The sequence below is a fragment of the Streptosporangium saharense genome (genome assembly GCF_014203715.1).
Taxonomy (GTDB): domain Bacteria; phylum Actinomycetota; class Actinomycetes; order Streptosporangiales; family Streptosporangiaceae; genus Streptosporangium; species Streptosporangium saharense.
Window position 1 is genome coordinate 221,644 of sequence record NZ_JACHJP010000011.1, and the last position, 56,208, is coordinate 277,851.

Here is a 56,208-nt window from a genome sequence, read left to right on the forward strand (position 1 = left end):
GGTCGCCCCTCCGGGGCTCGGATAGAGGGCGACCGTACGGCCGAGCGCCGAGTTGTGGAAGAGGAACGCCATGCGCACGGGGATCTGCAGCTCCTCCCAGTCGCCCTCGGACAGGGCCAGCCGGGGCGCGTACAGGTGACGGTCCGGCACCGCGAGGAACCTGCCCATGGCCGCCCCCTCGGTGGTGAAGAGCAGGTGGCAGCCGTGGCAGGCGCACATCAGGGCGCGGCTGCCGACGTCGACCACGTGGGCGTGCCGCTCACCGATCGGCTCCGCGCACAGCTCGCAGCACCGTTCACGCGGCTTTCCCACCTCGGGAGCGGGTTCCCTGAAGCGCCGAAGGCCCGTGCTCACCGCGTCACGCCCGGTTCCGGGACGGGACACGGCCCCGGGGCGATCTGCAGAAGCGTGTCGTCGTGCACGCCCTCGACCTCGACCCGGGCCACCTCGGGAGCGGCCCCGGTCACCGCCCGCTCGATCGCGTCCCGCACCGTGACCCTGGAGGAGGGGCAGCCGTCGCAGGCGCCGCGCAGGCGCAGCCGTACCACCCCGGTCTCCTCCTCGACGGCCAGCAGCTCCACGTCCCCCGCGTGACTGCCCAGGTGGGGCCTGACCTCCTCCAGGGCGAGCCGTACCCGCTCGCCGGTGTCCAGCGGGTGCAGGTCGTGCACCGCCAGCAGGCCGCACAGCAGGGGGTCGGAGGTCAGGCGGCGCAGCACCCCCGCCGCCTCCTCCTCGGTCACGATCTCCATGACGCGTTCGAGGGCCGCGCCGTACAGGCCGACCAGCGCCCTGACCAGTTCCTCTGCCCTGGCGTGGGCGGCCGGGTCGCCGAGCGCGGCCAGTCCGGCCAGCAGCTCCTCGACCCGTTCGCCCGTCGCCCGCGCGTCGGTGGTCGCCGACATCCCCGCCCCCGTTCTCAGGCGCCGAAGGCGTGCGGGGTGTGCAGCCTGCGCAGTTCGCCGCCGTTGCCGAGGTACATGTGCACGCCGCACGGCAGGCAGGGGTCGAAGCTGCGCACGGCCCGCATGATGTCGATGCCCTTGAAGCGCTCGGGCGGGTTCTCCTCGAAGATCGGCGTGTTCTGCACGGCGTCCTCGTACGGCCCCGGCGTGCCGTAGCTGTCGCGCACGCTGGCGTTCCACGGCGTCGGTGGATACGGGTGGTAGTTGGCGATCTTCCCGTCGCGGATCACCATGTGGTGCGAGAGCACCCCGCGGACCGCCTCGGTGAAGCCGCAGCTGATCGCCTCGTCGGGCACCGTGAACGGCGTCCAGGTGTCGCTGCGGCCCGCCCGCACCTCGGCCAGCGCCTGTTCGGCGAAGTACAGCGCGCAGGCCGCGGCGTAGGCCTGGAAGTAGGTGCGCGCCCGGTTGCGTTCGATCGCGTTCGACAGCGGCTGCCCGTTGTGCATGGGGATCTTCCACTCGAAGCTCTTCTCCGGCTTCGTGAGGCTCTTGGGCAGGTTGATCTGCACGCTGTTCCCGGTGGCCCTGACGTAGCCGATGTCCACGAGCCCGGCGAGCGCGGTCGCCCACAGCCTGGCGATGGGGCCGCCCCCGGTGTCCAGGGCCAGCATGTTCTCGCCGTCGTACCAGCGCGGCGACATCACCCAGCTGTACTTGTCGTCGAAGTCCCGCTTCTGCGGGTGCGGGATGGTGTGCTGGTTCCACGGATGGCGGATGTCGACCGGGTTGCCCAGCGGGTCGTGGGTGACGAACTTCTCCTGGCCCTCCCAGTCGTCGTAGTAGGAGCTGCCCAGCAGGATCCTGATGCCCAGGTTGATGTCCACCAGGTCGGTCGTCACCAGCCTGCCGTCCACCACGACGCCCGGGGTGACGAAGGCCCGGCGGCCCCAGTCGGTCATGTTGCGGTAGTCGTAGTCGCAGTATCCGGGGTCCTGGAAGCTGCCCCAGCAGCCCAGCAGCACCCGGCGCCTGCCGACCTCCTCGTAGCCCGGCAGCACCGTGTAGAAGAAGTCGAACAGGTCGTCGTGCATCGGCACGACCTTCTTCATGAACTCCACGTACCGCATGAGCCGCGACAGGTAGTCGGTGAACAGCTGCACGGTCGCCACCGTGCCGACCCCTCCGGGGTACAGCGTCGAGGGGTGGACGTGCCTGCCCTCCATGAGGCAGAACATCTCCCTGGTCAGCCTGCTCATCTGCAGCGCCTCGCGGTAGAACTCCCCTTCGAGGGGGTTGAGCGAGCGCATGATGTCGGCGATCGTCTTGTAACCGTGGTCGGCCGCGTGCGGGGCCTCGGTACGTTCGGCGGTCGCCAGCACGCCGGGGTTGGTCTCGGCGACCATCTTGGCGCAGTAGTCGACCCCGACCATGTTCTCCTGGTAGATGTTGTGGTCGAACATGTATTCGGCGGCCTCGCCGAGGTTGACGATCCACTCCCCCAGTGCCGGTGGGCGGATGCCGTAGGCCATGTTCTGCGCGTACACCGAGCAGGTGGCGTGGTTGTCGCCGCAGATCCCGCAGATCCTGCTGGTGATGAAGTGCGAGTCCCTGGGGTCCTTGCCCTTCATGAAGATGCTGTAGCCACGGAAGATCGACGAGGTGCTGTAGCACTCGGCGACCCGCCGCTGTTTGAAGTCGACCTTGGCGTAGATGCCCAGGCTGCCCACGATCCTGGTGATCGGGTCCCAGGCCATCTCCACCAGTTCGCTGTCCTGTGACCCCTTCGCGGATTTGCTCGGTTTCGCGCCACCCTGGTGCGGTGTCGTCGTCATGTCAGCCCCGTCCCCGCCCGCGTGTCCGCGGGCCTGCCCTCGCCGTGATCGTTGCGCCCGGGTCCCTCGGGACCTCGCGGGCTGGCCGTCCAGGTGTCGTTCACCAGGGCGCCCGGTAACCGGTCAGCAGCTCACGCCCCCGCCTGCGCCACTTCGGTTCCTTGTCCGCCGTCTTGATGGTGATGGCGCGCAGTCTGCGGATCACCCCGCCGTAGGCGGTGCTGACCGTCGAGGAGACCAGCGCCCCCGGCGGCTCGTCCATGAACGGCATGAACTTGTCGGGGAAGCCCGGCATCGTGCAGGCGATGCAGATGCCGCCCACGTTCGGGCAGCCGCCGACCCCGTTCAGCCAGCCTCGTTTGGGCACGTTGCACTTGACGACCGGACCCCAGCAGCCGATCTTCACCAGGCACTGCGGCGAGCCGTACTCGGTGGCGAACTGCCCCTGCTCGTAGTAGCCCGCCCGGTCGCACCCCTCGTGCACGGTGTAGCCGAACAGCCAGGTCGGCCGCAGGGCCTCGTCCAGCGGGATCATCGGGGCCTGCCCCGCGACCTGGTAGAGCAGGTAGACGATCGTCTCGGACAGGTTGTCCGGCTGGACCGGGCAGCCCGGCACGTTCACGATCGGCAGCCCGGCCTTGGAGCGCCAGTCCCAGCCGAGATAGTCGGCGACCCCCATGGCGCCGGTCGGGTTGCCCTCCATGGCGTGGATCCCGCCGTAGGTGGCACAGGTGCCCGCGGCCAGTACGGCTGTCGCCTTCGGGGCGAGGCGGTCGAGCCACTCGCTCGTCGTCATCGGCTGCCCGGTCTCCGGGTTGTTGCCGAAGCCGCACCAGTAGCCCTCCTGCTTGATCCGCTCGTTGGGGATGGAGCCCTCGACCACCAGCACGAACGGGTCGAGTTCGCCCCGCTCCGCCTTGAAGAACCAGTCGATGAACGAGTCCGACCCGTGCTCCGGGCCGGAGTCGAAGGCGATCAGCGGCCAGTGCACCTCGACCTTGGGCAGGCCGGGCAGCGCGCCGAGCACGATCTCCTCGATGCTCGGCTGGGTCGCCGAGGTCAGCGCGACCGAGTCGCCGTCGCAGCTCAGGCCCGCGTTGATCCACAGAATGTGGACGACCGGCTCTTCCGTTGTCTTCGCCGTGGTCTCTTTCGAGCCGCTCTGCGTGGACATGCGCCTCACCACCTTCGCGGGCCCCCTGCCCGCCGTCGGAGGAGTGCTCTGTTAGCTGAAGTCGCTCCCGGCCGGAGCGCCGTGCCGTACGAGCGCGTGTTGGGTGAGCTCCCACAGCACGTGGTAGACGGTGGTCTGTGCCTCCTGGATCCGGTGCACCGAGCTGGAGGGCACCACGAACAGGTCGTCGACGGTGCCCAGCTCGGCCATCTGGCCACCGTCGTAGCCCGCGAGCCCGACCGTGGTCATCCCCCGCCTGCCCGCCTCCTCGAAGGCTGCGACGAGGTTGCGTGAGTTGCCGCTCGTCGAGAGCCCGAGCGCGATGTCCCCCGCGCGTCCCGAGGCGGCGAGCTGGCGGGCGAACACGACCTCGAACCCGACGTCGTTCGACAGCGCCGTCACCACCGCGACGTCCCCGGTGAGGGCGAAGGCGGGCAGCGGCACCGTGGCCCCTCCCCCCGAGCCGTCCGGCAGGAAGCCGGGGCTGAGGAACAGGGCGGCCACGTCCTGCGCGTCGGTCGCGCTGCCGCCGTTGCCGAAGGCGAACAGCCGCGCCCCCGAGGCGAAGGCGTCGGCCAGGACCCGGGCGCAGGCGGCGATCCTGGCGCCGTCGCGATCGAGCACCTCCCGGCGCAGGGCGACGATCTCCTCGGCCTTCTCCGCCGTCGAGCGGCGCACCGCGGCGAGCACGGCCTCAAGGTCCGTCGGGCCCGCGTAGAGGAACGGGTACAGCGACTCCACAGAGGCGTCAGGGGCGTCGGGGGCGTCGGGCACGCTCATGTGTCCACCCCTCTGAGTACGGCGATGGCCTCCCTGGCGTGCACGAGCACGACGTCGCCAACCTGGGCGTCCACCAGGGCGACGCTGATCTCCTCCATGCCCCGCCCGGTGTCGGCGACGGCGAGACCCGCGTCGAGCAGGCGCACCACCCGGACCGGAACCGCCTCGTCCGAGCAGGTCAGGCAGACCTCCTCGTGGCACGGCTCCCGCCCGCTCACGTGACCACCTTGGGAGTGAGCACGCCGGGCCGCTCGAAGAACACGTGCACCAGTTCCCACAGGACGTGGTACATCGTGACGTGCGTCTCCTTGACCACCCTGGGGTCGTGGGAGCGGGCGGCGAGCACGTGGTCGGCCACCCCGCCCGCGCGGATCGCCCCGCCGTCCCCGCCGACCAGCGCCAGCGTGAGCAGACCGAGTTCCCTCGCGGTCTCCAGCGCCCTGAGCACGTCGGCGCAGTTCCCCGTGGCGGAGACGCCGAGCGCCATGTCGCGTGGGGTAGCCAGGTGGCGGAGCTGGTGGGCGAAGACCTCCTCGGCCCCCGCGACCGCGGTGATGCCGGTGATGGTCGCGACGTCGTTCGTCAGGGAGAAGGCGGGAAGCGCGCGTTTGCCGACGATGACCGGGTGGACGAACTCGACGGCGATGTGCTGGGCGTCGGTCGCCGCCTCCCCGCTGCCGAAGACGACGAGTCTGCCGCCGTCGTGGAACCGCTCCGCCATGGCGTGACAGGCCGCGGCCACCCGGCCCGCCTCCTCGGTCAGCGCGAGGGCGGGCTCGACCCGGCGCGCGAACGCCTCCCGGGCACGGGCCACCAGAGCCGTCTGGTCCACGACCGGTTCTCTCCCCTCGCGCCGGATGTCATCCCTGTCCTAATGACCGTACGGCGGGCTGACCTGCGCGAGAGAAAACGACAATTGGAGATTTCGCAAAGATAACCCGGGATGCCTGACATATCTCTCAACATCCCCAGAAGAACCCATGAAAGGACACCTCAGGAGGTTTTTCCCGCGAAAGAAGCGGAAAGAGAACCTGCCCTGTCAGAGCGGCGCCTCGACCCTGAGGATCTTCACGAACTCCCGCATCCAGGCCGGGTGGTCCGGCCAGGCGCGCCCGGTGACGAGGTTGCGGTCGATGTGCGCGGCGCTGTCCACCCAGGTGCCGCCCGCGAGTTCGACGTCGGTGGCGCACGCGGGGTAGGCGCTGCTCGATCGCCCCTTCAGCACCCCGGCCGCGGCCAGCACGAGCGGGCCGTGACACAGCGCCGCGACGGGCTTGCCCTCCTCGGCGAAGTGCCTGACGATCCGCTGGAGGTCGGCGTCGGAGCGGATGTACTCGGGCGCCCTACCCCCGGGGATGACCAGGGCGGCGTACTCCCTCGGATCCACGTCGGCGAAGGCCGCGTCCGCCGTCCAGGTGTGGCCCGGCTTCTCGGTGTAGGTGTCGAAGCCCTCGACGAAGTCGTGCACGACGAACTGCAGCCGCTTGGCGCTCGGCGCCGCGACCGTCACCTCGTAGCCCTCCTCCTGCAGGCGCTGGTAGGGGTAGAAGACCTCCAGGTCCTCCGCGGCGTCGCCGGTGACGAGCAGGATCTTGGCCATGGTCTGGCCCCTCCCGTGTTCAGCTGGAAACGGTGTCCTGCCGGTTGTGCCCACTGGAATCGTTTCCCGACCGGGCTCTCTCCGGTCTTCTCCGTCGTACGGCTACCGCACCGCGTTCCGCGGCGAGGGCGACGTTGCGCGGCATCCTGCCGAAGATCAGGCTGTGGAAGGGCGAGATGGAGCGCCAGTAGAGGTGACCGGCCAGCCCCCGGGGGTGGAAGATCGCCCGCTGACGGTAGACGGTCTCCTCCCCGACCCGCCCCACCCCGAGTTCGAGCCAGGCCAGGCCGGGCAGGCGCATCTCCGCGCGCAGCCGCAGCAGCCGTCCAGGCTCGACCTCCTCGACCCGCCAGAAGTCGACAGCGTCGCCGACGCGCAGGTGTCGCGGGTCGCGGCGGCCCCGGCGCAGCCCGACCCCGCCGACGAGACGGTCGAGGAAGCCCCTGGCCCGCCAGGCGGCCGGCAGGGAGTACCAGCCGTTCTCCCCGCCGACCGACTCGATCACCGCCCAGAGCGCCTCGGGCGAGGCCCGGACGCGGCGGGCCCGCCGGTCCACGTAGAGGCTGCCGCCCGCCCAGTCGGGGTCGGTCGGCAGCGGGTCGCTCGGCGCGCCCGGCGTCGAGGCCGAGGACCAGCGGGTGGCGACCTTCGCCTCCCTGATCCGCCGCAGGGCGAGCGCGACGGAGTCGCCGAAGCCGACGAGCCCCTCCGGCGGGTCGGGGACGTACCGGGCGATGTCGTGCTCGCGGCAGACGGTCTCGTTGCGCAGCGACTCGACCAGGGGCCTGGCGATGCCCGCGGGGACCGGGGTGACCAGCCCGACCCAGTGGCTGGACAGGCCAGGGCTGAGCAGCGGCACCGGGATGATGAGACGGCGGGGCAGCCCGGCGACGGAGGCGTAGACGCGCATCATGTCGGCGTAGGTGAGCACGTCGGGGCCGCCGATGTCGAAGGAGCGGTTCACCTCCTGTCCGACCGACGCCCATCCCACGAGACAGCGCAGGACGTCCCGGATCGCGATGGGCTGCGTCCTGGTCCGCACCCAGCTCGGCGTCGTCATCACCGGCAGCCGCTCGGTGAGGTAGCGCAGCATCTCGAACGACACCGAGCCCGAGCCGATGATCACCGCCGCTCGCAGCACCACGGCGGGCACCGGGGAGTCGAGGAGGATCCGCTCCACCTCGGCGCGGGAGCGCATGTGCGGGGAGAGCCCCTGCTCCGGGGTCAGCCCGCCGAGGTAGACGACGCGGCGCACCCCGGCCCGCGCGGCGGCGGAGGCGAAGGCGCTCGCGGCGCGGCGGTCGGAGTCGGCGAAGTCCTTTCCCCCGCCCATGGCGTGGATGAGGTAGTAGGCAACCTCGACGCCCTCAAGGGCCCTGGCCGTGCTCTCCTCGTCCGTGGCGTCGGCCTGGGCCACCTCGACCCGGTCCGCCCACGGGTGGCCCCGCAGCCGGGCCGCCGAGCGCGCCATGCAGCGCACCTCGTGGCCCGCGTCCAGCAGTTCGGGCACGAGCCGCCCGCCGACGTATCCGGTAGCTCCGGTGACAAGGCACTTCATCCCACCATGTTCGTACGGCGGGCATCCGCGGTTGCGTCCCTTGACCCTGTACCGGTTATCTCCTTACTACAGCTCCTCGCGGAGTTCGAGGAGCAGCTCCCTGGTGCGCCCGACCGGCTCGGCCTCGATGCACAGGCGCTCCATGACCTCCAGGTAGCTGTCCACGTCGTCGCGTTTTTCGAGGTAGACCGCGCTGGTGAGCTGCTCCATGTAGACCACGTCCGGCAGGTCGGGCTGGGAGAAGCGCAGGATGCTGAAGGGCCCGCCCGCCGCGGCGTGGCCGCCCACGCTGAACGGGACGATCTGGACGGTGACGTTGGGCAGTTCGAGCGTGTTCAGGATGTGGTCGATCTGGCCGCGCATCACCTCGGGACCGCCGAGGGGACGGCGCAGCACCGCCTCGTCGACCACGGCCCACAGGTGGGGCGGGTCCTGGGCATGCAGGATGCGCTGGCGCGCCATGCGCAGCCGTACGCGCCGCTCGACCTCGTCCTCGGAGGCGCTGGGGTAGCCGAGCAGGACGACCGCCCTGGCGTAGTCCTCGGTCTGCAGCAGGCCGGGCACGAACTGGACCTCGTAGTTTCGGATGACCGAAGCCGACTCCTCAAGGCCGACGTAGGTCTCGAACCACGAGGGCAGGACGTCGTTGTAGTTGTGCCACCACCCGGCCACGTTGGCCCGCTCGACGAGACCGAGCAGCGCCTGACGGTCGTCGGGGTCGGTCACGCCGTACAGGGTGAGCAGGTCGGCGACGTCCCTCACGCGGAAGCTGACCCTGCCGAGCTCCATGCGGCTGACCTTGGAGTGCGAGGCGCGGATGGCGCGTCCTGCCGCCTCCAGGGTGATGTGGCGCTCCTCGCGCAGGCGGCGGAGCTGGGCACCGAGCACGATCCTGAGCACCGTCGAGCTACCCCGCGGCACGGCCATCGAGGTCGGAGGGACCGGCTCGCCCTCTGCGTGAGGTGTGATCATCTGGTAGTCCTTCAAGCGCGGAACGCGAGCCCCCGCCCACTCTTTGTGGCGATCGCGAGCCTTCACGGTACCCCCGTCAAGCCCTTCCGGCCACCCAGAATTTTGTTCTTCAGTCGGCCGTGGCGAGCAGGTCGTCGAAGTCGCCTCCCTTGATTCCCCGGACGAAGGCGCCGAGTTCTCGGGAGGTGTAGATCAGGGCGGGGCCAAGGGGATCTCGCGAGTTGCGGATCGCCACCCCGCCGCCGGGAAGTACGGCCAGCTCAACGCAGTTGCCGCTGGGGTTGCTGAACCGGCTCTTGCGCCAGACGACTCCGTCCAGCAGGGCCGCTGACATGCCGTTGTGCAACTGACTCATCCTCGCCTCTCACCTGTCCAGGGAGGGAAACTCTCGTCCGATCATACGGCTTTGTGCAGATGCACGTGCATCTGTACTTGCCTATGCACATCACGCCGTGCAAGATGACTAGACGGATTGCCCTCGCAACGCGATCGCCACGCCTCCCCAAGGTCGCAGATGACTGCTCGCCAAAGACATCAAGCCACATCCATCCGGACAGAGATCGGTGGGTGGGAACGGTGGTTGTCAATGCTTGATCACGTGCTCCCCCCGAGCGGCCTGCCGCCGTGGACGGACGGCGACGGCCAGACGGCCCATCTCCAGATGGCCGCGCGCAGCCTTCGTCACGATCCCTGCGCCGCCAGGACCGCCAGGGAGTTCACCTCGACCGCCCTGCGCGCCTGGCAGCTCGACCCGCTCATCGACGACACCGGCGTGGTCGTCTCCGAACTGGTGACCAACGCCGTACGGCACGGCATCCGCGGCGTGGTCGGCACCCACCGCCCGCAGGAGGTCCGGGTCATCCTCTGCTGCACGGAGAGCGCGGTGCTGTGCGCGGTCACCGACCCCAGCGACCAGGGACCGAGCCTGCGCGAGCCCGACTACGAGGCGGAGAGCGGCCGGGGACTGCAGGTGATCCAGGGAATCAGCCAGACGTGGGGCTGGGCTCCCCTGGCCAGCAAGGGCAAGGCCGTGTGGGCCGCCTTCGCCCTTCCCCCCAGGGAGGGACGGCACCTGGAGCCCTGTTACTGATCCTCGCGAGGGAACGTGCCCGAAAACACCCTTTAAGTACATCAAATAACGAATACCACGCGATAAATACTGAATAGTTATCACTTTTCTCCGTTGCCGGGGAGGAGGCGTCTATCAATGGACGGCCCGATTCCTTAGTCTCACAGGCAACCGAGGAGGTGACGCATGAGCGACTCGGCCAGGCGGTTCCCGGCGACTCTGGACACGAGCGTGCCGAACGTCGCGCGGATGAACGACTACTTCCTCGGCGGCAAGGACAACTTCGCCGCCGACCGCAGGGCCGCCGAACAGGTGCTGGCGGTCGCCCCGGAGATCAGGACGATGGCCAGGGAACGGCAGGCCTTCTTCGCCCGCGCGGTCGCCCACCTCGTCGAGCTGGGCATCGACCAGTTCCTCGTGCTGGGGGCCGGGCTGCCCACCCGCCGCAACGCCCACGAGGTCGCCCAGTCCCGGCTGCCCGGCGCCCGGGTGGTCTACGTGGCCGACGACCCGGTCGTGCTCTCCCACGCCAGGGCGCTGCTCGCCACGAACCCCCGCACCGCCGTCGTCAGAGGTGACGCCCTCAGGCCGGACGAGGTGCTCGCCGATCCCGGGCTGCGCCGCCTGATCGACCCGGCCGCCCCCGTGGCCGCGCTGATCCCGCACGCGCTGCAGTTCACCCCCGACGAGGACGACCCCTTCAAGAGCGTGGCGCTGCTGCGCGACTCGCTCGCGCCGGGAAGTCACGTCGCCATCGCCCACGTGGTCTTCGACACCCGTCCCGAGGTGGCGGCGTCGATCGTCGCCGTCTACCAGCGGGCCCTCGGCAGGAGCGAGGACACCCGGCGGACCCGGGGCCAGGTGCTGCGCTTCTTCGACGGCCTCGATCTGGTCGATCCCGGTCTCGTCCACCTGCGCCACTGGCGCCCGGACAACCCGCTCAGCACCCGGGGCCCGGACAGGACGTGGGCGGTCGGCGGCGTCGGCCGCAAACCCGCCGCCTAGGGCGGCGAAGGCCGTACCGTGCCCGGACAGGCCGGTGAGGGGCACCGGCGGCGGATGCCCCTCAGCCGTGCGGTCGCCGGTCACTGCGGCGGGACGAGCACCTTGTCCACGAGGTAGATCACGGCGTTCGCCGTGGGCAGGTTGCCGCAGACGATCTTGGCGTCGTTGACCGTGTACTCCCCGTTCTCCTGCTTGACGGTCAGCTTGCCGCCTTCAAGGGTCTCAAGCGACCCGCTCTGCAGCTCGGAGGGCTTCACCTTGCCGGAGACGACGTGGTAGGTGAGGACCTTCTTGAGCTGGGCCGGGTCGGAGTTGAGCTTGTCCTTGACGTCCTGCGACAGCGCGGAGAACGCCTCGTTGGTCGGTGCGAACACCGTGACGCCGTCGGCGGAGTTCAGCTGCTCGACCAGCTCGGACTTCTTGAGGGCCTCGGCCAACTGCGAGAGCTCGGGGCTCTGCTCGACGGCGGTCGCGACCTTCTCCTTGGCGATCTCGACGGGGCTGCCGGGACCGGTCTCGGGGAGCTTCCTGCAGCCGGGTCCGAAGGGCACGGCCGCGGCGCCCTCGGAGGGACCCTCGGAAGGTCCTTCGGACGGACCCTCGGAGGGAGCCTCGGAAGGCTCACCGGGCACCATCTCGGACGGTTCGGGCGCGGGGGTGAAAGTGAGGACGGACCCGGTGGCGCTCGCCTGGGCGGCCACCGGGAAGGCGGCCAGGGCCACCGCGGCGAGAGCGGATGCGAGAAGAGAGGTCTTCACGTTGATCTCCTTGATTGGACGGATGGGCCGCCCGGGCCCACCGGACGGGTCCCGATGCCTCATCGCTCTGTCGTAGATCAATGCCCTCTAATTTCGCGACAAATGCCCCACTGAGTGAATCTTGACTACATATCTCCCATGGGCAGCCAATCGTCACAGAAACCTGACACACCTCCGCAGAGCGGAATATAAGCCCGTAGATTCCGAACAATCCGGAGATCGTCTCCGAAAGCGGTCACCTGCGGCGGGCGGGCGCCCCGGTGTTCACCCTGATCTCCCCGCCGAGCCGGAAGCCGTCGGCGAGTTTGAGGTCGTCCCCGCTCCAGAAACGTCCGGGGTCGTACCAGTTTGGCCTGCGTCCCCCGGGCAGCAGCCCCATGGCCTCGTAGGTCACGGCGACGACCTCGGCGCAGTAGGCGCTCTCCAGCGCGCTCTGCGAGGCGCCCCGCTTGAAGATCCTCGGCACCCTGCCCCGGGCCCAGCGGCCCGCGAGCCTGGCCGTCGAGGGGAACGGCGTGCCGTCCAGGACGGCGACCGTGCGCAGCAGCGCGTCCTCCATCTCCCTGGTGACCTGCGGTTCGAGCTGACGCAGCCACGCGCGCTGGCCGTACCGGGTGGCCCAGACGTCGACCGCGTCCCGCAGGTCGTGCAACTGAACCCCGCGCTGGTTGGTCCCCGACCACAGGTCGGGCAGGGACCGGCCGAGTTCGGCGTGCCACATCAGCGGGGGCATGTCGTCGATGACGACGGACATGCCGACGTGGTTGACCGGGCTGTTCGTCACGGTTTGAATGGCTCTGTCCGGGACCGTGCGGCCGCGGAACAGCCATACGTCGCCGGTGCGGGTCAGATCGACCGCCTCATTAAGACTGATGCTCTTGCCGGACATTTTTGTAGCCTAGGCACATGCGGTGGTGGAAGATACTTGGTCTCGCCGGGGTGGCGGGCGTCGCGGCGACCGGCGTGGTGATCGCCAGGGCCGAACGACGGCGGCGCGCATACACTCCCGAGGAGATCCGGGACCGCCTCCGTGCCCGCCTCGCCGAGGGCTCGGGCGACGCCGAGGGCGGCGTCCCCGCGGAGGACCAGGCCTGACCGGTCTGAAGGCCGCGGGAGAACCGCCGGTGACGCCTGCCCACGGGTTCATGGGGTGGGTGCCGTCAGCCCGCCATGCCCAGGGCGTAAATCATGACTTTTCCGTGCACGACCGCTTCATAAAGGCATCACAGGCGCGGACGAGGAGAGAGGGTAGACGGAAATCGGCCTGATCCCCGATGAGATGTGGAGGAAGACGTGACACCAGAGGTACCCGGCGGGAAGCGGGGAACCATGACTCTGGAGATCACCGACGGGGTGCCGCTCACGCTCCTGCCGTACCTGCGTGAGAGCGCCGACAGGTTGCTTGAGGACGCCGCCGGCCTGCCCGAGGCCGAGCTGCGTGCCCCGTCACGACTGCCCGGGTGGTCCCGGGCACACCTGGTAGCCCACGTCACCGCGGGCGCCGAATCCCGTTTCCGGCTGCTGGTCGCCGCGCGCACCGGCCTGCCCATTCCGCGCTACCCGGGAGAGAGGGACCGGGCGGAACAGATCGAGAGGGACGCCAGGGGTCCCGCGGGCGACCTCCTCGAACGGCTGCGCACCTCGTTCGCGAAGGTGCTGACCGCGATCCGCGACCATCCCAGGGCCGCCTGGGGCCGTCCGGTCCGCTGGTCCGACGAGTCGGGGCGCCCCGTGCACGAGACGGTCTCCAGCCTGCTGCAGGAACTGGAGATCCACCACGTGGACCTGGGCACCGCCTACACGCCGGGCGACTGGCCCGACTGGTTCGCCACCGACGAGTGCCGCAGGGTGGTCGCCGACCTGGCGGCCAGGAGCGACATGCCCGGCATGCGGATCGCGACGACCGACGGGGAGATCGGGTACGACTTCGGCCCGGGACCTCTGGTGACCGGCGAGAGCAGGGCTCTGCTCGCCTGGCTGATCGGCAGGAGCGACGGCGCCGGGCTCACGGTCGCCCCCGCGGGGCCGCTGCCCACGCCACCTCCCTGGCGGCGGTGACGGCCCCTGCCGCGCGACATCTCTCATTGTCGGGGTAAATAAGCGTTTGCCAGAAATGACATGAGGAGATGACGATGACGCACGATCGCGCGGGGCAGCCGGCCCAGCCGTCCGACCTGGTCGACGTGGCCCGCCTGGTGACCGCCTACTACGCGCTGCACCCCGATCCCGGGGAGGCGGGCCAGCGGGTGTCCTTCGGCACCTCGGGCCATCGCGGGTCGTCACTGAACGCGGCCTTCAACGAGGACCACATCGTGGCCACCAGCCAGGCCATCGTGGAGTACCGCGCGGCGCGGGGGATCGACGGCCCGTTGTTCCTCGGCGCGGACAGTCACGCGCTGTCCGAACCCGCGCGGGTGTCGGCGCTTGAGGTCTTCGCGGCCAACGGGGTCCGGGTCCTGGTGGACAGCCGGGACGGCTACACCCCGACCCCCGCCGTCTCGCACGCCATCCTGACCCACAACCGGTCGGGTACGGCGGGCACCGCGGACGGCGTGGTCGTCACGCCCTCGCACAACCCGCCGACGGACGGCGGTTTCAAGTACAACCCGCCCAACGGCGGCCCCGCCGACACCGACGCCACCTCGTGGATCCAGGACCGGGCCAACGCGCTGATCGCGGGCGGGCTGAAGGAGGTCAGGCGGCTGCCCTACGCCAGGGCACTGGCCGCCGACACCACGGGCCGCTACGACTTCCTGGCCGCCTACGTCGACGACCTGCCCTCCGTGCTGGACATCGACGCGATCAGGGAGGCGGGGGTGCGGATCGGCGCCGACCCGCTGGGCGGGGCGAGCGTGGCCTACTGGGGGGAGATCGCCCAGCGGCACCGCCTCGACCTGACGGTGGTCAACCCGCTGACCGACCCGACCTGGCGTTTCATGTCGCTGGACTGGGACGGCAAGATCCGGATGGACTGCTCGTCGCCGTACGCGATGGCCTCGCTCATCGAGGGCAGGAACGCCTTCGACGTCTCCACGGGCAACGACGCCGACGCCGACCGGCACGGCGTCGTCACCCCGGACGGCGGCCTGATGAACCCCAACCACTACCTGGCCGTGGCGATCTCCTACCTGTACACCCACCGGCCGCGGTGGTCCGCCGAGGCGGGCGTCGGCAAGACCATGGTGAGCAGCGGCATGATCGACCGGGTCACCGCCGACCTGGGCAGGCGGCTGTACGAGGTGCCCGTGGGGTTCAAGTGGTTCGTCCCCGGGCTGCTCGACGGCTCGCTGGGCTTCGGCGGTGAGGAGAGCGCCGGGGCGTCGTTCCTGCGCCGTGACGGCTCGGTGTGGACCACCGACAAGGACGGCCTGATCATGGCGCTGCTGGCCGCGGAGATCATCGCGACGACGGGCCGCTCGCCGAGCGAGCACTACGCCGACCTGGTGTCCCGGTTCGGCGACCCGGCCTACGCCAGGGTGGACGCCCCGGCGACCAGGGAGCAGAAGGCGGTGCTGGCCAAGCTCTCCGCCGACCAGGTGACCGCGAAGACGCTCGCCGGGGAGCCGATCACCGACGTCCTCACCTCGGCGCCGGGCAACGGGGCCGCCCTCGGCGGCGTCAAGGTCTCGACGGAGAGCGCCTGGTTCGCCGCCAGGCCCTCGGGCACCGAGGACGTCTACAAGATCTACGCCGAGTCCTTCAAGGGGCCCGAGCACCTCGCGCTGGTCCAGGACGCGGCCAGGAACCTGGTCTCCGAGACGCTCGGCTGAGCGGTCCGCCCCCGGCGACCCCGGGGGCGGCCACCGGCGCCCTCAGGGCAGGCGCCGCCAGCGGCGGACGCCGACCCACACCCCGGCGATCAGGCCGAACAGCACCGCCAGGACGTAGACGCCCCTGGTCGAGGCCTCGGAGACGTAGCCGCTTCCGCCGACCAGGATCGCCATGACCAGCCCGCTCAGCACGCAGACCAGCGCCGCGGCGCCGATCCCGAACACCAGGGCCCTCAGCAGGCGCCCCGGCGTCCAGCCACGGCCCCGCGAACGCCCCATCACCGACATCAGGCGCTCGACGACGACCTCGGGATCGTCGTCGAGCTGCCCCGCGGCGAACTCGGTGACGGGCGTGCCCCGCCCCGGCTCGCTCAGGTAGATCCACTGCCGCCCGTCGAGGAAGAGCGCGGCGTCGCTCGCCCCGGGAAGCCGCAGCCGCAGGAACGGCGTGCCCTCGGGGAAACGCCTGAGCCGATGCCGGATCACGGGCGCGTTGGCGTCGAGCGCCGTCCCCAGGGCTCGCAGCGCCCGTTCCTCATCAGGGTCGTCCACCCGCAGGCTCCCCCTTCGCGCGACCTCTCTCACGGTTTGTTCCCAGCTCACGGCCATGAACCGAACCTTTTTCAAGAAATGCGATCATTCATCCAGATCGCATCGGGGTCGCGCTGCGGGAAACTACCGCTCCCCAGTCCTACAGGCCGGGCCGTACTCCCAGGGCGGGGGCCAGCTCGGTGAGCTGGGTCACCGCGCCGTCCAGGTCGACCGGGAGCGGCTGGATGGCGACGTGGTCGGCCCCGGCGTCCAGGTGCGCCCTGATCCGCGCGGCGACGGTCTCCACGTCGCCCCAGGCCACGATCGCGTCGACCAGACGGTCACTGCCGCCGTCGGCCACGTCCTCCTCGCCGTAGCCGAGGTGGAGCAGGTTGTTGACGTAGTTGGGCAGCCGGAGGTAGCCCGCCATGTGCTCGCGGGCGATCCGCCTGGCCTCGGTGGGGTCGGTCTCCAGGACCACGGCCTGCTCGGGGGCGAGCAGGGGGCCCTCGCCGAGGATCTTCCTGGCGAGCACGGTGTGCTCCGGCGGCACGAAGTACGGATGGGCGCCGTCGGCCTTGTCCCTGGCGAGTTCGAGCATCCTGGGCCGCAGCGCGGCCAGCAGGCGGGGGGCGGGCGGCTCGGCGGTGAAGGGCAGCTCCTCCTGCACGGCGTTCATCGCGTCGAGGTAGGCGCTCATCGCGGCCAGCGGGCGCGTGTAGTCGTGCCCCCGCCGGTTGACGAGGGGGGCGTGGCTGACGCCGATGCCCAGGAGGAACCTGCCGGGGTAGGCCTCGCCGTATGCCTCGGCACCGGCCGCCATGGCGGTCGCGTCGCGCACCCAGATGTTGGCGATGCCGGTGCCGACCGCCACCCGTTCCGTCGCCGACAGCAGGATCCCTGCGGTGGTGAACACCTCTCTGGTCCCCGGCGCCTCGCCGTACCAGAGAGCGCCGTAGCCCAGCGCCTCGATCGCCTTCGCCGTCCTGCGCACGGCTCCGACCTCGCCCCTGCCGAACAGCGGGTGCCACACACCGACCTGGCCGATGCCCATGTTCTTCTCCGATCCGACCCCGTGGAACGCGCGGGACCCACGATCGGGCCCGCCGACCGTCGTCCGTGTACGGCGGAGCGACGGTCTCCCGATCATCCCACGTTCAGATCGGAGATCTCGCGAGGGAGGGGGCGCACAGGCGCTTCAGCGCGGGGCGGAGCCGTTCGCGCAGGTCAGGGTCGTCGATCCTGCCCTCGGCGTCGAGGCGTCCCGCTCCGGCCGACAGGATCAGGTCGATGCCGTGCACCGAGGCGCCCGCCGAGGCCAGGGCCTGGCCCAGCTCGGTCCGCGCCCACAGCGCCTCGTGCGGACGCGGGCAGGCCGTCACCACGACTACCGGTTTGCCCACCAGGACCGCTCCCCCGCGTCCCGAGGAGACCCAGCCGAGCGCCTGACGCAACTGCACCGGCATGACGCTGTGCGCGGGCGCGGTGATCAGCGCGCCGTCCGCGTCGGAGAGCGCGTGACAGAGCCGGTCGATCTCCCGTGGCGGCGGGCCCTCCGACAGCGGCGTCACCCCGCCGAGCCCGTCCCAGGCCTCGGCGACGGCGCCCTCGGGCAGCTCCCGCGTCACCGCCCTGAGCAGTCTGTGGACGTACGCCTCCCGGTGCAGACTGCCCGCGATCGTGACGATCCGCGCCCCGGTCTCCATCTCCATCCTCGCCTCCGCCTCGTACCCAGCCACATCCGGCGCCTGCCCGGAGAACGGGATCACGAACGTCACGCGCGCACCGGAATTCACGGGGAGAACGATTTCCCCGCCCGCGTCGCGGGCACCCCGGCGTTGGGAAGGGGCTCACGAAGGAGGGTCAGGATGACGGCGCTGGTCGTCGGGCTCGACGGTGGCGGGACGGGCACCCGCTGCGTGGTGGCCACCCTGTCGGGTGAGATCACGGGACGCGGGTACGGCGGGGCGGCCAACGCCCTGTCCTCCCCCGATCCGGCGCTGAGCCTGGGCACCGCCCTGCGGACCGCGCTCGACGGCCTGGACCCGGCGCGGGTCGTCGGCGGGGTCCTCGCCCTGGCCGGTGCGCGCTCCGCGCCCGAGCGGGCCACGGCGGTCGCGGACTCCGCGTGGCGGGCCGTCGGCCTGGCCGGGCGGCCCCGGGTCGTCCCCGACACGCTCGCCGCCTTCGCCGGGGCGACCGGGGAGCCCTCGGGGACGGTCCTGGTCGCGGGGACGGGGGCGACGGCCGTACGGATCGAGGACAGGCGGGTGACGCGCTGGGCCGACGGGTACGGCTGGCTGCTGGGCGACGAGGGGTCGGGGACGTGGATCGGGCTGCGGGCCGTACGGGCCGTGCTGGCCTGCCTCGACGGCCGAGCGGGACCGACCGCGCTCCGTGAGGCGGTCCTCGGGCGGGTCTCCAGGGACAGCACCCCGGTCGAGGCCGGGACGGGCGGCACGCCGGTCAGGGTCTTGAAGGACGGCGTGTCGGCTGGGGCTGTGAAGGGCGGCGTGTCGGCTGGGACCGGGGCGGGCGGTATGCCGGTCAGGGCGGCGCGGGACGGCATGTCGGTTGGGGCCGCTGGGGGCGATGTGTCGATCGGGTGGCTGGTGGGCGTGGTCGAGGCCGGGGTGGCGCGGGAGGGGCCCGGCTGGCTCGCGCGGCTCGCGCCGGTGGTCGAGGACGCCGCGCGGGCGGGGGACGCGACGGCGTCGGGCATTCTCGACAAGGCGGCCTTCCGGCTGACCGAGACCGTCCTGGCGCTCGGCCCGGGGGCGGGACCGCTGGTGGTCGCGGGCTCACTGCTCACCGGCCCGACCCTGCTGGCCGGGCGGGTCCGCGCGCTGCTGCCGGGTCCGGTGCTCACCACCCGTGACGGCGCGGCGGGAGCGGCGGCGCTCGCCCTGCGCACCCTGTCCCCCGGCACCGCGGAAGCGGCCCACCTCCGCCTGCTCACCGAGGGTCCCCCGGCCGGGAGAACCACCGAGGAGACCGCCTAGCCCGCCCGGCTTCCTCGCCGGGAGAACCGGCGAAGAGGCCAGGAGAAGACCCACCGGGAAGGCCGTCGAAGATCGCCGACGAGGCGGCGGGAAAAGCCGTGGAGACCGCCAAGGAAATCCCCGTTGGGAAAACCACCGGAACGCCGTCAGAGGAGCCTCGGAGGGGAACCGCTAGGGAAACTCGCGGGCCGCTTCCAGGTCGCCGCCGTGGTGTTGCAGCAGGGTGTCCGCCTCGTCGGGGGTGAGGGCGCGTTCGGCCATCAGGATCGCGGGCTTCACCCGCCATCCGGCCGCCTCAAGCGTGGCGTGGGCCGTCTCCCGGCTCACGCCGGTGAGGTCGGCGACCATCCGGACCGCCCGCTCCGCGAGTTTGGCGTTCGTCACCGGCATCTCCACCATGGCGCCGCCGTGGGTGCGGCCGAGCCTGACCATCGTGATCGTGGAGATCATGTTGAGGACCAGCTTCTGCGCGGTTCCCGCCCTGAGCCTGGTCGAGCCCGCGACCACCTCGGGGCCGACGACCACCTCTATGGGGTGCGACGCGGCCCGGGAGAGCGGGGTGCCCGGGTTGCAGGTCAGCGCGACGGTCAGGGCGCCCCTGCGGCCCGCCTCGGTGAGCGCGGCCAGGACGAACGGGGCGCCGCCGCCCGCCGAGACGCCGACCACGGCGTCCAGTTCGCCGACCTCTCTGTCCGTGATCGCCGCGGTTCCGGCCCGGGTGTCGTCCTCCGCGCCCTCGACGGCGCGGCGCAGCGCGGGTTCGCCGCCCGCGATGACGCCCTGGACCAGTTCGGGGTCGGTGCCGAAGGTCGGCGGGCACTCGGCGGCGTCCAGTACGGCGAGCCTGCCCGAGGTGCCCGCGCCGACGTAGATCAGGCGGCCTCCGGCCCGCATCCTGGTGACGATCGCGTCGATCGCCGTGGAGATCGCCGGAATCGCCCCGGCGACCGCGGCGGGCACGGTGGCGTCGGCGGCGTTCATCAGCCGGGCGAGTTCCTCGCTGGTCAGCCGGTCGATCCGGCCGTAGCGGGGGTCGCGCCGCTCGGTCGCCGGTTCGCCGGTCACGAGTGCCCCAGTTTCCTGCGGTAGAGCCAGAAGACGCGTTCGGCACGCGCGCCGACCGCCCTTGAGTAGAAGCGCAGCGGCCCGACCCAGGAGATCTGCGCCTCGGTCAGGCCCGAGTCCCGCTGCTCGGCCAGGCAGCGGCGCAGCAGCACCTGGCCGACGCCGAGCCCTCTCGCCGCCTCGGCCACCCCGGTGGGGCCGAACCAGGCGGGCCTGGTGCCCCACGCGGCGAAGCCGATGATCTTCCCGTCGCGGGAGGCGTAGTGGCAGCCGCTCGCCTGTTCCGTCTCCCAGGCCCAGTCGCCGCCCCAGTGCGTCTCGACGAAGGCGGCCACGGCGCCGATGTCCTTCCGCGTGGCTTTTTGTACGGCGACGCCCACCCTGTCCAGGCGGGCGAGGTCGATCTCGACAGACAGGTCCCCGGTGAGGTCGGCCGTCATGTTCCAGGCGGTGCCGTACCACTCGTAGCCGAGGCGCTCGGCCAGGCAGGCGGCGGGGGTGTAGCGCACGTCGACGCCTGGCCAGGCGTAGCAGGGCGGGTTGCCCGCGAACCTCGCCTCGGTGGCGCCCAGGCCGCGCATCCACTCCTCCGCCGCCTCGACCAGCGCCCTGCCCCTGCCCTGTCCCGTGGCCTCGGGGGTGACGGCCAGCAGGTCGATGTGCCCATGGGGAGCGGCCTGGGCCATCGAGGCGAGCAGCACCCCGGTGAGGTCGTCGGTCACCAGCGCCGTCCACCGGCGTTCCCGTGGCGGCCTCAGCAGCCGGGCGACGAGCAGGGGCGCCTCCCGCGTGTCCAGCGTGAGCGCGGCCCGCGCGACCTGGCCGACGGCCACCGCGTCCGCCGCGGTCATCTCCCTGATCCTCACCGGCCCCTCCCCCGTCTCGCCCCGCGCCCGTTGAAGTCTTCGAGGCGGGTGACCTGCGTCGATCATAAGGACCGGCCCTGTCCGGCCATACGGAGAGGTCCGCGCGTTCCTGTCCGGACGCACGAACAACCCTCCGCTCTTCGGTAAACCTGACGAATTCCGCTGACCCCGACCTGTCATACCGTCGCGATAACCACGCATCGAAGGGCTGGCTCGTGTCCGCTGATCTACATCACCGCGCCGTCGTCGCGGATACCCACAACGACCTGCTGATGGCGGTCACCGCGCGGCCACCCCACCGGTGGGCCTCCTTCTTCCGCGAACGCTGGCTCCCCCAACTCCACGACGGCGGCGTCAACATCCAGGTCCTGCCCGTCTTCATCGACGACCGCCACCGCCCAGAAGGCGCCCTGCGCGAAACCCTCCGCATGATCGAATGCGCCCACACCCTCGCCGAAGGCAACCCCGACCACGTCCACCTCTGCCTCGACGGCCCCCAGATCGACCACACCCTGGCCGAAGGGAAGATCGCCCTCGTCCTGGCGTTGGAAAGCGCCCCCGGCCTCGACACCAACGTCGAACTCCTCCCCACCCTGCACCGCCTGGGCGTGCGCATCGCCTCCATCGCCCACTGGGGCCGCACCCCCCTGGCCGACGGCAGCGGCGAAGACGCCACCGCCAGCCGCCTCACCACCGCAGGCGTCGAAACCCTGCACCAGATGCAACGCCTGGGCATCCTCTTCGACGTCTCCCACCTCAGCGCCACCGGCGTCGACCACGTGCTGGAACTGACCACCCGCCCCCTCATCGCCACCCACTCCAGCGCCCGCGCCCTGCGCGACCACCACCGCAACCTCCCCGACGACCACCTGCGCGCCATCGCCGCCACCGGCGGCCTCATCTGCGTCAACTTCTTCCCCCCCTTCCTGGCCGAGCACCCCGACGACTACACCCTCGACCGCCTCGTCGACCACATCACCCACATCGCCGGCGTAGCCGGCATCGACCACGTCGGCCTCGGCCCCGACTTCGTCCGCGAAGTCCTCCACGACACCACCCCACCCTGCTGCGAGGACGCCGCCCCGGAAGGACTCGACGCCACCGCCACCCTCCCCGGGCTGGCAGGACCCGCCGGTCTGCCGCTGGTCACCGAGGCGCTCCTGCGGCGCGGGCTGTCCGAGGATGACATCCTCAAGATCCTGGGCGGCAACGTGCACCGCCTCCTCCAGAAGGAACTGCGATGACCGGGGTCAGGATCCGCGAGCTGCACCGCATCGAGGAGCTGGCGGAGGTCTACCGGCTGCTCGGCGAGATCTGGCGGGCCGAGCCGGGCAGCGCGCCGATCAGCGTCGAGCTGATGCGGGCGCTGTCGCACGCGGGCAACTACCTCACCGGGGCCTACCTGGACGGGCGCATGGTCGGGGCCTCCGTCGGCTTCCTGGCCGCCCCCGTCGGGCGGGCGCTGCACTCCCACATCACCGGGACGACCGTGGCCAACGGTGTCGGCTTCGCCCTCAAGCGGCACCAGCGCGCCTGGGCCCTGGAGCGTGGCCTGGACACCGTGACGTGGACCTACGACCCCCTCGTGCGCCGCAACGCCCACTTCAACCTGGCCAAGCTCGGCGCCTTCCCCACCGAGTACCTGCCGTCCTTCTACGGCGTCATGGGGGACGCGATCAACGCCGGGGACGAGTCGGACCGTGTCCTGGCGACGTGGCCGTTGACCGCCCCGCATGTCGCCGCCGCCGCGGCGGGCGCGCCGTACCTCGTGGACGTCCCCGCGGACGCCGTGGTCGGGCTGCGCGACCGGGACGGGCTGCCGGTGCCGGGCCGTACGGACGGGAAGGTCGTGCTGATCGACCTGCCCGCCGACATCGAGGGCCTGCGCCGTACCGACCCGGGGGCGGCGCGCGCCTGGCGGCAGGCGCTGCGCGAGGTCCTCGGCGGCCTGATGGCGCGGGACGCCCGGGTCGTCGGCTTCCACCGCAAGAGCAGTTACGTCGTCCAGCTTCCCGACTGACCTCGCAGGCACCGCAAAGGACACCATGAAGATCACCGGAATCGAACTCCGCCGCATCACGATGCCCCTCATCGCCCCGTTCCGTACTTCCTTCGGCACCGAGCACCACCGCGACACCCTCCTGGTGCGGGCCGTGACGCCGGACACCGAGGGCTGGGGCGAGTGCGCCGCCATGACCGCCCCGCTCTACTCCCCCGAGTACACCGAGACGGCCATCGACGTGCTGCGCCGCTATCTCGTCCCCGCGCTGTCGCCCCACCTGGCCCAGGCGCCCTTCGACATCAACGCCGTCAACCGCGCCCTGCGCCGCTACCGGGGCCACCAGATGGCCAAGTCCGCCCTGGAGACGGCCCTGCTCGACGCCGGGCTGCGCACCACGGGGCAGTCCCTGGGCTCCTATCTCGGCGCCGCCGTCCCGGCCGTCCCCTGCGGCGTCTCCATCGGGATCATGGACTCCGTCCCGGCCCTGCTCGACGCCGTGGACGACTACGTCAACCAGGGCTACCGGCGCATCAAGCTCAAGATCGAGCCCGGCTGGGACGTGGCCCCCGTCCGCGCCGTCAGGGAGCGCTTCGGCCCCGACCTGCTGCTGCAGGCCGACGCCAACGCCGCCTACACCCTCGCCGACGCGCCCCACCTGGCCAAGCTCGACCCCTTCGACCTGCTGCTGATCGAGCAGCCCCTGGCCGACGACGACCTGGTCCAGCACGCCCAGCTCGCCAGGCGGCTGAGCACCCCCGTCTGTCTCGACGAGTCCATCCACTCCGCCGAGCACGCCGCCGCCGCCATCACCCTGGGGTCGTGCTCCATCATCAACATCAAGCCGGGCCGGGTCGGCGGTTATCTGGAGGCCAGGCGCATCCACGACCTCGCCCGCGCCCACGGGGTGGCCGTCTGGTGCGGCGGCATGCTTGAAACCGGGATCGGCCGGGCCGCCAACCTCGCCCTGGCCGCGCTGCCCGGCTTCACGCTGCCCGGCGACACCTCGGCGTCGAGCCGCTACTACACCACCGACATCACGGCCCCGTTCGTGCTCCAGGACGGTTACCTGCCCGTGCCGACCGGGCCCGGCATCGGCGTCGAACCCATCATGGAGCTGCTCGACGAGGTCACGGTCTCCACCGAGTGGATCCCGCTCTGATCAGGTGAGCAGTGCCCTGCCCCAGTAGTCCCCGGCGTCGCGAACCCCGCCGGGGCAGGCGAACAGGCCGCTCGACACGTGCTTGATGTACTCGTTGAGCGCGTCGTTCCTGGCCAGGGAGAGCTGGACCGGGACGAACTGGCGCCGTGGGTCACGCTGGTAGGCCATGAAGAACAGGCCCGCGTCCAGGCGGCCGAGACCGTCGGAACCGTCCACGTAGTTGTAGCCCCTGCGCAGCAGGTGGGCGTTGCCGTTGTTGCTGGGATGGGCCAGCCGCACATGGGCGTCGGCCTTGATGAGCGGCTGGCCCGTGGCGTCCTTGGCGGCGAAGTCGAGCGGGTCGAACTCGGCCTTCCTCCCCAGCGGGGCGCCCTCGCCCTTGTCGCGGCCGAAGATCTGCTGCTGCTCGTCGAGCGGGGCCCGGTCCCAGGTCTCGACCATCATCCTGATCTTCCTGGTGACCAGGTAGCTGCCGCCCGTCATCCAGTCCTGGCCGTCGCCGGGGGCGACCCACAGTTGCTCGGCGAGCAGCGCCTCGTCCTCAAGCTTGAGGTTGTTCGTGCCGTCCTTGAAGCCCATCAGGTTGCGCGGGGTGGCCTGGGCGCGCGAGGTCGAGGAGGTACGGCCGAAGCCGAGCTGGGACCAGCGCACCGAGACCCGCCCGAACCCGATCCGTGCCAGGTTGCGTACGGCGTGCACGGCGACCTGGGGGTCGTGCGCGCACGCCTGGACGCAGATGTCACCACCGGAGATCTCCGGGAGCAGGGCGTCGCCGGGGAACTTCGGCAGCGGCGCCAGGGCGGCGGGCCTGCGGCTCGCCAGGCCGAACCTGTCGTCGAACAGCGAGGCGCCGAAGCCGACCGTCAGGGTGAGCCCCGAGGCGGGCAGCCCGAGCGCCTCGCCCGTGTCGTCGGGCGGGGCCTCGGGCAGGCCGCCGACCGCGCCGAAGGTGCCCGCCTCCTTGCCCTGGGTCATCCGGGCCGCGGCCGCCGTCCACTCCTGCATCAGCTCGTCGAGCTCGGCCTTCTTGTCGGTGATGACGTCGAAGGAGACGAAGTGCAGCCGGTCCTGGGCGGGGGTGATGATGCCCGCCTGGTGCTCGCCGTAGAAGGGCACCGCGCCACCGGCGGCGGCGACGTGGGCGGCGGTCGGGGCGTGCTCCTCCTCGCCCGCGCGCAGCGCGATCACGCCCGCCCCGGCCGCCGCGACCCCCGCGGCGCCCAGGCCGAACAGCTTCCTGCGGCTGATCCGCTCACTCATGCCTTCTCCGTTCCGTACGGCCCGCGCCGCTGGCCCCGGCTACTTCGCCACGATCGCGGCGATCTTGCTGATCGGCTCGGACAGCGCGTTGATCGAGTCTGACAGCTTCTTCAGCTCGTCCTTGGTCAGCTCGTTGTGGAGCTTCCAGCCGTCACCGGCGCGGTGCGTGCCGAGCTCCGCCTCGGTCGCGGCGAACCTCTCGTCCAGCGTCTTGACCAGGTCGGGGGCCCGCTCCTCAAGCACCGGCCTGAGCGCCTGGACGGCCGCCTTCGAGCCCTGGAGGTTGGCGTCGAAGTCCCACAGGTCGGTGTGCGAGTAACGGTCCTCCTCACCGGTGATCTTTCCTGAGGCCACCTCGTCCAGCAAGCCCTTGGCGCCGTTGCCCAGCAGCACCGGGGAGATCTCGGCGCCGTTGGCCTTCTCCACGATGGTCTTGATGTCGGTCATCAACTTGTCGGCGATGGGGCCGTCCTTGCCGATGTCCTTGGTGACCCAGAGGTCCTTCTCGATCTTGTGGAAGCCGGTCCACTTCTCGCCCTCGGCGAGGTCGTTCTCGCGGGCGTCGATGGCCGGGTCGAGGTCGCCGAAGATCTCCGCGACCGGCTCGATCCGCTCCCAGTAGGTCCGCGCGACCGGGAAGAGCGCCTTGGCCTTGTCGATGTCGCCCGCCTTGACCGCGTCCACGAACTCCTGGGTTTTGGTCAGCAGGGCGTCGCTCTGGGTCTTGACGTAGCGCTTGTAGCCCGCCGTCGCCTCGGCCAGCTTGGCGTCGTCGCTGAGCGGCTTGTGCTCGCCGGTCACCTTCAGCGGGCCCCTGATGCCCTTGCCGGTCATGCCCGGCTTGCAGGCCGTCTCGTAGGCGCCCGCGGGCAGCTCGACGATCACCTCGCGGGTCAGGCCGGGCACGATGTTCTCCACCTCGCCCATCACCCGGTCGCCGGGGGCGTAGACGTAGAACTCGGTGACCTTGCTGCCGCCGTTGGTGATGGTGAAGGTCGAGGTGCCCGCGGCGACCTCGGTGGTCGCGACCTTGCACTCGGTGTCGCTGGCGGCGACGGTGATGGGACCGCCCGCCGAGTTGCCGGCCGCCTGCGGGCTCGCGGCGGGGGTGGCGCCCCCCGAGCAGGCGGTCAGGCTCGCCAGGGCGAGGGATCCGAGGACGACGACGATGGGAGTACGCATGTTGAACCCTGGTTTCATGCCGCGGAGCGCGGGTCGGAGACGGAGACGGGAGAGGTGGGGGCGGGCCGCCTGCGCTGGGGTCGCAGGAAGAGGATGAGGGTGGGGACGACGTACAGGAGCCAGGCGGCGGTCTCCAGCACGCTCGGCTGCGGGGTGATGTTGAACATTCCGGCCATCAGCGCGCCGTACCACGAGTCGGCGGGCATGACGGAGCTGATGTCGAAGGCGTAGTTGGACAGGCCGGGCAGGACGTTCGCCTCCTGCAGGTCGTGCACGCCGTACTTGAAGATGCCGGCCGCGACCAGGATCAGCAGCAGGCCGGTCCAGGTGAAGAAGACGGTCAGGTTGATCCGCAGCGCGCTGCGGTACAGGCCCCAGCCGAGCACGACCGCGGTGAGGATGCCCAGGGTGATGCCGATCAGCGGGGTCGCCGAGGTCGTCGCGCCCTGCACGGAGGCGAAGAACAGCAGGGCCGTCTCCAGCCCCTCGCGCGCCACGGCCAGGAAGGCCATGACCACCACGGCGCCCGTGCCGACCTGGATGGCCTCGTCGAGCCTGGCCCGCAGTTCCCCGGAGAGGGAGCGGGAGGCGCGGCGCATCCAGAAGATCATCCAGGTGACGAAGACGGTCGCCAGCAGCGAGGTGACGGCGTCGAACAGCTCCTGCTGGCCGTGGCTGAGGTGCGCCGCGGTGAAGGTGAGCAGGGCACCGAACCCGATGGACAGCGCGACGGCCGCGCCGACGCCCGCCCAGACCTGGGGGAGCCGGTTCTTCCGGTCGCTCTTGACGAGGAAGGCGACGAGGACGGAGACGACGAGGGTCGCCTCCAGGCCCTCTCGCAGTCCGATGAGGTAGCTGGCGAACACCTGGACTCCCGGAGAACTACTTAGGCATACCTAATTTAGGGCAGGGCAACCTTACTCTCCACCCGAGGATGCTCCTTTTCCACCCCGGGGTCGAGTTCTCCCAGGCGATAACCCGGTTCACACGGGTTCACCCCCGGCTCATGGTCCACTTTCCGAAATTGGCACTGTCCTTCGTCCGGTACGGCCAGCACCCTGGAGACCCGAGGAAGGGAGGGCGCCCATGAACCAGGCGAGACGGCTCTGGGAGGCCGTCGAACCGTTGCACGCCGTGGTCTACTTCACGCCGGAGCCCGCGCGGGCCGCCAAGGCACTGGGGGTGCCGGGGTGGTGGGCGGGTTACTTCACCGGCAGGGTCGCGCCGCTCGGCCCGGTCGACGCCGCCACGGCCTCCGCCGTGCTGTACGGCTTCGCCCCCGGCAGGGTGGCGAAAGCGCTTCCCGGCGCCTGGGCCCACGCCTCGCCCCAGGACGTGCTGGCCGCCCGGTTCGACGCCGTGCGCGCCGTACTGGACAGGGCGCTTCCCGCCGGGCGGGACGGGCTGGAACGGCTGGCGGCGCTCCTGGAGACGGCCGTGGGGGCATGCCGGTTCGAGGGCAGGGCGCTGGCGGCCGGGTGGTCCGGCGTGCCCATTCCTTCGGATGTCGTCGGGCGGGTGTGGCTGGCCGCGACGGTGCTCCGTGAGCACCGGGGCGACGGGCACGTCCTCGCGGCGGTGCACGCCGGGCTGCGGGGCCTGGACGCCATCCTCACCCACGTGGCCACCGGGGCGATCACGAGGGAGTCCATCCAGATCAGCAGGGGCTGGAGCGACGAGGAGTGGCGGGAGAGCCACGGCAGGCTCGTCGCCCTGGGGCTGCTCGACCGGGCCGGGGGGCTGACCGGGAGCGGCGAGCGGGTGCGGCGGGAGATCGAGGAGGCGACCGACCGGCTTGCCGCCGACCCGGTCACGGCCCTCGGGGAGGCGGGCGTGGCGGAGGTCGTCGCGCTGGCCACCCCGCTCAGCAGGCACCTCGTGGACACCGGCGTCATCCCGGTGCCCAACCCGATCGGCGCTCCCCGGCCCTAAGGGTTCCGCTGGCCGTACAGCGTGGTGAGCTGGGCGGCCAGTTTCGCCAGTTCGTCGTGGACGGCCTGCGGGCCCTCCACGACGACGAGGTCGCCCCAGCCCGCGAGCTGGCGGGCGATGTCCCGCGCGGTCGGCGCGGTGAGCGCGACCCGGACCCGCTCACCCTGGGAGATCACCTCGCAGTGGCGGCCGAAGCGGTCGCGCAGGACGGGCAGGTAGCAGGCGTCGACGGTCGCGGTGGCGGTGGTCGTCGCGCGCCGCGCCTCCATCGCGGTGACGACCTCCTCCCAGGCCGCCGCGAGGTCGAAGCGCGCCGGACGCTCGGCCGCCTCCTGCGTGATCTCGGCGTCCGTGATCCGGTCGGCGCGGAAGGTCCGCCGCCCGTCGGGGGTCTCGGCGATGAGGTACCAGGTGTCGTCCTTGTCGACGAGGCCGAGCGGCGAGACGAGGCGTTCCCGCCCCGAGTAGGTGAGGCGGGCCTTCCTGCGCCGGACCACCGCGTCCTCCAGCAGGTCGACGAGCGCGGGCCGCGTACGGCGGTGCTCGCCCCAGCCCGCCGGATCGACCACGACCGCCTCCGCCGCCGCCTCGGCCTCCTGCCGGAACGTCGAGGGCAGGGCGCGCACGAGCTTGCGCAGCGCCGCCTTGGCCTCCGGCGCGATCGCGGCGGCCGGGCCGAGCAGCAGGAACAGCGCCCTGGCCTCCGCGGCCCTGAGCCCGGACAGGTCGGTGCGGGCGCCGCCGAGCAGCGCCCAGCCGCCGCCGCGTCCGGCCTGCGGATAGACGGGGATGCCCGCGGCCGACAGGGCCTCCAGGTCGCGGCGGGCCGTGGCGACCGAGACCTCCATCTCGGCGGCGACCTGCGTCGCCGTCACTCGGCCTCGGGCCTGCAGCAGCAGGAGGACGGCCACCAGACGATCGGCTCTCATGTTTCGATCCTGTCAGGAAAAATGCTCATTTGGTGAGCACTTTGGCTGGCAGCATCGATCTCACAGGCCACCGAAAGGAAAGACATGCTCCGCGGACTCACCACCATCAGCTTCTACGCCCACGACGTCGCCGCCGCCCGTGACTGGTACGCCGAGTTCCTCGGTCTGGAGGCCTACTTCCAGCGGCCCGAGCAGGGCGACCCGGTCTACGTGGAGTTCCGGGTCGGCGACTACCAGCACGAACTCGGCGTCATCGACGCGCGCTTCGCCCCGGAGGGGTGGAGCGCCGAGGGCGGCGGGGCGATCGTCTACTGGGCCGTCGAGGACCTGGAGGCGACCTGGGACCGGCTGCTGGAGTTGGGGGCGACCCCGTTCGACAAGCCGACCGAGCGTGGCCCGGGGTTCGTCACCGCCTCGGTGCGCGACCCGTTCGGCAACATCCTCGGCATCATGATCAACGACCACTACACGAACGTCCTCGCGGGCCGGAAGGGCTGACCACGATGACCACGACTCCCCTGCTCCTCGACGACGCCGCCGCCTGGAAGGCCTGGCTCACCGAGCACCACGAGAGCGCCTCCGACGTCTGGCTCATGATCGCCAAGAGGAACGGCAACGCGAGAACCGTCACCCTCGGCGAAGCGCTCGACGAGGCCCTGTGCCACGGCTGGATCGACAGCCACCGCAGGGCCCTCGACGACAACTACTACCTGCAGCGCTACTCCCCCCGCGCCCGCCGCAGCCCCTGGTCGGCCATCAACGCCGCCAAGGCCGAGGCCCTGACAGCCGCGGGCCGGATGCTCCCCGCAGGCCACACCGCGATCAAAACCGCCAAAACCACCGGCCACTGGCCCGCTTGAGACCTGCCCCGACACCCCGCACCGAAGACCGCCCCAATCGTGGTGAACGGTTTTGATCTGGGTTTACCGGTGCCGTGCGTGAGGAGTTTCGGCTTGGGCGCGTCGGTGAGCTGGACTGAGGAGCGACGGAGCGAAGCGGAGGAGCGACGAGGGAAGTCACCGACTTCAGGCGCCCAAGCCCGCGCCGCCGCAGGCGGCGCAAAAAGGCACAGTCTAGAGGCGAGGCACCGCCTCCAGCAGAGAGCGGGTGTAGTCGTGGCGGGGAGCGCCGACGACCTCCTCCGTCGGTCCCGTCTCGACGAGTTTTCCCTGGTGCATCACCGCGACGACGTCGGCGACGTAGCGGACCACGGCGAGGTTGTGCGAGATGAACAGCATCGACAGGCCGAGTTCCTCGCGCAGCGAGCGGACGAGGTTGAGCACGGCGCCCTGCACGGAGACGTCCAGGGCGGAGGTGATCTCGTCGGCGACCAGCAGTTCGGGCCGGGCGCCCAGCGCCCTGGCGATCGCGACCCGCTGCCGCATGCCGCCCGACAGCTCGCGCGGGTAGCGTCCGGCCAGGGTCGCGGGCAGCGAGACCAGCGACAGCAGCCGTTCGACCTCGGCCTGGCGTTCCGCGCGGGGCAGGCGCAGCCCCTCGCCGACCGAGGCGCCCACGGTCATCCTGGGGTCGAGGGAGGCGTAGGGGTTCTGGAAGACCATCTGGATGCGCCGGGGGTCGGCCCCGGTGATCTCCCCCCGGTACGGCACCAGCCCGGTCACCGCCTTGGCCAGGGTGGACTTGCCGGAGCCCGACTCCCCGACCAGGCCGACGATCGCCCCCTGCGGGATCTCCAGGGTGACGTCGTCGACCGCGGTGAAGGCGCCGAACCGCACCGTCAGGTTCTTTATGATCACGATGCCTCCCAGCAGGCGACGCGGTGTGCCTTGCCGTACGGGACGAGGGGTGGCAGCTCGGCGCAGCGCTCGCTCGCCAGCTCACAGCGGTCGGCGAAGGCGCAGCCTGGGCCGACCTCCGCGGGGGCGGGCTGGCGGCCGGGGATGCTGGCCAGCGGCTGGGACCTGTCGGTCTCCATGTCGGGCAGCGAGGCGACCAGGGCGCGGGTGTAGGGGTGGGCGGCGCCGGTGGCGAGCCGTTCGACGGGCAGTTCCTCGACGACCCGGCCCGCGTACATGACGACGACCCGGTGGCACAGCTCCCCGACGACGGCGATGTCGTGGGAGATGAACAGGGTCGCGGCGCCGGTCTCCGCGGTCACCTGGCGCAGCAGGCGCAGGATCTGCCGTTGCACGGTCACGTCGAGCGCGGTGGTCGGCTCGTCGGCGATGATCAGCCTCGGGGTGCCCATCAGGCCCATCGCGATCACCACGCGCTGGCGCATGCCGCCGGACAGCTCGTGGGGGTGCTGGCGGGCCCTGCGCGCCGGTTCGGGGATGCGCACGTGGTCGAGGCGGTCGACCGCCCGCTCCCAGGCCTGGGCACGGGTGGCCCCCTGGTGCACGGTGGCGACCTCGGCGAGCTGGCCGCCGATCCGCAGCGCGGGGTTGAGGGAGGCCATCGGGTCCTGGAAGACCATGGCGAGGGAGGTGCCGAGCAGTTTGCGGCGCCGCTGCTCGGTGAGGTCGTCGAGGTCGTTGCCGCACAGTCGCATCCTGCTCGCCGTCACCTCGCCCGGGTAGGGCACCAGGCCGCCGACGGCCGAGGCGGTCAGGCTCTTGCCGCTGCCCGACTCGCCGACCAGGCCGACGATCTCGCCGGGCGCGATGGTCAGCGACAGGCCGCGGACCGGGGTCACGCCGCCGGGGAAGGTGACGGTGAGGTCGCGCACCTCAAGGACGGCCTCGGGGTCGGGCTCGCTCTCCTCGTGCGGTACGGCCCCGGCCCCCGGGACGGCCCTGACCGTCGCGTTGCCGCGTGCCGCGGCCCTGGCCAGGGCGTCCCCGAGCAGGTTGAACCCAATTCCGGCGAGCGCGACCGCGACGGCGGGGCCGAGGGCGACGGCCGGGGTGTCGTAGATGCGGCCGAAGCCGTCGAACAGCAGCCGTCCCCAGTCGAACGACGGCGGCTGCACGCCGAGCCCGAGGAAGGACATCCCGGCCAGGGCGAGCAGTGCGCTGCCCAGGGCCTGGGTGAGGTTGAGGATCAGCGGCTCGGCGATGTTGGGCAGGACGTGGCGGGTCATGATCCGCAGGCGGGGGACGCCGAGCATCCTGGCCGCCGCCACGTAGTCGGCGCCCGCGACGGAGGCGGCGAGCGTCTGGGTGAGCCGCGCGAAGCCCGGGGCGAGGGCGACGCCGATGCCCAGCACCGCTCCCCTGGCGCCAAGCCCGGAGATCACCGCGGTGAACATGGCCAGCAGCAGGCTGGGGAAGGCGACCAGCGCGTTGACCGTGCCGGTGACCAGGCGGGCGCCCCTGCGGGGCAGCACCGAGGGCAGCGCGCCGAGCACGACGCCCGCGACCGCGCCGATGAGCGTGGTCAGCAGCGCCAGGACCAGGGAGAGCCGTCCGGCGACGAGCACCCTGGCCAGGATGTCGCGGCCCAGGTTGTCGGTGCCGAGGGGGTGGGCGTCCGAGACGCCCTGGAGGATGACCGCCGGGTCGATGTGCTCGGCCTCGGCCCCCCAGATCGGCGGCCCGATGACGGCCAGGACCACCATGGCCGTGACCAGTACGGTCCCGGCGAGCCCCGCGGGGGTGCGCAGCAGGTGCCGCATCAGGTCTCCTTCAGGGCGGAGGTCGGGTCGAGCAGGCCGAGCAGCACGTCCACGAGCAGGTTCACCACGAGCACGATGGCGCCGTAGACGAGGATCACGCCCTGGGCGACGGGATAGTCCTTCTGGGTGATCGACTCCACGATCCGCAGGCCGAGCCCCGGCCAGGCGAAGACGTACTCGACGAGCACGCTTCCCGCGATCAGGCCGGTGAGCAGCAGGCCGCCGACGGTGAGGGTCGCGGTGAGCGTGTTGGGCAGGACGTGCCGCAGGTGGACACGGGCGGAGGGCAGCCGTTTCGCGCGGGCCAGCCGTACGTAGTCGCTGCCCAGCTCGCGCAGCGTCTCCACCCGGGAGATGCGGGCGATCATCGCGGCGGGGGCGATGGCCAGGGCCAGGACGGGCAGCACGTAGGACTCGGGACCGCCCTTGCCCGCGGGCGGGAACCAGCCGAGCCCGATGGCGAACAGGGCGACCATGGCGATGGCGTAGAGGAACTCCGGGATCGCGACCGCCGTACCGGTGGCCGAGGTGAAGGCGGCCTCGGTGCCGCGGTTGCGGCCGTTCTCGGTGCGGACCCCCGCCCACATGCCGAGCGGGACCGCGACCAGCAGGGCGACGACTGTCGCGAGCAGGGCCAGGGCGAGGGTGTTCGGCAGCCGGGAGGCGATGACCTCGCCGACCGGTTCCCCGCTGAGGAAGGAGGTGCCGAAGTCGCCGGAGACCACGTGGCCCACGTAGGAGGCGAGCTGGGTGAGGATCGGCTGGTCGAGCCCGAGTGCCGCGCGCCTGGCCTCGACCAGTTCGACCGGGGCCGCCTGGCCGAGCGAGGCGCGCACGGGGTCGCCCGGAATGAGGTGGATCATCGCGAACGAGGCGACGAGCAGCACGGCCAGCGAGATCACGAACCGGACGAGGTGCCGCAGCACGAACGCCCCCCGCGCACGGCCCCGGGAGCCGCCGGCCGTGGCCGGGCGGCGGCCCCTCGGACGAGGGATGCCGGCCACTCAGCCCGCCTCGGTCATCCGGATGGAGGTCGGCACGAACAGTCCGGCCTGGACGGTGAACGTGGCGTTCCGCTGGGCGACGAGCACGGTGTTCTCCACGACCGGCACCAGGTCGGCGGCGTCGTAGAGGGCCGACTCGGACTCGGTCCAGAGCTTGCAGCCCTCCTCGCCGGGCTTGGTCACGGCCTCGGCGACCAGCTTCTCGTAGCGCTCGTTGGCCAGGTGGGCGAAGTTGGCGCCCTTGGGCGCGGCCGGTCCCGACAGGAACCCGACGAGCTGGGTGGGCAGGGTCACCCCGATCGGCAGCCAGACCACGTCCCAGTCCTGGGTCGCGTTGAGCGACTCCGACAGCTTGGTGTCGATGACGCCGTTCAGCGTGACGTCCACGCCGATCTTCTTCCAGGTGGCCGCGAGATACTCGTTGGCCGCCTGGGTGCTCGCGCCCTTGGTGGTGACGTACAGCAGGCGCAGGCTCAGCCGCTTGCCGTCCTTGACGCGGACGCCGTCTGCTCCGGCCTTCCACCCGGCCGCGTCGAGCGCGGCGGAGGCGGCTGCCGGGTCGAAGGCGGGGACGTGGCCGGTGACGCCGTCGCCCTGGCAGGGCTTGGGGTCGCCGACGAGCCCGGTGACCGGCCGTCCCGTACCGCTCGATGCGATTCCGGCGAGTTCGGGGAGGTTGACCGCCTGGGTGAGGGCCTTACGGATCGCGGGGTCCTTGGCGGGGCGGTCGTCGCCCTGGTGGTAGAAGAACTGCCCGTTGCCCGCCGACATGGTCGCCTTGCCCATCCCCGGGGTGGCTTCGAGGCGTTTGCGGTCGGCGCCGTAGATGATCGCGCCGTTGAGGTCGCCGGAGATCAGCATGTTGGCGGCGGTCTGCTCGTTCGGCACGACCCGCAGCACGACCTTCTCCGGCATGCCGGACCCCTTGGTCGCGGCGCCGTTCGGCCCCCAGGCGTAGTCCTCGCGCAGCTTGAAGGTGTAGTGGTCGCTGGGCACGGCCTCGGTCAGCGTGTACGGCCCAGAGCCCGAGGTGGCGTGGGCGATCGAGGAGCGGTCCTTGAGCCCCTTGCCGCAGACCACGAACATCAGCGTGCTGCTCTCCAGGATGAAGCTGAACGGCTGGGGCGTGGAGAGCGTGACGGTGCCCGCGGCGTCGTCGGCCTCGGCCTTCATGCCGACCGGGACGAGCACGCCGTACACCGGCGACTTGGTGGCCGGGTCGGCGATGTGGTTGACGTTCTCGGCCACGTCGGAGGGGGTGAGCTTGGAGCCGTCGGAACAGGTGACGTTCTTGCGGAGGGTGAAGGTCACCCTGTCCGGTTTGACGTCCCACTTCTCGGCGAGCCCGGGAAGGATCTTCCCCTCGGGCGAGTTGGCGACCAGGGTGTCGTAGGCCAGGGACAGCGTGGTGTTGGTCACCCCGAGGACACCCATGGCCGGGTCGAGCACCCCGGGGTCGGCGCTGAGCGCGAAGGAGAAGGTGCCTCCCTCAGCGGCCTTGCCCGACGGGCCGTCGGACGTGCCGCCGCAGGCGGTCGCGAGCAGGCTCAGGGTGGCGAGGGCGGCCACCGGAGCTGTTTTCTTCATCGGAACTCCAGAAACGATTCTTGCCACTTAGCGCGCCGAGGTCATCCGGATGGTGGTGGGAGAGAACGAGGCGGCGGGGAAGTCGAAGGTGGCGCCCTTCTGGGCGACGAGGACGGTGTTCTCCACGACCGGAACGAGGTCGGCGGCGTCGTAGAGGGCGGACTCGGACTCGGTCCAGAGCTTGCAGCCCTCCTCGCCGGGCTTGGTCACGGCCTCGGCGACCAGCTTCTCGTAGCGCTCGTTGCTCAGATGGGCGAAGTTGGCGCCCTTGGGCGCCGAGGGGCCGGACAGGAATCCGACGAGCTGGGTGGGGAGCGTGACGCCGATCGGCAGCCAGACCGCGTCCCAGTCCTGGGCGGCGTTGAGCGACTCCGACAGTTTCGTGTCGATGACGCCGTTCAGCGTGACCTCGACGCCCGCCTTCTTCCAGGACTGGGCGAGATACTCGTTGGCGGCCAGGACGCCCGCGCCTCGCGTGGTCGCGTACAGCAGGCGTATGGTCAGCCGCTTGCCGTCCTTGACGCGGACGCCGTCGGCCCCTGCCTTCCACCCGGCGGCGTCGAGCGCGGCGGAGGCGGCTGCCGGGTCGAAGGTGGGGACGTGGCCGGTGACGCCGTCGCCCTGGCAGGGTTTGGGGTCCATCACCAGTCCCCTGACGGGCCGCCCGGTGCCGCTCGACGCGATTCCGGCGAGTTCGGGGAGGTTGATCGCCTGGGTGAGGGCCCTGCGGATCGCGGGGTCCTTGGCGGGGCGGTCGTCGTCCTGGTTGTAGAAGAACTGCCCGTTGCCCATGGCGAGGACGAGCTTGTTCACCCCCGGCGTCGCCTCAAGCCGTCTGCGGTCGGCGCCGTAGACGACGGCGCCGTTGAGGTCGCCGGAGATCAGCATGTTGGCGGCGGTCTGCTCGTTCGGCACGACCCGCAGCACGATCTTCTCGGGCTGCCCCTGGTTCCTGACGCTCGCGCCGTTCGGCCCCCAGGCGTAGTCCTTGCGGACCGTGAAGGTGTAGTGGTCGCTGGGCACGGCCTCGGTCAGGGTGTACGGCCCCGAGCCGGAGGTGGCGTGGGCGATGGAGGCGCGGTCCTTGAGTCCCTTGCCGCAGACCACGAAGAGCTGCGCCGCGTTCTCCAGGATGAAGCTGAACGGCTCCGGGGTCGAGAGCGTGACGGTGCCCGCCGCGTCGTCGGCCTCGGCCTTCATGCCGACCGGGACGAGCACGCCGTACACGGGCGACTTCGTCTCGGGGTCGGCGATGTGGTTGACGTTCTCGGCCACGTCGGCCGGGGTGAGCCTGGAGCCGTCCGAACAGGTGACGTCCTTGCGCAGGGTGAAGGTCACCGCGTCGGGCTTGACGTCCCACTTCTCCGCGAGGCCGGGGACGATCTTCCCGTCCGGGGCGGTGAAGACCAGCGGGTCGTAGGCCAGGGAGAGCACGGTGTTGGTGATCGAGAGCACCGCCGTGGCCGGGTCGAGCGCCCCGGGATCGGCGCTGAGCGCGAAGGAGAAGGTGCCTCCCTCGGCGGGCTTCCCGGACGGGTCATCGGATGTGCCGCCGCAGGCGGCCACGAGCAGGCTCAAAGTGGCGAGCGCTGCCACCGGTCCTGTCTTTTTCATCGGGACTCCAGGAAGGTGGGGGGCGATGCCCCACACTCGCTCTTTCGTGCGGCTCGTTCTTCGTGCTCAATCACAAAAAGCGGGTCACGCGTCGTGTTATCTGCCGAAGATCCGCATCTGGAGCATCACGGTCAGCCTGGCCTCGGAGTCGCCCAGGTCGAGGCCGCCGATCTCGGTGAGCCGCTTGAGCCGGTAGCGGAAGGTGTTGGCGTGCACGTGGACCCTGGCCGCGGCGGCGTTGACGTCGCCGAAGGCGTCGAGGTAGGCCCGCAGGGTGGGGACGAGCTCGCTGCCGTGTTCGGCGTCGTAGGCGAGCAGCCGTTCGTAGGGGCCGGTCGGCGTCTGCTCCTCGGCCTCGGCCAGGTCGGCGAGCTGCAGCAGCAGCGCCTCGAAGTGCACGCCGGTGTAGCCCGCGACGGCGCCGGAGGCGTCCCGCGCGCGCAGCACGCGCAGCGCCCTGTCGGCGTCGGCCCTGGACCTGGCCACCTCGGACAGGTTGCCCGCCAGGCGGCCCACGCCGATGTTGGCGGGGTGTCTGGGGCCGACGCGGGCCAGGAAGCTCTCGGCGACCCGTACGGCCCGCGACTCCTCCTCGCCACCGCTGCCCGCGTGCAGCGGCAGGACGGCGTAGGCGACCGAGCCGACCAGCGCGGCGGCGGCCTTGGGGTGGATGGCGCCGACGTGCAGGGCGAGCGCGTCGCAGAAGCGCTGCCTGTCGCTCTCCCTGCGCGCGGCGTCGCCGTCCGACCTGCCGCTGAGCTGGGCGGCGAGCACGCACAGGCGTTCGCTGGCCACGCCGAGCCTTCCGGCGGCCTCCGCAGCGTCCCTGCCCCCGGCCAGTACGGTCGACAGCAGGTCGGCGCGGAGCCTGCGGCGGGTGTCGGCCCCTGCCCGCTGCCGCAGCAGCTGCAGGGCGACGATCTTGGCGGCGTCGGCGAGGGCGCGCTGCCGCTGGTCGCTCAGCGGCTCGCGCACCGCGGCCCAGATGGAGCCGAGGATCTCGTCACCGGACCGTACGGCGACCGCCGCCCGGTGGATGCTGTCGCCGTCGAGTTCCAGGTAGACCGGTTCGTGGCTCTGGTAGAGCTTCCTGAAGAAGCCGCGTTCCTCCAGCATCCGCCGGTAGCGCATGGGCACCTGGCGGCCGAGCACCGTCTCAACCCGGCCCGGGTCGGCCTCGTCCTGGCGTCCCGAGTAGGCCAGCACCCGTGAGGAGCGGTCCTCGATGGTCACCGGGGCGTCCAGCAGCGCGCACACGGCGTTGGCCAGCGAGAACAGGTCGTCGGCGGGGGCCTCCCCCGGCTCGGTGAGGTCGCCCTCGGCCAGCAGTGAACGCAGCAGGGCCGCCACCTGGGCCCAGGAGGCGGCCCTGGTCAGCCCGAGGACCGCGACGCCGGTCTCCAGGACCTTGGCGCGGACGAGTTCGTCGACGTCCACGGGCTGTTTGACGACGACGCCCGCCGCCGGGCCCGCCGCGTCGAGCAGGGCGCAGATCTGCCCGGCGCTCTCGACCCCGACGGCCAGCAGGATGTTCCCCTCGGGCAGCAGCAGCTCGTCGAGGGGGTCGTAGATGTGCACCCCGGTGACCTCGGCGTCGAGTTCACCGGGCGAGGCGGCCACGTCCAGCACGGTGCTTCCCAGGTCTTCCAGGATGCGCCGGAGGCTGGAGCGTGGCCGGTTGCTCATCTGCTCACGATAATGGACATACAAGGACATCAGGCGCGCAGGTGATCTATCGCCACACGGGCCGCACGGCCGATGGCCGCGTCCGCCCTGGGCAGTCTGAGGCCGAACGAGCGGGTCCGTAGGAAGACCGCGGCCGCGTACCGCTTTCCGTCGGGATACTCAAGCACGCCCGCCTCATTGCGGATGCCCCAGAGTGTCCCGGTCTTTCCGGAGATCTTTACCTCGTCGCCGAAGGCGGAGGAGAGCCGGTGCGGCCAGATCTGGTTGCCCATGATCCTGCGCGCCTCGGCGCAGGCCGCCGCGGGACCCGCCTCGTCCCGCCAGATCAGGCCGAGCAGGGTGGTGATCTCGCGGGGTGTGCCCGAGGTCGTCCGCTCCGGGTCACGTACGGCCAGCGACCTGATCTGCTCCTCGCCGACCGTGGCGAGGCGCTCCTCGTCGTCCAGGCCGGACAGGCCGAGTTCGGTGACCACGCTGCCGAGCAGTTCGGCACAGCCGCCAACCAGCCAGGTCCGCTTCAGGCCGAGCTCGCGCAGCGTGGCGTGCACGTTGTCGAGCCCGACCCGGCGCAGCAGCACGTCGGTGGCCGCGTTGTCACTCATGGTCATCATGAAGTGGGCCAGGTCACGCAGGGTGAGCGAGACGTCGTCCAGGCATCCGGAGGTGCCGATGCCGCCGTCCTTGTCGGCCGAGGTCACGCTCAGCCGCTCGGTCGGCTCCAGCGTGCCCGCCGCCGCCTGCCTGCCGTACTCCAGCAGGATCGGCAGTTTGAAGACCGAGGCGAGCACCACCGGGTCGTCGGCGCCGAAGCTCACCTCGCCGTCGCCGTCGATCTCGCGGACGTGGACGAAGCCCTCGGCCTCCGCCTCCTCGAACACCGCGCGCAGCGCGCCGGAGACCTCAGACATGGCGCAGCGTCCTCGCCCCCGCGTGCAGGTGGGTGGCCCGCCCGTCCTCGCCGACCACGAAGGTGATCGTCTCGTGCATGCCGTCCTTCGGCGCGGCCGCGATGAAGGAGTGGCCGGTGTGGTGCGTGAAGCGGGTGGTGGTCCGCGTCTGGCCGTTGCTCTCCATGAACTCGCCGGGGATCAGCGTGACGTCGAGCCCCTCGGGGGCCTCGGCCACCTCCCAGGTGTACATCGGCCCGGCGTACCCGCCGAGGTAGGGCGCGGGATCGACAGCCTGCGGCGTCTCCGAGGGCACGGGCAGGTCGGGTACGGCCAGGCCGGTGACCTCGCGGATCAGCGGCAGCGCCAGGTCGGCGATCATCCCGACGACGGCGCCGCCGTTGACGCTCATCGCGATCGCGAAGTCCGACCCGGGCACGACCCGCCAGAACGTGCTCTGCCCGATCGTGCCGCCGTCGTGCCCGTAGACCTCGCCACCCCAGTCGAACAGCTCGAAGCCCAGGCCCCAGCGGTCGGCGAGCAGCCCGGGGACGCCGGGCACGTCGATCTGCTTCGTCCGCATGGCCGCGACCGCCTCCTCCGACAGCAGCCGGGTGCCGTCCTGCGCCACGCCGCCCGCGACGAACATGCGTCCGAAGCGGACCAGCTCGCGCAGGGCCAGGCACATGGTCGAGCCCGCGGGGGCGTTGGAGCGCGGCATCGCCCACGACCGGTGGACGGCGCCCTCGGGGCCGACGTGCCCTGCCGAGGCCCGGAACAGGATGGCCTCCTCGGGCAGCAGCGCCCAGTGCGTCGCGCCGAGCGGCCCGAGCAGGCGCTCACGCATGGCCTGCTCCCAGGTGGTGCCGCGCAGCCGGGCGACCAGGGCGCCGAGCACGCAGTAGCCGGAGTTGCAGTAGGAGAACAGCGCTCCCGGCTCGTGGACGTGCCCCGCGTCGCGCAGGAAGTGAATGTACTTGTCCAGGCTGTCGTCGCCGCGCCCGGTGTCCTCGAACAGGTCGCCGTCGAAGCCGCCGCTGTGGGTGAGCAGGTGCCTGACGGTGACGACCTTCTCCGAGCCGTCGGCGACGGCGAACTCCGGCAGGTAGTCCCGCACGGGACGGTCAAGATCGACCAGGCCCTCGTCCACGAGCTGCATGACCAGCGTGGCGGTCCAGACCTTGGTGGTCGAGCCGACCTGGAAGACGCTGTCCGGGGTGGTCTCGACGCCGGTGTCCCGGTTGACCACACCGGTGGCGGCCTGGACCAGCTCACCGTTCGCCCAGAGGGCGAGTGAGGCGCCGGGCACGCCGTGCTTGCGGGCCGCCTCGTCGAGGCGCTCCTGAAGGTTGTCCAGCATTTCCGCTCCTCAGGCGATCTTCGGGGTGGCGCGGACGCCGAGGTGGACGTACGGCGAGCCGTCGGCGAGCTCGTAGAAGACGGCGGAGAGCCACTGCGGCTCCCCCTCCGGGCGGCCCACGAAGGTGGTGTCGTCAACGGCGACCAGCTCGATCTCCAGGGGTGGCTGCAGCCCGGCGAGGGCGCCGGTGACCTCGTTGAGCAGGAACAGCCTGCCGTCGCGGAGGCTCACCGTCATCCGGCTCCCTGCCCGCTCGTAGACGCCGGTGTAACGCTCCAGGTCGGTCTGGAACGGCTCGGCGGGCGGCCCGAGCACGGGCGGGACGGCGATCCCGGCCAGTTCGGCGAACAGCTCGGTGGACAGCGCGTGGTGGAAGGCCGCGGTGTGGCCGCCGTTGGTCAGCGAGCACACCACCACCTCCGGCTGGGTGTCGGTGGCCGGGAGCACCCAGAGCATGGCGGCCTGGCCGATGGTGTTGCCGCCGTGGGAGATCACCCTGCGGCCCTGCCACTCGTCCAGGATCCAGCCGAGACCCCACTGCTTGCCGAGGGTGTGGGGGTTGGGGATGTCCACCTGCGGCTCCCACATGGCCCGGGGGTCAGCCAGCAGCCCGGTGCCCAGGTGGGCACGGCCGAAGGCGACGACGTCGGCGGGGCGGGCGGAGACCAGCCCGGCGGGACCGCAGGAACGCATGAGGCTGGAGACCGGGGCGGGCTTGCCGTCCATGTGGCCCATGGCGGCGCGGAAGCGCAGCACGTCCTCGGGCAGGGTCCAGGTGTGGGTCAGCCCGAGCGGCTCGATGACCTGCTCGCGCAGCGCGGCGTCCCAGACCTTGCCGGTGAGCCGTTCGACGACGCGCCCGGCGACGACGAAGCCCGAGTTGCAGTAGGACTGGGTGGCGCCGAGCGGGTGGTTCTGCGCGAGGTCGGCGCAGGCCGCGACGTACTTCTCGACGCAGTCGTCACCGCGGCCGGTGTCGAGGAAGAGGTCGCCGTCGATGCCGGAGGTGTGGGAGAGCAGGTGCCTGATCGTGACGGTCTTGGTCACCTCGGGGTCGGCGACCCGGAACTCCGGCAGGACCTCGGAGACCGGGGTGTCCAGCGTCAGCGCGCCCTGCTCGACCAGCAGCATGATCTGGGTGGCGGTCCACACCTTGGTGATCGAGCCGATCTGGAAGAGCGAGTCCGTGGTCGCCTCGACCCCGGTGTCCACGTTGAGCAGCCCCGCGGCGAACTCGTGGACCTCCCCCTCGTACAGGAAGGCCAGGTTCGCGCCGGGAACCTCGTATTCGGCGATCAGCTCGGCGAGACGGTCGTGCCAGCGGTGGGGATCCACTGCTCCAGCCATGCGACGATCCTTTCGTTGTAGTCCGTTCGGTGGGAGGGCCTGCCGTTGAGGATGAACAGGTGGGAGCCGCCGGGGTAGCGGACGAGCCTGACCGGGACGCCGCGCTCGCGCAGCGCGGTGAACCACTGCTCGGCCTGGCCCACGGGGCAGCGGTCGTCGTTCTCCCCGTGCAGCAGGAGGGTCGGCGCGGTGACCTTCCCGACGTTCTCCATGGGCGACTGGCCCGTGACGTCCCCGCCGCACTCGTGGATCTTCAGGAAGTACCCGAGGTCGGAGGTCCCGGCCATGCTGGTCAGGTCGCTGACGCAGCCGCCGGGAATGACCGCCCTGAAGCGGTCCGTCCTGGTCGGCAGCCAGCAGGAGATGTAGCCGCCGTAGCTGTAGCCGGTCAGCCCGAGCCGGTCCGGGTCGGCGATCCCCTCGGCGACCAGTTCGTCGATCGGGGCGAGGAAGTCGTCGGTGTCGGCGATCCCCCAGGCCCCGGAGACGGCGGTGTAGAACGCCTCGCCGTACCCGTCGCTGCCCCTGGGGTTGAGGGTGAGCACGGTCCACCCCCTGGCCGCGAGGATCTGGTGGTAGAGGTGCACGCCGTCGAAGACCGGCGCCCAGGTGTTGTGCGGGCCGCCGTGCACGTCCAGCAGCAGCGGCCCGGGGCCGGTGAGCGTCTCGTCGCGCAGCACGAACCCCTCGACCGGCGTGCCGTCCGGCGCGGTGAAGGTACGGCTGCGCGGGGTGAACAGCTCCACGTCCTCCAGCGCGTACGACGTCAGCCGCGTCACCGAGAGCCCGCCCTGCAGGTCCAGGAGATAGACGTCCCCCGCGCTGTACGGCGTGGCCGCGACGTAGGCGATCCTGCCCGCGGCGGCGCTGACGCCGGAGACCACCTGGTCCCCGCCGACGAGCTTCTCCCCGCCCGCGCGGTAGAGGTGCGTGCAGCCGCCGTCGCGGGCGCAGAAGACGAGGTCGTCCCCGGCGAGCTGGGGTACCGCCCCGGGGTAGCCGGGGGCGCCGACCATCAGGTTGCGGTCCAGGCCCTCGGTCACCTCGGTGAGTGTGCCGTCGTCCAGGTGGAACAGGCGGGTGTGGCCGACGGGGCCGCCGACCAGCGCGGCGACCAGCAGCCGCCCGCCGCTCCACCACGCCCCGGCACAGATCAGCTCCGGCCCGGTGAGCCGCTCCGGCGTGCTTGTGGGGCCGTCGGCGGTCTCCGGGACGTCGACCGAGTAGGCGGCCCCGCCCACGACCAGGTCGCGGTCCTGCTCCAGGTCGGCGACGAAGGTCAGGCGCAGCCCGTCCGGCGTCCAGGACGGCTCTCCGGCGAGGAAGTCCCCCGAGGTGACCTGGACGGTCTCGCCCGTCTCGACCTCCACCACGAACAGCTGGGTCGTCAGGCCGCGCAGCAGCCCGGCGCCGTCGGCCTTGTAACCGAGCCGGTCGGTCACCACCGGCGCCGTCGGGTCCGCCTGGCCGTACGGCGCCGCGTAGGCGATCCTGGTCCCGTCGGGGGACCAGACCGGCGCGCCCGCGCCGAGCGGGGTGTCCGTCAGGAGACGTGGTTCGCCGCCGTCCATCGGCAGCAGGTGGATCTGCGGCCTGCCCTCGACGGGCCGCAGGAAGGCGAGGGTGCGGCCCACGGGAGACCAGCGGGGGCAGGAGTCGTGCGGGCCGCCCGTCAGGCGGCGCGGCTCGGCGCCGGGGGCGGCGAGCCAGATCTCGGAGTGGTTGTCGTCGGATTCCCGGTCGGCCGTGGTCACCGTGTAGGCGACGGCGCCTCCGTCGGGGCGCAGCCGGGGGTCTCCCGGAACCGCGATGCGGTGGAGGTCGCTGAGCGAGAGGCGGGGCATGTCCGAACGCTAGGCGCCCGTCCGCCCCGCTTCTTCGGTCGTCACGACGAACCGGGCCGGTCCCGTTGTGCCGTCCTCCAACCGGGACCGGTGCCGCCCTCAGGCCTTCGCCACCTCGGCGGCGGGGAGCCGTTCGAGCAGCCCCCTGAGGTCGTCGGCGTGGTCCTCCTCCTGGGCGAGGATCTCCTCGAAGACCCTGCGGGTGGTGACGTCGTGGTCGCCGAGCCACTGGATGATCTCGGTGTAGGAGATGATGACGATCCGCTCCGCGATCAGATCCTCCTTGATCATCTCCACCAGGTCGAGGCTGCCGTCGTACTGGGTGTGGGACCGGGTCGCCAGCGCCTTGGGGCTGAGGTCGGGGTTGCCGCCGAGCTGCACGATGCGCCGGGAGAGCTTGTCGGCGTGCTCCTGCTCCTCGGCCGCGTGTTCGAGGAACTCCGCGGCGACCGGCTCCGCGTAGAGGCCGGTCGCGGTGTAGTAGTGCCGTTTGTAACGCAGCACGCAGACCAGCTCGGTGGCCAGCGCCTCGTTGCACACCTGGATCACGCGCTGCAGGTCGGCACCGTACGCGGGGGTGATGGGCCCCTTGCCGATCTCATGCCGCGCTCTGTCCCGGATCTCCGTGATATCGGTAAGAAATTCCGCCATGCCCCGCCTCTACCCCGGTTCTTCCACACGGCAAGCTCTGCGATCTCCCAAGAACACGCCGTCCGGGGAGCCGTTCACGGGCAGGGTGGGTTCGAGGTAGTGGGCGTGGATGACCGACTCGATCCGCTCGGGGTCGCCGGAGGCCAGGCCGCTGATGACGAGCCGGTGACGGTCGGCGGCCTCGGCCATCTCCAGTTGCTGGCGGTCGAGCGAGGAACGCATGAGGGCGTACATGTGGCCGTTCATGGTCTCCCACAGCTCGGCCACGCGACGGCGCCCCGAGGCCAGCACGATCTCCCGGTGGAAGCGGGTGTCGATGTCCACCAGCTCCTGCATGTCACCCGCCCGCGCGGCGCCGTCCATCTCCTGGACGAGCTGTTCGAGGCGCTCGAAGAAGCCGGGGGGCAGGTTGGACACGGCGTCGCGGGCGGCGGCGGACTCCAGGACGCAGCGGGCGTAGCAGATGTCCTGGATGTCCTCGGTGGACATGCGGGTGACCATGCTGTACCTGCGCGGGTTGATGTCGACCAGTCCCTCGTTGGACAGGTCGCGCAGCGCCTGACGCACGGTCGCCCGGCTCACGCCGTACTCCTCGGCGATGCCCGCCTCGACGAGCCTGGTGCCCGCGGGCAGCTCGTCGTTGAGGATCTTGCGTCGCAGCGCCAGCCGTACCGTGTCGGGTAGGGATAGGTGTTCGAGCACTTCCCCTGGTGTCCTCTCTCGCGTCGCTCGGGTTGACGCCTGTCTGGTTCAGTATGGAGCGCCGCTCAGGGCGGTCTCCGACAGCGCGGGTTCCCCATCCGGATCGACCGTGACGGCCAGCAGGTCCGCCGGGCCGGTCATGACGGGGGTGACACCGGGGCCGTGGCCCGGCAGCGGGCTGTCGCCGTGCGCGACGACGCCGACGGTGCGCCAGCCGCGCCGGTAGCCCATGTTGTGCCGCACGTCGATGTCGTCGAGCGCGACCAGGTCGCCGAGGCGCAGCCAGGCCAGGCCCGGCGTCGACGGCGTGACCTGCACGTCCAGGTCCCACATCTGCGCGGGACGGCCCAGGCCGTTGCCCGCCAGGCGGCTGGGCACCGTCCCGCGCACGGTCACCGTCACCTTCCCGGCCTCCACCCGCAGCGGAAGGAGGCCCAGCAGCCGGGGGTCGAGGTTGAGCAGCTCGACGCCGGGCACGCCGAGCGAGGCTCCCTGGCCGTGCCCGCGCACGGAGATCCCGTCGCCGGGGCGCAGCGCGGCCAGGTGTTCCTGCGCCATGCTGACGATCACCCGGCCCGCCTCGCCGCGTTTGCCGACCACCCAGCCCCGCGCGCCGGTCGCCGCCCCGGTGCGGACCACGACCTCGTTGCCCACGCAGGCGTAGGCGGTCAGCGCGTGCCTGGCCGCCGGGTCGGGGTGGACCAGGCAGACCCCCGGCGCCGCGTGGTCGGCGTCGAAGCCGAAGGCCGAGTCGCCGAGCCGTACGCCGAGCACGATCCCGCCGTCCCCGGCCGGGACGTACGGCCTGCCGTCGGCGTCGATCCGGTAGGGGTTCATGCCGTCGATCTCCGGGTGCTCGACGATCCCGAGCAGGTTCACCGCCAGCGTGTTCACCGGATCACCTCCAGGTTGGCGTCGGGACTGCGGACGAGGTGGAAGGCCTCGGCGGGGCCGGTGATCAGGGAGGACGGCCCCGGCCCGTGGCCGTGCAGCATGCAGTGCCCGGTGGAGATCACGCCGATAGTGACATATCCGGACCGGTAGCCGCGACCGAAGCGGTGGTCGGCGTCCTCGACCGCCACGAAGTCGCCGATCCGCAGTCCTTCCAGGCCCAGCGACAGGTCCTCGGACAGGCCCGCGTAGGCGCCCATGAGGTCGGTGTTGGCGAACTCGGAGGCCATGCCCGCGCCCGCGCCGACGGCCTCGGCGGGCACCGTCGCGGCCACGTGCACCTCCAGCCTGCCGTCGGCGCGGGTGCCGCCCGGCATCCGTTCGACCAGCTCCGGCGAGCAGTTCTTCACGGTGAGGGCGGGGTGGTCGGTGAGCCGCAGCCCCTGCCCCCTGGCCACGACCGTGACGGGGTCGCCGACGGTGACCTCGGCGAGCGCCTCCTCGGGCAGGTCGGCGAGCACGTAGGCGTGCTGCCCGATGACGAACCCCTCCGCCCCCGAGGCCGTGCGCACGGTGTTGCCGACGCAGGTGAGGAACTGCAGCGCCATGTTGGCCCGGGGGTCGCGGTGCCTGATGGACAGGCCGGGCTCCAGGTGGTCGGCGGCGTAGCCGGTGGCCGGGTCACCGCAGTGCACGCCGAGCGTGACCCCGCCCATGCCGGGCAGCAGGAAGGCTTGGCCGTCCGCGTCGGGCCTGGCGCCGTTCCTGTCGGCCAGCGGCGGCCAGACCTCCCCGGTCAGGATCTGGGTGACCAGGCGGGCGGCGTTGGTGGCGGCCCTCATGGCCGGGGTCCGAACCTGAAGCCGCGCACCCGCAGGGCGGGGGCGGTGACGGCGCCGTTCCACACGTTCATCAGCGACTGGGTGGCGAGCGTGTCGCCGACCGCGTCCACCCGGGACAATAGCCCGAAGACGCTCTCGGTGAACCGTTTGCCCGCCACGGGCCGGGTGATCCTGCCGTTCTCGATCAGGAAGCAGCCGTCCCTGCTCACCCCGGTGATGGTGGTCCTTCCCGGATCGACGGCCCGCGTGTACCAGAAGCGCTGCACGTAGACCCCGCGCTCGACCCCGGCGACCAACTCCTCGTCCGGCGTCGTGCCGGGAGACATGACGAGGTTGGCCGGGATGGCCAGGGGTGACTCCTCGCGGGCGATGTGGGCGTGCCCGGTCGAGGGGACGCCGAGCGCGGCGGCGGTTGCCAGGTCGGTGACGGCCTCGCCGACACGTCCCTCGGTGAGGAACGCGACCCGTCGTTTGGGGGTCCCCTCGATGTCGAACGGGAACGGCAGCCCGACCCCGGCGAGCGCGTCGTCGGCGACCGTGACGCACGGCGCGGCGACGAGTTCGCCCGGGGTGCGGGCGACGGCGCCGACCCCGGCGGCGAGCGCCTGCCCGGTGAAGCCGAAGGCGCCGAAGAAGTGCAGCAGCTCACCGGCCGCGAGCGGGCCGAGGACGACGTCGTGCACGCCGTCGGGCAGCTCGACCGGCCGCCTGGCGCGCGCCGCCTCCCGCACGGTACGGCTGGCCGCCTCCCGCAGGCCGAGTGCCCGCGCCGACCTGCCCAGGTCGCACCAGTAGGAGGAGCCCTCGCCCGCCTTGACGGTCAGGGCGCCGGAGGCCTCGGTCGCGGCGGCGTAGGCCCGCACGCCCCCGGTTCCGGCGACCGCGAGTTCGGTGACGGCGCGGCCGAACATGCCGTAGGCCCGCGCGTCCGCCTCCTTGGCCTCGCGGATGACGTGGGCGGCCTCCGCCGAGCGGGCGGCGGCGTCCCACTCCTCGACGTCGGCGTGCCACAGGCCGGGCTCGGGGTACGGCCCCACCCGGGCGACGCCGTAGACCCCCTTCGCGCCGCCGCCGCGCGCCAGGTCGAGCGCGGCCCGCGCGGCGGTCTCCGGCTCCTCGATCCTGGAGGTCGCGGCCCGCGCGGTACGGCCGTCCACGACGACCCGCACCATGAGCTGACGTTCCACGATGTCCTGCGCCTGGTGAATCCGCTCCCCCGCGAACCGGGTGTACTCCCCGGAGCGCACGGTCAGGAACGCCTCGGCCTCGTCGGCCCCCGCCGCGCCCGCGAGCGCCCGTTCGACCGCCTCGACCGCGCGGTCCCCACCGGTGTACGGCCTCATCCCGTCCCTTCCCTCCCGGTTCGTCATCACGCGACCCCGATCCGCACGCCGCGCACGAGGGTCGGGGAGGCGCCGTGCCCGAGGAAACCCCACTGCTTCGGCTCGCCCTTGCCGCAGGGCATGCCGAAGGCCCTGAACTCCTCCGGTCCCGCGACCGCCTCGACCGAGCCCCAGAAGCGCGGGGTCACGCCGCCGTAGGAGAGGTTCCGCAGCAGCCGTCCGCGCCTGCCGCGCCGTACCTCGTAGGCGACCTCGGTGCCGAACTGGAAGTTCCAGCGACGCTCGTCGATGGACCAGCTCCGGTTGTCGTCCACGTAGTAGCCGTCGCCGAGCCGGTCGAGCAGTTCGTCGAGGCTTCCCGAGCCGGGTTCGAGGAAGACGTTGGTGGCGAAGCAGACCGGGGTGTAGGCCCAGCCGTCGGCCCTGGCGGCGCCGATCGGGGTGAGGCCGAGCCTGGCGGCGCTGTCCCTGCCGGACAGGAAGTCCACCACGACGCCCTCCCTGATCAGCTCCCTGCGCCCGGCCGGGGTGCCCTCGTCGTCCCAGCCGAAGGAGCCCCTGGTGCCGGGGACCGTCGGGTCGGCGGTGACGTTGACCGCGGGTGAGCCGTAGCGCAGCGTGCCGAGCGCGTCCGGGGTGATGAAGGATGCCCCGGCGAAGTTGGACTCGTCGCCGAGGATGCGGTCGAGTTCGAGCGCGTGGCCGCACGACTCGTGGATCTGCAGCGCCATCTGGGCAGGGCCGATCACCAGGTCCGCGGTGCCCGAGGGGGCGACCGGCGCCGTGAGCAGCGCGACCGCCTCCTCGCCGACCCTGGCGGCCTGCTCGACCAGCCGCAGCGACTCCACGTACTCCCATCCGGCCGCGGCTGTGTTGCCGTGGAAGGAGTTGGGGTAGGAGCGGCGCTGCACGTCGTGCTCGTCGGCGGCGAAGACCATCACCATGGCGCCCGACTCGACCAGGTGCTGGTGCTGGCGGGAGCCCTCACTGTCGGCGAAGTGCCGGTGCTGCCGTTTGGCGTTCAGCCCGACCTCGGCGGAGACGACCTTCTCCGGCGCCCCTGCTGCGGCGAGGGCCTGGTCGAGCAGGCCGTACCTGCCGGAGAAGGTGAACGGGTCGGTCGTGACGTCGGTGGCGTAGCGTCCGCTGGAGGGCGGGCGCGGCGGGAGGGTGACGCGCTCGGTGCCCTCGAAGGCGGCGGCGCGGGCGGCGGCGACGGCCCGGCCCGCGACGGCGCGGACGTCGGCCTCGTCGCCGAGCGGCGCCGCGGCGAACCCCCACACCCCCTCGCGCAGGGCGCGCACCCCGACGCCCAGGTTCAGCTCGGAGCGTTCGTCACGCGCCCCGCCGTGCCTGCCGTACAGGCGCGTCTCCTCGCACTCGACGAGCCTGACGTCGGCGTACTCGACACCGGGACCCGAGGCGGCGCCGAGCGCGACCTCGCACAGCGCCCGTGCCGCCGCGTCATCGTGGGCGCTCCCCCAGGTGTGCGCCGTCACCTGACCCCCTCAAGGGGAAAGCTGACCCAGCTGCGCTCGCGGAAGGAGCGTTCGAAGGTGTTGATGGTCTCCTGGACCAGCGCGCCCTGCGCGAAGTCGCCCTGGTTGGCGGGGTCGCCGGAGAGGATCTCGTCGGCGAAGTCCCGGCACAGGTTGGAGTAGAACAGCAGCGGCCACGGCTCGGTGGAGGCGCCGCCCTCGGGGAAGAACCGCTGCGGGATCTCCCGTTCCACGAACTCGACGTAGCCCTTGGAGGCCGTCTTGATCGTCTGGCAGATGCCGTCCTCCTCGACCAGCCTGATGATGATCGCGCCCTCCGAGCCGTAGACGCGGGCCTCGATGCCGGGGAAGTTGCCGACCGTGACGAACGACGACTGGATGGAGGCCAGGGCGCCGCTCTCGAACTCGGCGATCCACATGTCGCCGTCGTCGATGTTCATCCTGGTCATCAGGCCGGTGTCGCGTACGACGCGTTCGGGGACGAAGTTCCGCATCGTGCCGACCGCGGAAGTCATGGGGGAACCGACCCACCAGTGCATGATGTCGATGATCGGCGCGCCGTACCCCTCGATGGACGACACCTGGATGACGTCCGGGTCGGCCTCTGCGTCCACCTGGCGCAGCGGGGTCTCCGGGTCGAGCCACTGGCTGTTCTGCTCGTAGCCGTTGAAGATGTACGGCTCGCCGACGAAACCGGCGTCGATGAGCTCCTTCGCGTAGAGCACCGCGGGGGCGTACCTGAAGGTGAAGCCCAGCTTGGTCTTCAGCCCCTTCGACCTGGCCAGTTCCGCGGCCCTGCGCGTCTCCCGGTAGTCGTGGTGCACCGGCTTCTCGCACAGTACGTGCTTGCCGGCCTCAAGGGCGGCCCAGGAGATCTCGAAGTGCGCCCGGTTGCCGGTGGCCACGTCGACGACGTCGATCCCGGGGTCGTCGAGCAGTTCGCGGTAGTCGGTGACGACGCGCCCGACGCCGAAGCGCCTGCCCGCCTCGGCGACCACGTCCGCGTCGGAGTCGGCGAGCGCGACCACCTCGACGCGGGGGTCACGCTGCCAGCCGGGGATGTGGGCCACCTGCGCCCACCGGCCCGCGCCGACGACGGCGACCCGCAGCTTGTCCTGTCCCATGGTGAAAAGTTCCTTTCGGGGGTTGTGCCGACCCGGTCAGCGGCGGTTGCGCACGCGCGGGTCGACGACCGCGTACGTGAGGTCCACGAGGAAGTTCATGACGACGACGAAGAAGGCGGCCACCAGCACCGCGCCCGTGACGATCGGAACGTCGAGCTGGTCGATGGCGTCGTAGGTCAGCTTGCCGACGCCCGGCAGCCCGAAGACCGACTCGATGATCAGGACTCCGCCGAGGAAGTAGCCGAAGTCCATCCCGATCATGGTGATCAGCGGGGTGAGCGCGTTGCGCAGCGCGTGCCTGGTCAGGATGGTCCGCTCGCGCAGCCCCTTGGCCCGCGCCATCTGGATGTACGGCGAGCGCAGCACCTCCAGCATCTGGGCGCGGGTCATCCTGGCGTACCACGCCGCGCCCGCCAGGCCGAGGGTGAAGGTCGGCAGCGCCAGATACCACCACAGCGGGTCGCCGAGCCCGTTGAGCGGGAAGATCGAGAACCGGTAGGCCAGGTAGTACAGCAGCAGCAGACCCACCCAGAACGGCGGGGCCGACAGGCCGATGAGCGCGCCGAGCGTGGCGAGCCTGTCGGCGGCGCTCTTCGGCCGGTAGGCGGCCACGATCCCGGCGGGGACGCCGAGGACGAGCTGCCAGACGATCCCGCCGACCGCGATGAGCGCCGAGGTCGGCAGGGCCTGGGCGAGCTGCTCGGCGACCGGCGCGCCGTGCAGCGCGTAGGAGGTGCCGAGGTCGCCGCGCGCGAGCCTGCCGAGGAAGGCGGTGTACTGCGACCACAGCGGGGCGTCCAGCCCGAGCTGGTGCCTGATCGAGGCCACGGTCGCCGCGTCGGCGTTGGGGCCCGCGATCAGCCTGGCCGGGTCGCCGGGCACCGCGTAGGCCATGAGGAAGGCGAGGGTGACCACGCCCAGCAGGACCAGCGCCATCTGCCCGATCCTGCGCAGAACCCATCCCGTCACGCCGTCACCTCCGTTCCGGTGCGGTGGGGTCGAGCAGGTCGCGCAGCCAGTCGCCCGCCAGGTTGAAGGCGAGGACGGTGGCGATCAGGCACAGACCGGGGGCGAACAGCAGCCACGGCGCGACCTCGTAGTATCTGCGGCCGTCGTCGATCATCTGGCCCCACGAGGCCTCGGGCACCGGCACGCCGACCCCGATGAACGACAGCGAGCTCTCGATGAGGATCGAGCTGGCCACGCCCAGCGTCGCGTAGACGATGATCGCCGGGATGAGGTGCGGCAGGATGTGCCTGACCATGATCCGCACGTCGCCGACGCCGAGGGTGCGGGTCGCGGTGACGAACTCCCGCTCGCGCAGCGACAGCACCATGCCCCGGATGACCCGGGCCAGGTAGGTCCAGTAGACCAGCGCGATGACCAGCACCACGTTGCGCTGGCTCGGCCCGGTGACGGAGATCAGCGCGACGCAGAAGAGCAGGATCGGGAACGACATCACCATGTCGGTGATCCGGCTGATCACGGTGTCCACCAGGCCGCCGAAGTAGCCCGCGACCACCCCGGCCGTGACCCCGACGAGCGTGGCCAGGCCGTTGGCGACGACGCCGATGGTCAGCGAGACGCGGGCGCCGTACAGGAGCCTGGACAGCACGTCGCGGCCGTTGGGGTCGGTGCCGAGTGGGAAGTCGCCGCCGGGTGGCACGGGCGCGCCCCTGGCGCTCAGTCCCTCGGCGTAGGTGCGCATCGGGTCGTGCGGGGCCAGCAGCGGTGCCAGGAGCGCGGCGAGCAGCAGCAGCACGAGCACGGCGACCGAGATGAGAGCGGGAACGTCCCGCAGGAGGCTGCGTCCCGCTCTGCGCAGACCGTCGCGCACGCCCGGGGGCACGGGCTCGGTGTGCTGTACGGCGGGCGGTTCCGGTGGGGTCGTCACGGCGTCACCTCGGGGTTCCGCTCCGGCTCCGGCTTCGGCCCGGGCTCCGCTTCGGGGGCGAGGTGGCAGGCGGCGAGCTGGCCGCCCCGCTTGACCGCGAGTTCCGGCCTTGTCGTACGGCAGATCTCCTCGGCCAGCGGGCAGCGCGGATGGAAGGCGCAGCCCGTCGGCGGGTCCGCGGGGCTCGGTGGCTCGCCCGCGAGCCGCACCCTCGGTCCGGTACGGCGCGCGCCGGGCACCGGAACCGCCGCGAGCAGCGCCTGGGTGTAGGGGTGGCGGGGGGCGCCGAAGACCTGGTCCCCGGTGCCGATCTCCACGAGCCTGCCGAGATACATGATCGCGATCCGGTCGGCGGCGAACCGCATCGTGGACAGGTCGTGGGAGATGAACAGGTAGGCCAGGCCGCTGTCCTCCTGGAGGTCCTTGAGCAGGTTGAGGATCTGGGCCCGTACCGAGACATCGAGGGCGGAGACCGCCTCGTCGCAGGCGATCACGGCCGGGTCCACGCCGAGCGCGCGGGCGATGGAGACCCGCTGGCGCTGTCCTCCGGACAGCTCGTGCGGGTAGCGGACGGCCAGGCCCGAGGGCAGCCCGACCCGGTCGAGGAGCTCCCGCACCCGCGTGGCCCGCTCCCTGGCGGGGACGCCCCTGACGATCAGCGCCTCCTCAACGGTCGCGCCGATCTTCATGCGCGGGTCGAGGGAGTCGTAGGGGTCCTGGTAGACCATCTGCATCTGACGGCGGAAGGTCTTGAGGTTCTTGCCCCGCAGCCCCGCGATGTCGCGCCCGCCGATGCGGATCCGCCCACCGGCGGGGTCGGTGATGCGCAGCAGGGCGCGGGCGACGGTGCTCTTGCCCGAGCCCGACTCCCCGGCCAGGCCGAGGGTCTCCCCCGGCGCGACCGTGAACGAGACGCCGTCCACGGCCCGCACGGTCACGCCGCGGCGGCGGGAGAAGTGCACGCGCAGGTCCTCGACCTCGACGACGTTCACCTCGCGTTCTCCTCTCTGGTCTGCGCTCATGGGCGCTCCCCGGCCCTGGCGGCGACGTGGCAGGCGACGCCGTACTCCATCGACGGCTCGACCTCGTGGCAGAGGTCCTCGGCGAGCGGGCAGCGCGGGGCGAACGAGCAGCCGGGCACGTGCGCGCCCGCCTGGGGCGGGCTGCCCGGGATGGACGGCAGCCTGCGCGGCAGCGGTCCCGTCATGGCGGGGATGGAACCGAGCAGGGCTCGGGTGTAGGGGTGGCGGGGGGCGCCGACGATCTCCTCGGTCGTGCCGCTCTCCACGACGCGCCCGCCGTACATGACCAGCACGCGGTCGCAGAACGTCGAGACCACGCCCAGGTCATGACTTATCAGGATCACGGCGGTGCCGAGTTCGGCCGTCATCCGGTCCATCAGGTCGAGAACCTGCGCCTGCACGGTGACGTCGAGCGCCGTGGTCGGCTCGTCGGCGATGAGCAGCCGGGGCGAGCAGGACACCGCGATGGCGACGGCGACCCGCTGCCGCATGCCGCCGGAGAACGTCATCGGGTAGTCGCGCAGCCTGGCCGCCGCGTCCGGGATGCCCACCTCGGCCAGCAGCTCCGCGGCCCGTACGGCGGCGGCCCGCCTGTCCATGCCCAGGTGCTCGCGGAGCGTCTCGGTGACCTGGCGGCCGATCCGCACCAGCGGGTTGAGGCTGGAGAGCGGATCCTGGAACACCATGGCCGCCTGCGCGCCCCGCCAGCGCCGCAGCTCGTCCCTGGGGAAGCCGAGCACGTCGCGTCCCTCGAAGCGGACGGCGCCCGACGCGACGGTCGCGGCCGGTCCGAGCAGCCGCATCACGGCCTGGGCCGTGACGGACTTGCCCGAACCGGACTCGCCGACGATGCCGAGCCGCTCGCCCGCCGCGACGGAGAAGGAGACCCCGCGAACGGCCGGGTGGTCGCCGGTTGGCGTCGCGAAGCGGACGACGAGATCGTCCACGTCGAGCAGCGCGTCCATGCTCAGCCTTTCAGGGGGGTTACGGGGGACTCAGCCGAGCGGCTTGCCGTCGGTCTTCCAGTAGTTGGTCATGTCCCAGGCCCAGACGGGCTGCGGGAAGTAGCCGCCCACCTTCTTGCCGAAGACCTCGGTCTTCGAGCCGTAGTAGAGGGGGACCAGCGAGTTGCCCGCGAGCAGCCTGGTGCTGGCCTCGGTGTAGAGCCGCTGCGCCTCCTGCGTGGAGTCGGTGGCCAGGGCCTTGGCGACGAGGTCGTCGGTCTCCTTGTCGCAGGAGAAGGCGTAGTTCTGGCCGCCCTGGACGGCCGCGGCGCAGGCGGTGAGGGCCTGGAAGAAGTTGCTGCCCTCGGGGTAGTCGGCAACCCAGAAGCTGAGCGCCATGGGGACCTTGCCCGGGGTGCCCGCGAGCTCGAAGAACGTGCTCTGCTGGAGCGGACGCGGCTCGGCCTTCACCCCGATCTTGGCGAGGTCCTGCTGGAGCTGGGGCAGCAGGTTGGTCCACGGCGGGGTGTTCCAGGAGTAGAGCGTGGTGGAGAAGCCGTCGGGGTAGCCCGCCTCGGCGAGCAGCTGCTTGGCCTTGGCGACGTCCTGGTCGTGGACCAGCTTGTCGTCGGTGTGGCCGAGCACGCCGGGCGGCAGGAACTCGTTGGCCACCTGGCCCTGGCCGTTGACCAGTTTGAGGAGGAAGGCGCGGTCGATGGCGTAGGAGACGGCCTCGCGGACCTTCGGGTTGTCGAACGGCTTCATCTTGACGTTCAGCGTCAGGAAGTAGGTGCTGGGCTTGGCGATGGTGACGGTCTGGTCCTTCAGCGCGGCGTTGGCCGTGACCGACAGGTACTGGGCGGGCGGGATCGGGTCGCCCATCAGGTCGATCTGGCCCTTCTCCAGTTGCAGCAGCGCCACGTCGGGGTTGACGCCGAGCAGCTCGACGACCTTGTCCACGTAGGGGCGAGGTTTGTCCCAGTACTTGGCGTTCTTCTCCAGCACGATCTGACGCCCTGGCGAGAACTCCTTGAAG

56 protein-coding genes (2 of these 56 cut by a window edge) are annotated in these 56,208 nt (G+C 71.5%); 12 read left to right on the top strand and 44 right to left on the bottom strand.

Going from position 1 to position 56,208, the window contains the following annotated elements; all coding sequences use genetic code 11:
• The 11 genes from FHS44_RS34770 to FHS44_RS34820 form a co-directional block, all read right to left on the bottom strand.
• A protein-coding gene (locus FHS44_RS34770; RefSeq protein WP_184723052.1) for a DUF5947 family protein crosses the window boundary here: on the bottom strand, positions 1–354 show its 5' portion. It extends 285 nt beyond the left edge of the window; the window shows 354 of its 639 coding nt (coding positions 1–354); its start codon is at positions 352–354; its stop codon lies off the left edge, out of view.
• On the bottom strand, positions 351–905 hold the full coding sequence (locus tag FHS44_RS34775; RefSeq protein ID WP_184723055.1) for a NifU family protein: 555 nt from the start codon (positions 903–905) through the stop codon (positions 351–353). The genes FHS44_RS34770 and FHS44_RS34775 overlap by 4 nt, the downstream gene beginning before the upstream one ends.
• A 14-nt stretch (positions 906–919) precedes the next feature.
• Positions 920–2,740, bottom strand: coding sequence for a nickel-dependent hydrogenase large subunit (locus FHS44_RS34780; RefSeq protein WP_184723058.1), 1,821 nt, complete (start codon positions 2,738–2,740; stop codon positions 920–922).
• A 100-nt stretch (positions 2,741–2,840) separates the two neighbouring features.
• On the bottom strand, positions 2,841–3,914 hold the full coding sequence (locus tag FHS44_RS34785) for an NADH-quinone oxidoreductase subunit B family protein (protein WP_184723061.1): 1,074 nt from the start codon (positions 3,912–3,914) through the stop codon (positions 2,841–2,843).
• 51 nt (positions 3,915–3,965) lie between these two features.
• Entirely contained in the window at positions 3,966–4,694 is a 729-nt protein-coding gene (locus FHS44_RS34790; protein ID WP_184723064.1) for a D-sedoheptulose-7-phosphate isomerase, read from the bottom strand.
• Positions 4,691–4,912: a HypC/HybG/HupF family hydrogenase formation chaperone gene (locus FHS44_RS34795; protein ID WP_184723067.1), complete on the bottom strand. Its 222-nt coding sequence runs from the start codon at positions 4,910–4,912 to the stop codon at positions 4,691–4,693. The genes FHS44_RS34790 and FHS44_RS34795 overlap by 4 nt, the downstream gene beginning before the upstream one ends.
• Positions 4,909–5,526 carry a D-sedoheptulose-7-phosphate isomerase gene (locus FHS44_RS34800; protein WP_312863937.1) on the bottom strand — a complete coding sequence of 206 codons (618 nt, stop codon included), beginning with the start codon at positions 5,524–5,526 and terminating at the stop codon, positions 4,909–4,911. The genes FHS44_RS34795 and FHS44_RS34800 overlap by 4 nt, the downstream gene beginning before the upstream one ends.
• Positions 5,527–5,733: 207 nt before the next feature.
• Entirely contained in the window at positions 5,734–6,294 is a 561-nt protein-coding gene (locus FHS44_RS34805; RefSeq protein WP_184723070.1) for a DJ-1/PfpI family protein, read from the bottom strand.
• A 19-nt stretch (positions 6,295–6,313) separates the two neighbouring features.
• The gene (locus FHS44_RS34810; RefSeq protein ID WP_184723073.1) at positions 6,314–7,852 is read right to left on the bottom strand and encodes an SDR family oxidoreductase; all 1,539 of its coding nucleotides are present in this window, start codon (positions 7,850–7,852) and stop codon (positions 6,314–6,316) included.
• Between the two features lie 66 nt (positions 7,853–7,918).
• Positions 7,919–8,824, bottom strand: coding sequence for a Sco1979 family transcriptional regulator (locus FHS44_RS34815; protein WP_184723076.1), 906 nt, complete (start codon positions 8,822–8,824; stop codon positions 7,919–7,921).
• Positions 8,825–8,933: 109 nt separating this feature from the next.
• Positions 8,934–9,179: a DUF397 domain-containing protein gene (locus FHS44_RS34820; RefSeq protein WP_184723079.1), complete on the bottom strand. Its 246-nt coding sequence runs from the start codon at positions 9,177–9,179 to the stop codon at positions 8,934–8,936.
• 243 nt (positions 9,180–9,422) lie between these two features.
• Between FHS44_RS34820 and FHS44_RS34825 the strand changes: the two genes are divergently transcribed.
• Both FHS44_RS34825 and FHS44_RS34830 read left to right on the top strand, forming a co-directional pair.
• On the top strand, positions 9,423–9,914 hold the full coding sequence (locus FHS44_RS34825) for an ATP-binding protein (protein ID WP_184723082.1): 492 nt from the start codon (positions 9,423–9,425) through the stop codon (positions 9,912–9,914).
• 165 nt (positions 9,915–10,079) lie between these two features.
• Positions 10,080–10,898 carry an SAM-dependent methyltransferase gene (locus FHS44_RS34830; RefSeq protein WP_184723085.1) on the top strand — a complete coding sequence of 273 codons (819 nt, stop codon included), beginning with the start codon at positions 10,080–10,082 and terminating at the stop codon, positions 10,896–10,898.
• A gap of 80 nt (positions 10,899–10,978) precedes the next feature.
• Here FHS44_RS34830 and FHS44_RS34835 read toward each other — a convergent pair whose 3' ends face one another.
• Both FHS44_RS34835 and FHS44_RS34840 read right to left on the bottom strand, forming a co-directional pair.
• A complete protein-coding gene (locus FHS44_RS34835) occupies positions 10,979–11,656 on the bottom strand; it encodes a fasciclin domain-containing protein (protein ID WP_312863938.1) in 678 nt (225 codons plus the stop codon).
• A gap of 235 nt (positions 11,657–11,891) precedes the next feature.
• On the bottom strand, positions 11,892–12,545 hold the full coding sequence (locus tag FHS44_RS34840) for a hypothetical protein (protein ID WP_184723091.1): 654 nt from the start codon (positions 12,543–12,545) through the stop codon (positions 11,892–11,894).
• A 17-nt stretch (positions 12,546–12,562) separates the two neighbouring features.
• Here FHS44_RS34840 and FHS44_RS34845 point away from each other — a divergent pair, with 17 nt between their 5' ends.
• From FHS44_RS34845 to pgm, 3 genes are all read left to right on the top strand, one after another.
• Positions 12,563–12,751: a hypothetical protein gene (locus FHS44_RS34845; protein ID WP_184723094.1), complete on the top strand. Its 189-nt coding sequence runs from the start codon at positions 12,563–12,565 to the stop codon at positions 12,749–12,751.
• A gap of 234 nt (positions 12,752–12,985) precedes the next feature.
• Positions 12,986–13,714, top strand: a complete 729-nt coding sequence (locus FHS44_RS34850; RefSeq protein ID WP_184723097.1) for a maleylpyruvate isomerase family mycothiol-dependent enzyme — start codon at positions 12,986–12,988, stop codon at positions 13,712–13,714.
• Between the two features lie 74 nt (positions 13,715–13,788).
• A complete protein-coding gene (pgm, locus tag FHS44_RS34855) occupies positions 13,789–15,426 on the top strand; it encodes a phosphoglucomutase (alpha-D-glucose-1,6-bisphosphate-dependent) (RefSeq protein ID WP_184723100.1) in 1,638 nt (545 codons plus the stop codon).
• 42 nt (positions 15,427–15,468) lie between these two features.
• On the opposite strand, the gene FHS44_RS34860 is transcribed toward pgm, so the two are convergent.
• The 3 genes from FHS44_RS34860 to FHS44_RS34870 form a co-directional block, all read right to left on the bottom strand.
• Positions 15,469–15,978, bottom strand: a complete 510-nt coding sequence (locus tag FHS44_RS34860; RefSeq protein WP_184723103.1) for a hypothetical protein — start codon at positions 15,976–15,978, stop codon at positions 15,469–15,471.
• A 139-nt stretch (positions 15,979–16,117) separates the two neighbouring features.
• Positions 16,118–17,011 (bottom strand): LLM class F420-dependent oxidoreductase, encoded by an 894-nt coding sequence (locus FHS44_RS34865; RefSeq protein ID WP_184723106.1) that lies wholly within the window; start codon positions 17,009–17,011, stop codon positions 16,118–16,120.
• 103 nt (positions 17,012–17,114) lie between these two features.
• Positions 17,115–17,735: an NAD(P)H-dependent oxidoreductase gene (locus tag FHS44_RS34870; RefSeq protein WP_184723109.1), complete on the bottom strand. Its 621-nt coding sequence runs from the start codon at positions 17,733–17,735 to the stop codon at positions 17,115–17,117.
• Positions 17,736–17,825: 90 nt separating this feature from the next.
• On the opposite strand from FHS44_RS34870, the gene FHS44_RS34875 reads away from it, so the two are divergent.
• Positions 17,826–18,959, top strand: a complete 1,134-nt coding sequence (locus FHS44_RS34875; RefSeq protein WP_184723112.1) for an N-acetylglucosamine kinase — start codon at positions 17,826–17,828, stop codon at positions 18,957–18,959.
• Between the two features lie 171 nt (positions 18,960–19,130).
• On the opposite strand, the gene murQ is transcribed toward FHS44_RS34875, so the two are convergent.
• Positions 19,131–20,024 carry an N-acetylmuramic acid 6-phosphate etherase gene (gene murQ, locus FHS44_RS34880; RefSeq protein WP_184723115.1) on the bottom strand — a complete coding sequence of 298 codons (894 nt, stop codon included), beginning with the start codon at positions 20,022–20,024 and terminating at the stop codon, positions 19,131–19,133.
• Positions 20,021–20,890 (bottom strand): GNAT family N-acetyltransferase, encoded by an 870-nt coding sequence (locus FHS44_RS34885; RefSeq protein WP_312863939.1) that lies wholly within the window; start codon positions 20,888–20,890, stop codon positions 20,021–20,023. Before FHS44_RS34885 ends, murQ begins: the two co-directional genes overlap by 4 nt.
• Positions 20,891–21,105: 215 nt before the next feature.
• Here FHS44_RS34885 and FHS44_RS34890 point away from each other — a divergent pair, with 215 nt between their 5' ends.
• From FHS44_RS34890 to menC, 3 genes are read left to right on the top strand one after another with little or no spacing between them, the layout of a single operon-like run.
• Positions 21,106–22,134, top strand: a complete 1,029-nt coding sequence (locus FHS44_RS34890; RefSeq protein WP_184723118.1) for a dipeptidase — start codon at positions 21,106–21,108, stop codon at positions 22,132–22,134.
• A complete protein-coding gene (locus FHS44_RS34895) occupies positions 22,131–22,910 on the top strand; it encodes a GNAT family N-acetyltransferase (protein WP_184723121.1) in 780 nt (259 codons plus the stop codon). Before FHS44_RS34890 ends, FHS44_RS34895 begins: the two co-directional genes overlap by 4 nt.
• 25 nt (positions 22,911–22,935) lie before the next feature.
• Positions 22,936–24,051, top strand: coding sequence for an o-succinylbenzoate synthase (gene menC, locus FHS44_RS34900; protein ID WP_184723124.1), 1,116 nt, complete (start codon positions 22,936–22,938; stop codon positions 24,049–24,051).
• Here menC and efeB read toward each other — a convergent pair whose 3' ends face one another.
• The 3 genes from efeB to efeU are packed head-to-tail and all read right to left on the bottom strand — an operon-like array spanning position 24,052 to position 27,359.
• Positions 24,052–25,311, bottom strand: coding sequence for an iron uptake transporter deferrochelatase/peroxidase subunit (gene efeB, locus FHS44_RS34905; protein ID WP_184723127.1), 1,260 nt, complete (start codon positions 25,309–25,311; stop codon positions 24,052–24,054).
• Positions 25,312–25,350: 39 nt separating this feature from the next.
• Entirely contained in the window at positions 25,351–26,493 is a 1,143-nt protein-coding gene (gene efeO, locus FHS44_RS34910) for an iron uptake system protein EfeO (RefSeq protein ID WP_184723130.1), read from the bottom strand.
• Positions 26,494–26,507: 14 nt separating this feature from the next.
• Complete coding sequence (gene efeU, locus FHS44_RS34915) at positions 26,508–27,359, bottom strand: iron uptake transporter permease EfeU (protein WP_184723133.1); 852 nt, start codon at positions 27,357–27,359, stop codon at positions 26,508–26,510.
• Between the two features lie 220 nt (positions 27,360–27,579).
• On the opposite strand from efeU, the gene FHS44_RS34920 reads away from it, so the two are divergent.
• Positions 27,580–28,425: an SCO6745 family protein gene (locus tag FHS44_RS34920; RefSeq protein ID WP_184723136.1), complete on the top strand. Its 846-nt coding sequence runs from the start codon at positions 27,580–27,582 to the stop codon at positions 28,423–28,425.
• Here the strand turns inward: FHS44_RS34920 and FHS44_RS34925 are convergent.
• Entirely contained in the window at positions 28,422–29,354 is a 933-nt protein-coding gene (locus FHS44_RS34925) for a helix-turn-helix transcriptional regulator (RefSeq protein WP_184723139.1), read from the bottom strand. The genes FHS44_RS34920 and FHS44_RS34925 overlap by 4 nt on opposite strands.
• Positions 29,355–29,438: 84 nt before the next feature.
• Between FHS44_RS34925 and FHS44_RS34930 the strand changes: the two genes are divergently transcribed.
• Both FHS44_RS34930 and FHS44_RS34935 read left to right on the top strand, forming a co-directional pair.
• Positions 29,439–29,852: a VOC family protein gene (locus FHS44_RS34930; RefSeq protein WP_184723141.1), complete on the top strand. Its 414-nt coding sequence runs from the start codon at positions 29,439–29,441 to the stop codon at positions 29,850–29,852.
• A 5-nt stretch (positions 29,853–29,857) separates the two neighbouring features.
• Complete coding sequence (locus FHS44_RS34935) at positions 29,858–30,214, top strand: YdeI/OmpD-associated family protein (RefSeq protein WP_184723144.1); 357 nt, start codon at positions 29,858–29,860, stop codon at positions 30,212–30,214.
• A gap of 213 nt (positions 30,215–30,427) precedes the next feature.
• Here FHS44_RS34935 and FHS44_RS34940 read toward each other — a convergent pair whose 3' ends face one another.
• From FHS44_RS34940 to FHS44_RS35040, 22 genes are all read right to left on the bottom strand, one after another.
• Entirely contained in the window at positions 30,428–31,111 is a 684-nt protein-coding gene (locus FHS44_RS34940) for an ABC transporter ATP-binding protein (protein WP_184723147.1), read from the bottom strand.
• Positions 31,108–32,931, bottom strand: a complete 1,824-nt coding sequence (locus FHS44_RS34945; RefSeq protein ID WP_184723150.1) for a dipeptide/oligopeptide/nickel ABC transporter permease/ATP-binding protein — start codon at positions 32,929–32,931, stop codon at positions 31,108–31,110. The genes FHS44_RS34940 and FHS44_RS34945 overlap by 4 nt, the downstream gene beginning before the upstream one ends.
• A complete protein-coding gene (locus FHS44_RS34950; protein ID WP_312863940.1) occupies positions 32,931–33,857 on the bottom strand; it encodes an ABC transporter permease in 927 nt (308 codons plus the stop codon). Before FHS44_RS34950 ends, FHS44_RS34945 begins: the two co-directional genes overlap by 1 nt.
• 78 nt (positions 33,858–33,935) lie before the next feature.
• The gene (locus tag FHS44_RS34955; protein ID WP_184723152.1) at positions 33,936–35,522 is read right to left on the bottom strand and encodes an ABC transporter substrate-binding protein; all 1,587 of its coding nucleotides are present in this window, start codon (positions 35,520–35,522) and stop codon (positions 33,936–33,938) included.
• Between the two features lie 27 nt (positions 35,523–35,549).
• The gene (locus FHS44_RS34960) at positions 35,550–37,136 is read right to left on the bottom strand and encodes an ABC transporter substrate-binding protein (RefSeq protein ID WP_184723154.1); all 1,587 of its coding nucleotides are present in this window, start codon (positions 37,134–37,136) and stop codon (positions 35,550–35,552) included.
• A 96-nt stretch (positions 37,137–37,232) separates the two neighbouring features.
• Positions 37,233–38,822 carry a PucR family transcriptional regulator gene (locus FHS44_RS34965; RefSeq protein ID WP_246436540.1) on the bottom strand — a complete coding sequence of 530 codons (1,590 nt, stop codon included), beginning with the start codon at positions 38,820–38,822 and terminating at the stop codon, positions 37,233–37,235.
• Between the two features lie 29 nt (positions 38,823–38,851).
• Entirely contained in the window at positions 38,852–39,730 is an 879-nt protein-coding gene (locus tag FHS44_RS34970; protein WP_184723160.1) for a serine hydrolase, read from the bottom strand.
• Positions 39,723–41,069, bottom strand: coding sequence for a serine hydrolase domain-containing protein (locus FHS44_RS34975; protein ID WP_184723163.1), 1,347 nt, complete (start codon positions 41,067–41,069; stop codon positions 39,723–39,725). The genes FHS44_RS34970 and FHS44_RS34975 overlap by 8 nt, the downstream gene beginning before the upstream one ends.
• A gap of 9 nt (positions 41,070–41,078) precedes the next feature.
• Entirely contained in the window at positions 41,079–42,416 is a 1,338-nt protein-coding gene (locus FHS44_RS40440) for a serine hydrolase (protein WP_221461648.1), read from the bottom strand.
• A complete protein-coding gene (locus FHS44_RS40445; RefSeq protein WP_221461649.1) occupies positions 42,365–44,260 on the bottom strand; it encodes a S9 family peptidase in 1,896 nt (631 codons plus the stop codon). Before FHS44_RS40445 ends, FHS44_RS40440 begins: the two co-directional genes overlap by 52 nt.
• Positions 44,261–44,359: 99 nt before the next feature.
• Complete coding sequence (locus tag FHS44_RS34985) at positions 44,360–44,911, bottom strand: ferritin-like domain-containing protein (RefSeq protein ID WP_184723165.1); 552 nt, start codon at positions 44,909–44,911, stop codon at positions 44,360–44,362.
• A 9-nt stretch (positions 44,912–44,920) separates the two neighbouring features.
• Positions 44,921–45,613, bottom strand: a complete 693-nt coding sequence (locus FHS44_RS34990; RefSeq protein WP_184723168.1) for a GntR family transcriptional regulator — start codon at positions 45,611–45,613, stop codon at positions 44,921–44,923.
• Positions 45,614–45,661: 48 nt separating this feature from the next.
• Positions 45,662–46,507, bottom strand: a complete 846-nt coding sequence (locus FHS44_RS34995) for a DUF4438 family protein (protein WP_184723171.1) — start codon at positions 46,505–46,507, stop codon at positions 45,662–45,664.
• Positions 46,504–47,346, bottom strand: coding sequence for a DUF4438 family protein (locus FHS44_RS35000; RefSeq protein ID WP_184723174.1), 843 nt, complete (start codon positions 47,344–47,346; stop codon positions 46,504–46,506). The genes FHS44_RS34995 and FHS44_RS35000 overlap by 4 nt, the downstream gene beginning before the upstream one ends.
• On the bottom strand, positions 47,343–48,689 hold the full coding sequence (locus FHS44_RS35005) for a TldD/PmbA family protein (RefSeq protein ID WP_184723177.1): 1,347 nt from the start codon (positions 48,687–48,689) through the stop codon (positions 47,343–47,345). The genes FHS44_RS35000 and FHS44_RS35005 overlap by 4 nt, the downstream gene beginning before the upstream one ends.
• Positions 48,690–48,715: 26 nt before the next feature.
• Entirely contained in the window at positions 48,716–50,188 is a 1,473-nt protein-coding gene (locus FHS44_RS42560; RefSeq protein WP_184723180.1) for a TldD/PmbA family protein, read from the bottom strand.
• On the bottom strand, positions 50,185–51,312 hold the full coding sequence (locus FHS44_RS35015; protein ID WP_184723183.1) for a Gfo/Idh/MocA family protein: 1,128 nt from the start codon (positions 51,310–51,312) through the stop codon (positions 50,185–50,187). The genes FHS44_RS42560 and FHS44_RS35015 overlap by 4 nt, the downstream gene beginning before the upstream one ends.
• A 36-nt stretch (positions 51,313–51,348) precedes the next feature.
• Positions 51,349–52,281, bottom strand: a complete 933-nt coding sequence (locus FHS44_RS35020) for an ABC transporter permease (protein WP_184723186.1) — start codon at positions 52,279–52,281, stop codon at positions 51,349–51,351.
• Between the two features lie 4 nt (positions 52,282–52,285).
• Positions 52,286–53,206, bottom strand: coding sequence for an ABC transporter permease (locus FHS44_RS35025; RefSeq protein WP_221461650.1), 921 nt, complete (start codon positions 53,204–53,206; stop codon positions 52,286–52,288).
• Positions 53,203–54,228: an ABC transporter ATP-binding protein gene (locus FHS44_RS35030; RefSeq protein ID WP_184723200.1), complete on the bottom strand. Its 1,026-nt coding sequence runs from the start codon at positions 54,226–54,228 to the stop codon at positions 53,203–53,205. The genes FHS44_RS35025 and FHS44_RS35030 overlap by 4 nt, the downstream gene beginning before the upstream one ends.
• Positions 54,225–55,193, bottom strand: a complete 969-nt coding sequence (locus FHS44_RS35035; RefSeq protein ID WP_184723203.1) for an ABC transporter ATP-binding protein — start codon at positions 55,191–55,193, stop codon at positions 54,225–54,227. The genes FHS44_RS35030 and FHS44_RS35035 overlap by 4 nt, the downstream gene beginning before the upstream one ends.
• A gap of 30 nt (positions 55,194–55,223) precedes the next feature.
• On the bottom strand, positions 55,224–56,208 hold the 3' portion of the coding sequence (locus FHS44_RS35040; RefSeq protein WP_184723205.1) for an ABC transporter substrate-binding protein. The gene runs 665 nt beyond the window's last position; the window shows 985 of its 1,650 coding nt (coding positions 666–1,650); its start codon lies beyond the right edge, outside the window; its stop codon occupies positions 55,224–55,226.

Coding starts and splice junctions, on each gene's coding strand:
- FHS44_RS40445 (WP_221461649.1), bottom strand. CDS start 44,260: ATGCCCCGCCTCTCGCTCAGCGACCTCCACCGCATCGCGGTTCCGGGA.
- FHS44_RS34845 (WP_184723094.1), top strand. CDS start 12,563: ATGCGGTGGTGGAAGATACTTGGTCTCGCCGGGGTGGCGGGCGTCGCG.
- FHS44_RS34780 (WP_184723058.1), bottom strand. CDS start 2,740: ATGACGACGACACCGCACCAGGGTGGCGCGAAACCGAGCAAATCCGCG.
- FHS44_RS34805 (WP_184723070.1), bottom strand. CDS start 6,294: ATGGCCAAGATCCTGCTCGTCACCGGCGACGCCGCGGAGGACCTGGAG.
- FHS44_RS35030 (WP_184723200.1), bottom strand. CDS start 54,228: ATGAGCGCAGACCAGAGAGGAGAACGCGAGGTGAACGTCGTCGAGGTC.
- FHS44_RS34810 (WP_184723073.1), bottom strand. CDS start 7,852: ATGAAGTGCCTTGTCACCGGAGCTACCGGATACGTCGGCGGGCGGCTC.
- efeB (WP_184723127.1), bottom strand. CDS start 25,311: ATGAGTGAGCGGATCAGCCGCAGGAAGCTGTTCGGCCTGGGCGCCGCG.
- FHS44_RS35000 (WP_184723174.1), bottom strand. CDS start 47,346: ATGAGGGCCGCCACCAACGCCGCCCGCCTGGTCACCCAGATCCTGACC.
- efeO (WP_184723130.1), bottom strand. CDS start 26,493: ATGCGTACTCCCATCGTCGTCGTCCTCGGATCCCTCGCCCTGGCGAGC.
- FHS44_RS35035 (WP_184723203.1), bottom strand. CDS start 55,193: ATGGACGCGCTGCTCGACGTGGACGATCTCGTCGTCCGCTTCGCGACG.
- FHS44_RS34775 (WP_184723055.1), bottom strand. CDS start 905: ATGTCGGCGACCACCGACGCGCGGGCGACGGGCGAACGGGTCGAGGAG.
- FHS44_RS34920 (WP_184723136.1), top strand. CDS start 27,580: ATGAACCAGGCGAGACGGCTCTGGGAGGCCGTCGAACCGTTGCACGCC.
- FHS44_RS34945 (WP_184723150.1), bottom strand. CDS start 32,931: ATGCGGCACCTGCTGCGCACCCCCGCGGGGCTCGCCGGGACCGTACTG.
- FHS44_RS34815 (WP_184723076.1), bottom strand. CDS start 8,824: ATGATCACACCTCACGCAGAGGGCGAGCCGGTCCCTCCGACCTCGATG.
- FHS44_RS34955 (WP_184723152.1), bottom strand. CDS start 35,522: ATGAAGAAAACAGCTCCGGTGGCCGCCCTCGCCACCCTGAGCCTGCTC.
- FHS44_RS34970 (WP_184723160.1), bottom strand. CDS start 39,730: ATGTCTGAGGTCTCCGGCGCGCTGCGCGCGGTGTTCGAGGAGGCGGAG.
- FHS44_RS34960 (WP_184723154.1), bottom strand. CDS start 37,136: ATGAAAAAGACAGGACCGGTGGCAGCGCTCGCCACTTTGAGCCTGCTC.
- menC (WP_184723124.1), top strand. CDS start 22,936: ATGAAGATCACCGGAATCGAACTCCGCCGCATCACGATGCCCCTCATC.
- FHS44_RS34840 (WP_184723091.1), bottom strand. CDS start 12,545: ATGTCCGGCAAGAGCATCAGTCTTAATGAGGCGGTCGATCTGACCCGC.
- FHS44_RS34935 (WP_184723144.1), top strand. CDS start 29,858: ATGACCACGACTCCCCTGCTCCTCGACGACGCCGCCGCCTGGAAGGCC.
- FHS44_RS34985 (WP_184723165.1), bottom strand. CDS start 44,911: ATGGCGGAATTTCTTACCGATATCACGGAGATCCGGGACAGAGCGCGG.
- FHS44_RS34830 (WP_184723085.1), top strand. CDS start 10,080: ATGAGCGACTCGGCCAGGCGGTTCCCGGCGACTCTGGACACGAGCGTG.
- FHS44_RS34975 (WP_184723163.1), bottom strand. CDS start 41,069: ATGCTGGACAACCTTCAGGAGCGCCTCGACGAGGCGGCCCGCAAGCAC.
- FHS44_RS34930 (WP_184723141.1), top strand. CDS start 29,439: ATGCTCCGCGGACTCACCACCATCAGCTTCTACGCCCACGACGTCGCC.
- FHS44_RS34895 (WP_184723121.1), top strand. CDS start 22,131: ATGACCGGGGTCAGGATCCGCGAGCTGCACCGCATCGAGGAGCTGGCG.
- FHS44_RS34875 (WP_184723112.1), top strand. CDS start 17,826: ATGACGGCGCTGGTCGTCGGGCTCGACGGTGGCGGGACGGGCACCCGC.
- FHS44_RS35005 (WP_184723177.1), bottom strand. CDS start 48,689: ATGAGGCCGTACACCGGTGGGGACCGCGCGGTCGAGGCGGTCGAACGG.
- FHS44_RS34965 (WP_246436540.1), bottom strand. CDS start 38,822: ATGAGCAACCGGCCACGCTCCAGCCTCCGGCGCATCCTGGAAGACCTG.
- pgm (WP_184723100.1), top strand. CDS start 13,789: ATGACGCACGATCGCGCGGGGCAGCCGGCCCAGCCGTCCGACCTGGTC.
- FHS44_RS35015 (WP_184723183.1), bottom strand. CDS start 51,312: ATGGGACAGGACAAGCTGCGGGTCGCCGTCGTCGGCGCGGGCCGGTGG.
- FHS44_RS34785 (WP_184723061.1), bottom strand. CDS start 3,914: ATGTCCACGCAGAGCGGCTCGAAAGAGACCACGGCGAAGACAACGGAA.
- FHS44_RS34925 (WP_184723139.1), bottom strand. CDS start 29,354: ATGAGAGCCGATCGTCTGGTGGCCGTCCTCCTGCTGCTGCAGGCCCGA.
- FHS44_RS40440 (WP_221461648.1), bottom strand. CDS start 42,416: ATGGCTGGAGCAGTGGATCCCCACCGCTGGCACGACCGTCTCGCCGAG.
- FHS44_RS34865 (WP_184723106.1), bottom strand. CDS start 17,011: ATGGGCATCGGCCAGGTCGGTGTGTGGCACCCGCTGTTCGGCAGGGGC.
- FHS44_RS34820 (WP_184723079.1), bottom strand. CDS start 9,179: ATGAGTCAGTTGCACAACGGCATGTCAGCGGCCCTGCTGGACGGAGTC.
- FHS44_RS34850 (WP_184723097.1), top strand. CDS start 12,986: ATGACTCTGGAGATCACCGACGGGGTGCCGCTCACGCTCCTGCCGTAC.
- FHS44_RS34790 (WP_184723064.1), bottom strand. CDS start 4,694: ATGAGCGTGCCCGACGCCCCCGACGCCCCTGACGCCTCTGTGGAGTCG.